A 40,725-nucleotide genomic window follows, 5' to 3' on the forward strand; every position below is an offset into this window, starting at 1 on the left:
ACGGAAGAAAGAACGCACCCAAAGTCAGAGGGCCATAATGGTGCTAAGTAACCTGTCCGGTAATTAGACTGTAGGTACGTGCGTATTACCATCAAGGCCACGGCCCGCGTGCCGATAAACAGGTCGGATACATAGTAGCGACTTCAAGGTTCCAAGTAAAAACTCTCTTGCGAAATGCAGGCGGTCCATACATCATGGCCCTCTGCTAGCGGCTACTGCGTCCTGCTTTATCATTGCCTCCAATTTGACTAGCCTTCGCGCAAACAGATCTACTTCCACTTTATTGAACAACCCATGCTCGGGATCTGATGCTTCAGTCCGCAGCCGGTTTTGGCAACCTGACGCATGGCATTGAGAAGTTCTGGTGTGCGGTTGGTTGGGTCGGTGAAGCCAGCATCATCCAAGCTGCCACAGTATTGCAGCTCACCCTTGTCGTTGAAACCGAAGAAATCTGGCGTACAAACTGCATTATAGGTGCTGCCAACTTCTTGAGCTTCATCGATCAGATAGTCCCAACTGGACCCAGCGTGTATTTTGGGCGTTACGAAGAACAACAAGGGAACATTGAATCGCATTCACCCGCTTTGGTGATTTTGAACTAGTAAGATGCGAACTTTGCTACCGTTCGCAGCACCGCGAGAACTGAGGTAAGCGAGAGCCTGTTGCCAGAGATGAGGGCGAATACTGGACATTCGGGTGTTTCCCTCAAGGGTTGCTGCTGTCAAAATAATTGTTTTTAATGTCTTGGTTAGGAGGCGTTGATGGATCTTTGCGGTCACATGAGTATAGTGCCTGTAGTGCCCAACGGATCACAAAAGGCTACTTTGCTCATGGCCCTAGCTTGATAATGGCCAGCTGGAACTGGACAATAATTCTGCTGAGCGCGCATTGAAGCCTTTGGCTCTGAGAAGGAAAATTTATCTCTTCATGGGATTAGAGGGCGGAGGAAAAGCTGCTGCCATCGCCTCAACCTCATTGAAACTCAATGATGTCGACCTGCAAGCCTGGCTCACATGGGTGCTGGCCTATATTGCTGATCATAAAATCAATTGCATTAACGATCTCATACCATGGTGTTACGCTGCTAAATAAGCATAACTGAAGTCCTAATCAATAAAAAGGCCGGGGTCACCGGACGCACACTTTGGGAAAACGGGTAATGCGAGAGCTTCAACGGGCGTATGCGCGACGAGCTACTGAACGGTGAAATCTTCTATTCCCTCCTTGAATCTCAAATCATCATCGAATGCTGGAGAAAACACTACAACACCAAACGACCCCACAGTGCTCTGAGCTATCACCCGCCAGTCCCGGAAGCCACCATTCAGATGGATCAAAGGCCAACAATGCACTCACTTTCAACTCGGATCACTCCAATGGGGCTGCTCAGTCGCAGAAATGTTGTCGGAGCACGACATAACCTTATCATATGAACCATCTGCCAGTGGGGCATCAAGTTTGGCCCAGCTTACAGTCATCGGTTGCGACGCAAAAGAGCACAAAGCTCAGATATCTTAATGATGTTGTGATCAAGTTCAAGGGCCAGCGATGCTATCTGTGGCGGGCCCTTGCTCTAGATGGTTACATACTGGATGAGACCCTTCAAAAACGACGCAATACCATGGCTGCTAAACGTTTAATGACATGTCTGTTACCAAGGTAGGGATTTGCTCCAAAACGAATTGTTACCAACAAACTCGGCTCTTATGGTGCGGCAAAACACAAAGTGATGCCAGCTGTTGAGCACCTCAGCCATAAGGACTTAAACAACCGCTCCGAGAACTTGCGTTTGCCCTCGCGAAAACGAGCCATGCAAAAGTTCAAGTCGCCAGGCCAGCTTCAAAGATTTCTGGAAACATTCTCCGGCCTGCGCAATCTCTTCGTTCCACCTCACCACCAACGATCTGCAATCGACACTCACCTCTACCGTATCAACGCTTTTTCACAATGGAAACAAGCTGCTGAGCTTGAAGCATTAAAATGCGTCTGGAGAAAACTATTGCGGCAAACTTCGGATTAAGTTGATAGCGCCAAATTGCTGACTACAAGATCAGGAAGGGCCAACTGAGCCAAAAGGGCATTCCAGCGATGTTTGCGACAGTACCCTTCGAAGTATTGGCTGCGACATAGGTATTATTCTGTTTCTTGCTCAAATTCTAACCAGACTGATCGACTTTCGGGAATATCTTCGCAGGTATTCAGATTTAGGGTACGCCAGCGATGATCTTCTGAAAAGGTGCTGTCAGAATCTGCGCCAACCTCGAAGCAAAGCCCCGTGCCAGTTAATTCAATACGCCCATCTGTACGATGTGTGAAATCTTGTAAAGATGCCCGCACAAAAGGATATTGCGCGATATCAACTTCATCAGCACAATGTTTGATCATCAGCGGGGCACCAGGCAATGTTCTCCCATTCAAACCAACCGCTGTCACGCACCCCCGATAAGCAGGAAAACGAATGGCACCAGGAGAGGAAAAGGTAACGGCCTCGTCTGCATAGAAGCCCGGCCGTTTGCAATTATGCGCATTTAACGGCATGGTAAAGTCTACCCAGTTGCCCGACCCGGCCACGTCAATACAATAACCGTCCTGCGGTCGATCAAGACGATCAGCTAAATAAAGATAACCTGCCTCATCACGCCAATCCTGAGCGTGCACCGTTATTGGCAAAAGTAAAATAAAGGCTAGTGTCCAAGGCATCACTGCAAGTGTTCTCATCAGGTGTCTCCTATAGGCGAAACTTTATTTAGGGCATCTGTTATGCAATGCTCAAATGGATGTGCATCACACGTGCCCTTCAAGTTTCACCAATAAATGTTGCGATCTGTCGAGTTTTCCTCATCAGTACGGATTACAGTTTGGACGTGTTCTGGCCAAAGCTCTCCGCTATTCAACTAATGAAGGCATAGGTTGGTCTGGGTATGTGAAAATACCCAAAATTAAATGCGCGTTGCATTTTACTTCGAGCCACAGTTCGACAATCTCTAAAACCTATTGGCTTAACTCCGTCAAAAGAACTCAGTTAAGTCATTTGCTTCAGGATCTTTTCAGGCCGCAGTGGCAAATCACGAACGCGAGCGCCAGTTGCGTCAAAGATGGCATTGGCAAGTGCTGCAGCAGTAGGCCCCTGTGAAGCCTCACCTGCTCCAACAGAGGGCAAGTCTGGGCGGTCAATCAAATGAAGCTCAATGACCGGGGACTGCGCGAAACTCATGATTGGGTAATCCCACCATTCGGTGCTGGTGACGCCGGTGTGATCGTAAGTCACCTCTTCCATCAAGGTCCAGCTCAGGGATTGGATGATTCCGCCTTCGATCTGATTAAGCACGCCGTCCGGATTGATTACCTGACCGACATCTATGGCTCCAACGACCTTCGATATGGCTACCTCGCCATTCTCTAAATCTACGTGTACGTCGACGACAATTGCGAAAATGCCCGATGTATTCCGATAGCGTCCAAATGCGAAACCACGTCCAGTGCCCTTTTTGTTCGAACGACCAGACCAATTGGCTTCTTCTGCAACTTTTTCGACAATCGCCCGATAGCGCGGATTGCTGAGGTGCTGCAACCGGAACTCAATCGGGTCCACATCAGCATTAAAGGCAACTTCGTCCATAAAGCTTTCCATAGCGTAGTGATTGGAATAAGCTCCCAGACTGCGCATCGCTGAGACACGTAAAGGCATCTCGGGCAGAAGGTGCTTTGTCAGCCTCTTGTTCGCGATATCATAGATCGGATCACTGTTACGATCCGCCCCGAACATAGACGCTGCGCTTTGAAATGCATAGGGTTGCAGATCGCTGTTAGTAGACCAAGCGGGCATGAGGCCACTACGATTACCGCTGCTCATTTGGGATTGCAAACCTGGACGCGCAATATGAGCACCTGACCAGAGCGTGTGCTCATAGGAGCGCAACCTGTTGTTGGAATCAAGTTCGGCAGCAATTTCAATACGCATTGCCGTGCCAAATGGTGAATGAGCCAGCTCATCTTGACGCGACCACATCACACGTACTGGTAAATCGGTTGCGCGGGCTAAGAGCGCTGCATCCATCGCTACATCATCTGCACCATTATGGCCATAACATCCGGCTCCATGGGCATGAATGAAACGCAGGTTACTCTCAGCCATCCCTAGTACGTTTGCCATGTCACGCCGGGCTGGGTAGACACCTTGCGTATGCGACCACACCGTTAGGATGTCGCCATCAAGCTGAGCAATCGCACAAGATGGTCCGATCGAACCATGGGCATGAAAAGGACGATAGTAAGATGCTTCGAAACGCTCGCCACCGGCAGAGTTAACATCGCCAACCTCCAGAAAAACACTGTCGAATGACGGCAGCGTTTTAATCCGTTCAGGCAACTCCTCCAGCGGTGGTTCAATGGGCGGGATGTCCCAGCTTGCACCTTCGGCCAATACTTCAGCTGCAGCCACAGCTTGTTCTTCACGTTCCGCAATCACGCCGAGAAAACTACCATCCCGTACAACTGAGATCACACCGTCCATTGCACTGACGGTGTCGATGGATACATCCACGAGTGTGAACTTCGGTGCTGGGGGGCGTACGATGCGGCCATGAACCATGCCCTCTAGGCGAATATCGACGATGTAAGAGGCTTCACCGTATAGTTTGGCCGGTAGATCAGCCCGTTGCTGGGGCGTACCCACAAACTTATGGTCTGCTGGACGCTTTGGTTGAGCATTGCCAGAGATCGGGATATTTATTTCCAAACCACCGACCAAAGCCCAATAGGTTATGTGACCGCCGTCCGGAGCGATCACCTCTCCATCTTCGACACGGATGTCCACCAAATCGGCGTGGAGCCTGCCCGCTGCCATCTTGACAAGATGACGGCGGATTTCGGCACTTGCGTAGCGTAATGTCATACCACTCGACTGTATCGATGCGCTGCCTGCCGTATACGATTCATCTGGTGACCGGTCAGTGTCTGGATTGATCACCTTTATGCGCGCAAGATCGACATCCAGTTCCTCTGCAACGATTTGCCCAAATGCAGTCTGAATTCCCTGGCCAAGTTCAGCCTTGCCAGAGGACACATAAACGCTGCCTTTGGGATCTATACGAATCCAGGCATCAACTGTCGATTCATTTGGGCGTCGCATTTCTCCCTGAGCAGTACGGATGGAAACCGGCAATGCGAAATAGGCGGTGAGCCCCCCAATGCCGTGTAGAATGGAACGTCGAGAAAGTGATGCTGTGTCAGGCTTAATCATGATTAGCCCTCCTCAAATCTGCACTTGAGCACGCTTGATTGCTTTTAGCACACGCGCCTGTGCCCCGCAGCGACACAAAATACCATCCATGCCCTCACGGATTTCTGCATCACTTGCGGCAGGATTGTTCGATAGCAGTTCGGTAGCCGTCAGGATCATCCCATTACTGCAGTAGCCACATTGTACAGCCTGCTCAACCAGGAATGCTTGTTGAAGCACTGAAAGAACGCTGTCGGGCGTCTGATCTTCGAGCGACACCACCTCGGTGTCGGCAACAAGCGAGACCGGTGCGATACAGGACCGTACGGCCTGACCATTAACAAGCACAGTACATGCACCACATGCGCTGGCACCACAGCCAAATTTAGGGCCGTTCAGAGAAAAATCATTTCGTAAAACGTAAAGAAGAGGGGCATCCTCATTCACGCCAGTAGTAACTGAATTTCCGTTGAGCTGGAATCTTATCATTGTGTTTCTCCTGTCTGAAACGCCAAAGGCTGGCTCCTACAATTTCGATGAGATTCCAAAACAGCCTATCTAACAATTTCAGCACTAACCGGAGGGCCCATAAGGCAGTCTTCCTTGATAGCTATGATGCGATTGATAGAGGTTGTAAAATCGCTCCCATCAACGGTAAAGCGTAGGTGCTCGGTGAAGACGACCTAACGTAGTTGATCATGTTTCTCTATATTTCTACGTGCTTTGTCAGAGAGGATGACCGGTACTAATCAGAGGAGCCAACACCGATCATGTCCAGCGGCTGGCCTACATTGAGCGTGATAAAGCTAGAAGGGGACAGTTGAGCCTCACGCTTGGCTTGTTCCAGAAGTTCAACCGGCTCAACGCGCGCTTCTGCACTCAGTTGGAAGGTTCCATAATGCATTCCGATTGACTGTTTTGCTCTTAAATCCATGTGTGCTTTAACAGCCTCAAATGGATCAAGGTGCACTGGCTTGAATAAATGCCTAGGTGCATAGGCACCTATTGGCAGAAAGGCCAAGTCAACAGGTCCAAATTGTTCATATGTTCTCTTGTAGTGATTGGCGTAACCACTATCACCGCCAAAGTAGATATTCTTGCCACCAATCTGCATAAGAAACCCGCCCCAGAGAGTGGAGTTTCTATCAGTCAATGTACGACCTGAGAAATGCTGCACTTCAAGAAACCAAAGCTTAAAATCATCTGACACTTGCGCGCTATCCAGCCAATCTAGTTCATTGATGTTGTCAGAGGATGCCAAGCGACTTCCCACCCCAAGTCCGGTATATATTTTGGGGTTGTCGCGCTTAATCAACTGATTTATGGATTTCAAGTCCAGATGATCATAGTGATCATGACTTACGATAATTACGTCGATTTCTGGTAGATCCTCCAGAGCTATGCCCGGTTTATGAACCCTCTTTGGGCCAGCAAAGGAGATCGGGCTGGTTCGTTCTGAAAACACTGGGTCAGTGAGAATATTGAACCCATTTATCTGGATAAGAAAAGTTGAATGGTTGATGAAGGTGACGCGTGCGTCCTTGCTATTGACTCTGTCTTGCGGGGACGGATCTGTAATCGTTTCCACCCATTTCGGCCATTTAGCTCTTTCCGTGTCAGAGGTCAGCCCTGCCCAGGCTACTTCCCAGAAGGAGTGAGTTTCGACCAGACTGTTATTCCTAAATGCTCCATCTTTGAAATTCAAAGACCCTTGCTTGTGATCTTTTTGAGTAGCCGCACAAGCTGTCATGAAAACACCTACCAATACGAAAATTACTGCTGTAAATTCAATGGGCCGCATCCATAAGTTCCCCGTTCAAAAGATCCAAACATAGGCGACATCTGGTCCGGCCTATTTAGCGCTGTGAGCGTGCGCGATTCATGATGGCAAGTTCTCTAGAAAATATTCCATTTGATCCTGCAACGTTGCTGCCATTGGATGCACCTGCAAAACTTCACAGAACAACGAAAGGGTGAGCAGCAGAGGTACGGACATCCGCGTATCCTTTTTTACATGGTCATACGGCTGCTACAGGTTGTCTAACTTATTACCGCATAAGTTTGGATATACTTGTCTGGAATACTTTTCTTGTCAAGCAATCTATTCAAAGATAGGGATTGCGAAGGCAAAACTAGATCTACCACCCGAGAAAGAGCGTCTAAACATAAGGATGGCCTATCTGTTACCGCTTAAAGCAGAACGCCTTCGGCAAATGTTGCAGGCTGCTGTTATGGAAGAATGTAAATTGACACTTTCAGAAAAGAAATGCTTGGGCGTGTTTGCCAGTCTGGAGCACCTGTGACGATGAGTGAAGTTTCACACGCCTTGCTGCTCACCGAAGGAGGCGCGATCAAGGTCATTGGTCGTTTAGAAAGCGCGGCCTTGTTACACGACAACGCTCAAGCAACGGTAAGCGAGTGGTGCTTATCAACATCACGGAAGCTGTCATGACTGCGTCCGTCCGATGACCCCAGCCTTTTTATCAATTAGGGCTTCAGTTACACTGATTTAGCAGCGCAATACCATGGCATGAGATCGTTGATGCGATTGATTTTATGATCAGCAATTTGAACCAGCAGCCCTGATCCTGGACACCCGCGTTCGATTGGCCGGGAGGGCAGCGGTGCCTGAACAACTTCCTCGCAGCATGAACACGAAAGGCACTCCTCGACGACACTGTTAGAAACAAACCCTGTTTCTGTTGTATGCATTGATCTCCCTTCAAGCATAGGATTGTAACGGTGATCATTCAGCCAGCAATATAGCCGTGTTTTTCTTGTGCCATAGCGCCTGGCAACCTGAGCGACGGGCAAACTTCCTTCCAGCGCCTGCCGACAAAACTGGAGGAAGAATAGAAGATCAAATCCTATTGCGTCAGGTCGACTTCACCGAACGCTCACGAAGTAAGTCAGGCAAGATATTATAAATCAACGGGTCCTGGGCCTAGCTTCACTCTATTATTCACTCTGATCAACCCTTCGTGTTTATTGTGGCAACAAGATCATCCTCATCTATTGGCAGTTTACTCGCGCGATATCCTGTTGCTGCGCGGATGGCATTTACGAGAGCGGGAAGTGCAGCAATCAACGCGGCTTCACCTACACCAGATGGCGCAACAGAAGGGTCACTGATGAGTTCAATTTCAAATTCTGGCGCGTGGTCAATCGTCGCAATCGGATAGTCGAAGAAACCATAAGCTGAAATCGAACCATCATCGATAGGCGCCCCTTCGACCAAGACTTGCCCGATGGCCATCATGGTACCCCCTTCGATCTGAGCCTTGACTTGATCAGGGCTGAAAACAAATCCGGGATCAAGCACACAATAACAACGATCGATACGGATTTGTTCGTTCTCTTTCTCATAAGATACGTCAAAAGCCATTGCAACATGGGTTTGCTCAGCAAAGATTGCAGCGGCGTAACCGCGACCAACCTCTGCGTCTTCAGGAAGCGGGCGAGCGGCACAAATGGTTTTCAGCTTTGTCAAACACGTCTTGAGCCGGTCTTGTTCCGGGCCAAGATTTTGCATCCGTAGCGAAATTGGATCCAGGTTGAGCGTTCGCGCGAGTTCCTCAACCGCCGCCTCGGCTGCAAGCGAATTGGGCGTCGCGCCAAGTGAGCGCCACTGACCAACATGGAAAGGAAGTTCGACGTCAGTGAATTCGATGCGGCGGCGATCAACGGTATAGAATGGATGAGAACCTATAGTGGCGCCTATGTCGTGAAACAGTTTCCGAACGAGCGACAAGCCCCCTTCAGGTAACAAAAAATCGTTGAACATGACGTGTCCGCTGACGAAAGCGTGCCACCATTCGGTGATTTTCCCATCGTCATCTGCTTTGATCCGAACCCGATGAGACGATGGCGGACGCGTACGGTCTGCGAGGAACTCGTCACGTAGCGACCACACCACCTTGACCGGTCGATCAACCTCTCGTCCAAGGAGCACGGCATCGCGGACAACATCATATGTTGCGCGACCACCAAAGCCGCCCCCCACACGCATGAGGTGAACCGTTACGCGGTCTGTTGACCACCCAAGTTCCGCAGCTGCCTTCTTTTGATTGACGAACATGTCCTGTGTGCCCGCCCAGATCTCGACCACTTCTCGCCCGTCCCGCTCACTAAATTGAATAACCGCAGAACGCCGTTCAATCGTCGCATGTTCGACAATTGGCAAATCCTGACGTCGGTCAACGGTCCAAACCTGATCCTGAGCGACATCATCGTTTTCGAGGATGCTGTCAAGTTCCCCGGCCAAAAGAGCAATATCAACATCAATCATCGCGTCGATATCTTTTTGAGTATAACTTGATGGGCTGTCCCACTGTACAGTCATCTGCTCGAGTGCGGCGTCAAGAACGCTTGGCGTTTCCGCGACAATGCCGGCAAAATTACGCTCTTTATCGACGACGACCTTGATGACACCGGGCATACTACTGACGCCACCATCATCAACATCAACGATCTGGGCACCCGCCACGGGGGCTGGGACGCCGCGCCCATATGTCATGTTCGGCAAACGAACGTCGAGTGCATATACCTCTTTGCCGGTTACAATATCACGCCCTTGAACCTGCAAAGCAGTTTTGCCAACCTGCACCTTCTCCCTGCCTGGATCAAACGTGTAAGAGGTCGCATCCGGGAGGTCCCCAAGATCGATCACTTCGTTTGTTCCTGTGACAATATCAGCGAAGGTCACGACTTGACCTTCCGGGGTAGTAAAACCGCCTTTAGCATCGCCAAGAGCATGGGCATCAAGGCCAACTTGCTTGGCCGCGCGTTGTCTCAGCTCTTCACGAAGACCAGCAGCAGCTTCAGCCAGAGGACGGGCGTTGTTACTGGTTCCCGAGCTTCCTACGGTGACCTGCAGTCTCGTTACGTCGTTTGTTGAGGGAAGCGAGACTTGGATATCCTCAACATCAACATTTAGTTCTTCAGCTACGATCTGGGCTAGGCCGAGGGATGACCCTTGTCCCATTTCGTGCACGGGGCTTAGCATTCTTACAGTGCCATCCAGGTCGACTTTGATCCACGCTGTGCCCTCCTCAAAGTCTGGTGCGCGCATCGACGCCATGACTGGCGCGAACTCTCTGCCCACGAAATAGGTGACGGTTAGACCCGCTGCTGTCCAACCAGCAGCTTTCAAGAAACCACGCCGTGTGAAGCGCCGCTTTTTTTGTGTAGCTGGTTTCATTTCTAGCTCGCCTTTCTTGTTTGCATCACTTGGGAAGCGTTCTTGATTGCAAGGTTGATCCTTTTATAAGTTCCGCAACGACAAAGATTGTTGCTCATGTGATCTATGATTGTTTGGTCGTCGGGGTTAGGTTCTTCATTTAACAATGCAGCGGCTTGCATGATTTGCCCTGCCTGACAGTAACCACATTGGGCGACGCGCTCGTCCAACCAAGCCTGTTGAACAGGATGTAAAACACCATCGGCGCTGGCAAGGCCTTCAATTGTGGTAATGCTGTCAGACTGGACATCAATCGCATAAATGGAACAGCTGCGGACAGCCTCACCGTTGATGTGAACTGTGCATGCACCACACTCCCCTTGGCCGCAGCCAAGTTTTGGACCAACAAAACCCAACTGTTCACGCAGCACCATAAGCAGCGTTTCATCTTGCCATGAGTCTGGTACATCAAATTCAGAGCCGTTGACGATTAGACGCATGGATCAATTCCTCCAATTGGCAGACATAATTCTGAGAGTTTCGTAGGAACGCGCGGTGTCCGGCTAGTCTTGCTCCAGAAGAACACCATTCTTGATGACCATGTTTGGCATTGAACGGCCAACCAGCTCACTTGCACTTCGAGCGGCTTCAATTCTGTTTAGATCTTCGTCGCTTAGACTTAGATCCAAACTTTGTAGCGTATCCTCTAGTTGGGCTGTGGTGCGAGAGCCAGCCAGTGGGATAATGTCTTCGCCCTTGGCCAACAGCCAGCCGTGCAACAGTTGGGCAATCGAAATGCCTTTGTCGGCGGCCATATGGCGTAGCGTAACCATCAAAGGATCGCCTTCTGCATCGGGTAATTTACCAAAACCCATGGCGCCAAAGGCCACAATACCGATACCCAATTCACGTGCCGTGGGCAGGATGCTTTTTTCGATGGAGGTATCGGTTACGGAGTAAGCGAACTCCACCAAGCTCAGCGGGTGGGTGGCATGCGCTTTGCGAATGGTCTCTGCATCGGTTTCCGACAGGCCGATATTGCGCACATATCCGGCTTCGACCAGGTCAGCGATCGCACCGATGGTATCTTCAACAGGGATACCGATATCCACACGAGCGGGTTGATACAGGTCCACATAATCCAGACCCAAGCGTTTCAGAGAGGAGGTGATGTAAGTTTTCACATTCTTTGGGCCAACATCGACCTTGTTGCTGCCCGTAAAAGCATTCTGAAAAGTTCCATACTTCAGGGAAATGAATACCTTGTCCCGGTCAACGCTTTTCAGTGCCTCACCGATAAGAAATTCATTATGACCATCCTGGCCGTAAAAATCCCCTGTGTTCAGGAGGTTGATGCCTGCCTCCAGCGCGGCGTGAATGGTGGCAATGCTTTCGGAACGCTGCTGGTTCGGCATCATCGACATGCGCATGCATCCCAAGCCAAGTCTGGAGACTGCAACACTGTCATTCCGGTAGGTTTTCATATCCATTTGAAACGCTTTCTCAGATTTCCAGCTACTTTCGCTGGCTACCCGGAAAGTACTCATCAGCAATTACATCAACAAGGCGCATTTCATTGAGGTGATATATGTCGAAAATTGATATATGGCGATAATTCTCGTCGAGTTCGGCGTTTTTCCAAGCAATAGTTAAAAATGACCAGATCGGTAGGAGATTGGAACCTACCGTTTACACAATCTGCTCTACCGCCTGCCGAACTGCACCACGAAACCATCTTTGCGCTGGGGAATGGTGCGTGGCCTTGTGCCAGATCATTTTGAATTGAACAGTTGGAAACGGGCAAGGCGGTTCAATGTGCGCGAATTCCCTGAACAGCCCATGCGCCATGCGCGACGGTAAGATCGCTATGAGCTGTGACCCACGCATCAATGGGGGAAGGGCTTCGAAACTAGGAACTTCGACCCTCAACTGACGCTCTATACCATGTTGTTCAAAGATGCGTTCTTCGAAGGGCGTTCCAGACAGAGAGAAACGGACTGTCGCGTGAGGCAGTGTACCGAAATTCTCACGCACTTCATCTTCCGAAACGACCTTGGGATCAAAGAAGCACTTTGAGCAATCCTCAAACAACGTAGTGCTGTAGATATCAAGCTGATCTGACGGCGGGAGAGGTGTGACGACAACATCGCTCTCTCGCATACGCAGCCGATCCACGTAATTCCGGCCAGACGGGATCAAGCGAAGTTTGGCTTGCGGCGCTTCGATTAAAAATCTGTCCAGCAGTCTGGGAGAAATCAACTGACGCTCGTAGTCTTGCGCTTCAAGGCAAAATCGGGTCGTCATTTTCTCCAATTCCAGCGGTTCTGGCGAAACGAGTGCCTCAAGTCGATCTAGTATTTCCGAAACCTCAGGTGCGAGGACAAGGGCACGCTCGGTTGGTGCAATGCCACGTCCAGCTCGCACGAACAAAGGATCTCCAAACACCAAACGCAGCCGATCCAAAGCATGACTGACTAAGGGTTGGCTGACGTCCATCCGTGCAGCTGCACGCGAGATCGAACCCTCTTTCGCAACTGCGCAGAAAATCGTCAGCAGCTTGACATCGACCTTCATTAGATCAGATTTTTTCATATGTGACCTCAATAAAATGCGTCTTGTTTATATTATGAACGAAAAAGATACTCCTCGCAACATCGGCCGATTGGAGGTCATGCAATGAGGATGCTCGGATATGTCCGCAACGAACAAACAGAGTGAAGTTGAATTTGTTGCACTCGTCGCGCTGACTACATCGCTAGGAGCATTGTCGATTGACGCTGTGCTGCCCGCGCTGCCCGACATCGGCGAGAGTTTCGGGATCGCCGATGGCAATGCATTGCAGCAGATCGTCGGCATTCTGTTTTTGGGATTGACCATCGGGCAACTCGCCTACGGACCATTGTCAGATCGCTTTGGACGTAGGCCACTCCTATTCATCGGTATGGCGGTTTTCGTGTTGAGCAGCCTGGTTTGCATTCTGGCAGATAGCCTCGCCGTGATGTTTGTAGGCCGGTTCTTTCAAGGCGCGGGGGCCGCGGCGCTCAGGATCGTACCCATGTCCGTTATTCGTGACCGATATGATGGAGCCGCCATGGCTCGCATCATGTCCCTGACGATGGCGGTGTTCATCATTGTACCTTGCATCGCTCCAATGCTTGGACAGGGGATTCTGATGCTGGCGGGATGGCAGTCGATCTTCTGGTTCATGCTGGTGCTGACATGCGCCTCGGGGTTTTGGGTTTGGACGCGCCAGCCGGAAACTCTTCCAGTTGAGCGGCGCAGCGCGGGCAGTCTTGTCTCGGTCCGCGACGGACTTGTCGCGACCCTGTTGAACCGGAAAACACGTGCCTATACAATCGCCAGCGGGCTGATGATGGGGACTTTTATGGCCTATGTCATGTCGGCCGAGCAGATCTACCGCGATATCTTTGAATCAGGTGATCTGTTCGCGCTCTACTTTGGGGTAGGTGCAGGCTTTATCGGTATTGCCAGTTTAGCCAACGCCCGTCTGGTTGAAAGCTATAGCCCGGAATTGATCTGTCGGGCCGCCCTGTTTGGCGTGATCCTGGTTAGCGGTTTGGCATATGTCATCAACCACATTGCCCCATTATCTTTATACGGTTTTCTTGTCTTAATCTCGATCGTTTTCTTTTGCTTCGGACTTACGATGGGCAATATGAACGCAATCGCCCTGCAACCGCTTGGACATATTGCCGGGTTGGCCAACTCGGCCATCAGTTTTCTGTCCGGATGCATTGCCATGGCGATTGGGTCAGTCATTGCTGGCACTTTCAATATGACGGTAGCCCCCCTGTTCTTCGGGATATTTGCAACCAGCCTGTTGTCTCAGCTTATCTTAATGTTGGCGGATCGCCAACAAATGGTAACGGGCGCATAGCCCGCATCCTGATCGATCTCTAACAGTCAGTGGATTGGTGCTCCGCATGTAAAGATGCCGGCTGCTGAAACGACAAAAGAACCCGGTGATGCTCGCTTATTGCTCTGGAGCCACGCAAGGCGCAAACTCTATGAAGTCGCACGCAACAAAACACCGCCTGTAGCTCCAAAAGACCTGCGCCAGATTGGTGAGCTACATCAGATCGAAAAGACGATCCGGGGCAAAACCCCAAGAAACGTCTGCTAGAACGCCAGGAGCGAAGCAGAGAGAGTGAGCTGGAGCGCGGTATTATCCTATCGTATGAGACCAATCGCAACTGGTTGAATAAGTTCAACCCATGATGAAAACACGCGAATGACCGCTTCTCTAATCGGGCGTTGAGGTCAAGCTCTTTTTCCTTTTCATTCGGATCATATCCATCTCCGGGTCACGCTTCTCTTCGCAGTCTGGATCGCTCTTCATTGTGAGCGGCTGCATGCATGTGCCGGAATGGTTGTAGAGAGCCCCGCTATTGGACGCGCTTTCATGGCGCAGCAGACATTTTCGGCTTCATCTACAAACCTCGTCCAGAGAGGACGATCCTGCCGTGATACTTAGGTCAGGCCATATCATGCAACAACCTCCAAGCCATCACGACAGAATGATGTGTCATTGACCCACATGCGGTGCATGACAACTGCCAGCTTTCTGGTACGCAAGCATGCCTTGCGACTGCTCAGGAGCGTGCGCATTGCATGCGAACGGCGACTTTTCATATGCACTGGGCTATACCAGCCGGAGCGCAGGACTTGCGCTATGCCGCGCGCATCATTCTTGTCGGTCTTGTTACGCATGGCCGACAGAGCCGCATGCACTTGCCGCGCCTCCATACAGACAATGTCAAAACCGTGTTGTTCTTTCAAACCGTAAAACAGGGGCTGGCTCATTGTTCCAGCTTCAAAGCCAATGCGAGTGATAAGCAACGACGTCTGGGCTAAGGTGCTGGCGATAACATCAACTTCGCAGGCAACCGAGCGTTCAAATATAATCTTACCTTCGCCGTTCATCACACAGATCGAAACAGACCGTAAAGAAACATCCAAACCAGCATAGTATTCCATGGTGCTCTCCCATCCTCGCAGCAATATGCTGCGATCTTAACAGGAGCTGACCTATCGTGAAGGACAAGCCCGATTACGCATGCTTTTGGCCCGAAAGCTTTTCGATTTCAGTTTGATACGTATCCAGCATGTTTGAAGTAGTTCCAGCACTCTTTAGGATCGTAGAGGTCACAGACTTGACCAATGGCAGTGAAGACATCGGTGAACGAGCGGGCGCCGATCCTTCGCAGATGTGCCTTGAGTTAGGCATCCTAAAGTAGTCATTCTAGTATCAATTTTGCGCGCTGCAGCGAATGGCTGCTTTGGTCTGCACAGAGGCTTCTTACTCTTCTAAAAAGCGGTTCCTGAAGCCCTCACAATTCTGTTAGGCGGGAGCCACTAGAGGTTGGGAGGGAGTTGTGGTTAAGGATAAAGCATTAACGTCGGCTTGCTTCCTGATGGTTCTCTGTGTGCTCTCGTGAGCGAACCTACTTTTCCTTCAAAACCGATCTGAACTCTCTGGGTCCTTCCCAGCCCTTTCTCCTCCTGCGGGGAGTTCAGCAGGGCAGGGCTTGCGCATGTGTGGAGTACAAGGAGGCTTGGTGTTTATGTTCATGTTGTTGTTCTCATGTTCTAACCCCGCTAATCCTATGGGTTTATAGGATTTTTCACCTTCATCTCATTGACAGTTTAAACAATCCATCGCATGGTTTGCGCGAGGCGTCGAAACCTCTCACAGAGCGGTCACCGCTGCCGTTTATTGGCGGTCTTTTTGTGTCTGGAGTTAGGTCTTCAAACGCAAACTCTCGCTTATGGGCGGGAGGGCGGTGAATACAATACCCTTTGCGGGGGAATAAACCCGCCTGTCTCTGTCAGGTTTCGAACCTCCCGCTCGCCAGTGGGTTGTCGAAAGCCTTCTGTCGAGTGGTTTGTTCAACAAGCCAACAGAGAGGGCTTAATGATGACTGATACTGGTAAAGAGAAATGTGCCCATACGTCCCTTCGCAATGAAGTGGATCAACTTCGCTTATCAAGCAATCACCTCAAAAATCTAGTTTATTCCATGAGCGTGGTGATGAGTGAGCGTATGGAACACACTCAGGAATATGAAGCGTTGCTGACGCTGTTTGATACTGTGCGCACTCACATTAATGATGTGCAGGAAAGCGGTGAGAAAATCTCAGAGCTGCTTGATCCCTGTGCACTGGAAATCTCTAAAAGCAAGTAAGTTGGAATGATGAGAGGCTTGCCTCTTAAGGAATATTCTGGCTTGGGAAGCGTGAGCTTCTCAGGCCTTTTTAGTATGTGGCTGCTGAGGTAACCAAAGCACTGAGAAGGGCATTCAATGACGGAGCACTGCTTGGCTGCGTTCTAATCGTTGCCTTTCTTTTGCAACTTCCTCTTTTAGGAACCAATGGCCTGTCTCACCGTCATGTTTTGAGAGTTTCTGAGACAAGACCGTTCTCTTTGAGGTCTTACATAGAACCTCAAAGAGTGGGTCTGATACTGAGATAAACTTGGATGTTTGATTGAGTATCTGCCTTGCTGCTGTTTTTGCTCTAGATGACACTGATTGAAGTTCACCTGTATTATTATTTGTATATTTATCTTTATTTCGTGGTGCTCTCACGTCATCCTTTAACTGCTCATTTTGGCACGCTTTTTGGTCTTTTTTGTCACTGCAACGGTGTTCGGGCAGCGAGTTTGGTGTGACCATAGGTGCTCTGCTGTCACGTTTTTCATCCCCTACATGACAAAAGGCATAATGATTGCTTTGCCCACGACCACGTGCGCGTTGAGCTTTAAAATATCCAGCTTGCTCTAGCTTCTTCAAAGCCCGGATTACTGTTCGCCTGCTGGTACCTGCATCCTCTTCAAGGCGAGAGATGCTTGGCCAGGCATCTCCGGTCTTTGTGTTAAAGTAGTCACACAGCGCGATCCCCACGACCTTCTCTGAAGCAGAAAAGTTATGATCCCGGCACAGCTTGCTAATCCAAACAGCTTTGTCGCTGTATTGAATGGTTAGGCTGTTACAATGTTGTATCTTGATTGCCGTGTTGCTCATTATTTCTGCCCCCACTTCAGCAGGCGAGAAACCTTTGACAAAAATCGCCCAGTTATTTGACGTTTAAATAGCGGTTTGACGTTTTTTACGTATCTAAGCCATTGGAAAATCGACAAGAGTTCAGGATTGAAAATCCGCGTGTCGGTGGTTCGAATCCGCCTCCGGGCACCACTTATCTCCTTGAAATTACTAGATAATAAACCGAGCATTCGCTCAGCTTTCTCAAGGTTTGACACTTTTGCTCTATCCGCTTGCTGAACTTTTCCCCTCGCAGCGTGATTTCCTGTTCAGTGTGGCGCGGCGTGAGATTTTGTATAGGTGGGCGATATGACGTGGACAGCGGCCTTTTTTCTTTCCCTACAAGTTTTGAACGTTAGAGAAGTCTCAAAGCGTACCCTTTTAACGCTCAGTTTATCGACGGTTTAAGACACGCTCTTTGGAGCTAAGTTATCTGCGCCCGAGGCTCTGGCCAGCTCTGCGACTTAAAGTGAGTTTTAGTAGCTCTACGTCTTAGCACTCTCCGCCAAATTAAAGAGGGATTGTCTCCAATAGAAGTGGTTCGATGTCTCAGCCATTGTCCATGAGATAAATATTCACACTGAGGATTTTCTGAAAAGTCATCGTTAAAGGCATCAAAATCCGAATAACGTTAGGTCTGGACAAGCAGGTTTTGTCCCTAACACTTAATGCGCAGCTTTCACCAGAACGCTCGTTGGTCTCCCTCTAAACAGGCGTCACCACCGGTGTCTGTGATACTGGATCAGCGTAAACGCTTGTGTCGATTTCGTAGACGGAGCTCACCAGAGACGGGTTGACCACCTCGTGTGATGTTCCCTCGGCAAAGATCGCTCCATCACGCATGACGACGAGGTGGTTTGCATAGCGGGAGGCCTGGGCGATGTCGTGGAGGACAACTACCACCGTGCGGCCCTGACTGTTGAGGTGTTGGAGGAGATCCAGTGTCTCATACTGATAGCGGATATCCAGATAGCTGGTTGGCTCGTCCAGCATGATGTAGGGCGTATCCTGAGCCAGACACATGGCGATGAAGGCACGTTGGCGCTGACCGCCGGAAAGATCTTTTAACGCCCGGTCCTTGAACGTGTAGAGCCCTGAGGTGTGCAAAGCCTCGTCAACAATCTCAACATCCCGTCTGCTGCGAATGCCAAGGAGAGATTGATGCGGCGCACGGCCATACCCGACAAGTTGCTCAACGCTGATGCCAGTTGGAACCACTGGGCTTTGCGGCAAAAACGCAATCTGCCGTGCAACGGTCTTGGCAGGCAAACGGTGGATCTCTTCACCATCAACGGTGATGCCGCCGCTCTTTAACTTGTTGATCTGGCCGATGGTTTTCAGCAATGTTGACTTGCCGCAGCCGTTCGGGCCGATCAAAGCGGCATAACTGCCTTTTTGAATGGTGAGATTGATGCTCTTGAGCATGAACTCTTCGTAACCGGAAATGACGTTTGAAAGAACGATGCTCATGTGCTTTGTCCTTTTTGTGAGCGGCTCATGATCCAGATGAAGTAGGGAGCGCCCAGCATTGCACTCAAAATACCTGCGGAGACCTCAAGCGGCGGCGCAATAGCCCGTCCAACCGCGTCTGCCAGAACAACCAGAAGTGCCCCCACCAGAGCAGCAGTTGGCAGCAAAAGGCGATGTCGTCCCCCCACAAGAGAGCGGCTGATATGCGGTGACATCAAGCCGATAAAGCCAATCACACCAACCACGCCAACCGAGATACTGGCAAGCAGGGTTGCAACGCCCAACAACAAAAGGCGCATCTTATTTGTGCTTTGGCCTAGCCCGCGGGCGGTCTGATCTCCCAGTTGTTGCAGGTCCAGTTGATAGGAGAGCACCATAGTCAGACCCAAAAGGATGACAAGTGGCATCCATATCGATTGCACATGCACCCACGTACGAGCCCATAGAGAGCCGGTGAGCCAGACAAGCGGGTTGGAGATTTCGAGTGTTGCGGCTGTCACCAGCAGATAATCAACACCTGCATCGCACACCATGCCAACGGCAATGCCAACCAGAGCCAGACGAGCAGGAGAGACTTGGCGCAGATGGGCTGCAAACAGCACAACCACCGCAGCAACAATGCCGCCTAGGGCCGCAGCAAAAGGAAGATAAGTGACAGGCACATTGGGCAGGAACATCACTGTGCCCAAAGCAGCCAGTGCAGCTCCTGAGTTGATGCCCATGATCTTGGGGCTGGCCAGCGGGTTGCGAATGATAGCCTGTACAATAACACCGGAAACAGCAAGGCTTGCCCCAGCGAGCAAGGCAATCAACACGCGGGGGAGCCGTGACTTCCAGATAATATAGGTCTGCTTTTGGCCATCCAGATCAAACAAGCTGTTCAAAATCACATCCAGCGGGATGTTGACCGCGCCCACACCCAGACTGAGCATGCTGACAAAGACGCAGGCAAACAACAGCAGCATTTGGACGCGAAAGGCTTTGGTGCTCCGGTGGCTTTTAAAATCTGTACGCCACTGTGCGCCGGAGGCCTCAGAGAGCATGCTCATCAGTCAATCTCCTTGGCCGTGATGGTCAGGTACAAAAAGTAGGGCGCGCCAATCAGGGCTGAAACCACACCCACCGCAGTTTCCTCCGGGAAGTTGATCAGCTTGGAAGCGCCATCAGCAACAAGCATCAAGGTGGCACCACACAGCATAACCGCGGGCACCAGTACACGATGGTCTGTGCTAAAGGCAGCGCGGCACACATGCGGAATGATGAGGCCAACAAACATCACTGGTCCGGCAACAGAAACGGAAACGCCGGTCAGGATTGCCGCGAGTAAAATACCGAAAAGCAACGTAAACCGCGGATCAGAGCCAAGCCCTTTTGAGGCTGCTTCACCAAGCGCCATCAAGTTAAGCTTATGCGACATGAAGAACGTCAGGAGGCCACCTGCCAGACACCAGACAAGCAGCGGCGTTGCCTGCTTCCAGCGCACATCTGCAATGTCGCCTGTGGTCCACTGGATCACGGAGAGGGCCAGCTCGTCATCCAGCGTAAAAGTGAACCGCACCAATGCAAACGCAAAAGCGCTGACTGCCACACCGGAAAGGATCAGGCGCAGCGCACTTAACGCGCCCTTGAGGCCACCTGCAAGCGTTAGAGTTAGACCACCGGCAAAGGCAGCACCCAGCACCGCCATGGTGTCGATGTTGAAGAGAACGAGCGAGGGGAACACCAGCCCGATGGCGATGCCCAGAGCTGCGCCCTGATTGATGCCAAGGATAGACGGAGAGGAAAGTGGATTGCGCGTTGTGGCTTGCAGCAAAAGCCCGGCAAGGCCGAGGTTCGCGCCAATCAATGCGGCAATGAGAGTGCGCGGAGCGCGGATATCGCGCACAATGGAAAGGCTCTGCTCATCAAGTTGAGCAAAGACCGAGTTCAGGATTTGGAGAAACCCGATATCTTGTCGGCCACCTGTGGCAAGGGACAGCGCCGCTCCACCGAGCAGCGCCATCCCCATAAGGCTCCAGTACATGGCAGTGAATGGCATGTGCGTGGCTTAGTTCTGAACTTGCTTCATAATGTTTTGCAGGTCATTGGCGGTCATTTCTGCTGCCACCATGCCGCGCAGACGAGACCACACATGCGCTTCCACGTAAAACACGCGGTCGGTTTTCACAGCGCTGATGTTCTCGTAAAGCGCTTCACCCTTCCAGCCATCCGCAAAGGCTGGGCTTGCGTAGCGGCCCAGAATGAGGATGTCCGGGTTCACAGCAGAAAGCTGCTCCAGAGAGGTCTTCACGTAGTTGGATTCATAAACCGCACCCTTGGTTGGCTTCATGCCGCTGGCAAAGCCAAAGCCTTTCAACAAAGAGCCATTGTAGGAAACTGGGGAATGCAGCCAAAGCCCCTTTGCGTTGGTCACACCAAACTGGATCTTGTAGTCGCCAGCCTTTTCAAACTGCGCACCAATCTCAGCCATTTTGGCTTTATGCGCTTCAACACGGGCTTTCATCTCATCTGCCTTGCCAACGGCAGCGCCAATTGCTTCTAGCTGCGCAATTGCAGAAGGGTAGTCACCACCCAGACTGTCAAAGACAACCGTCGGCGCAATTTCAGAAAGCGTGTCATAAGCGGCTGTATGCCGGGTCTTGTCGGCAATGATCAGGTCTGGACCCAAGGATGCAATCACTTCAAGGCTTGGTGTCTTACGGGTGCCAACAGAAACCCAGTCCTGCCCAATCTTATCCGTATAGGCGCTGATGATGCGCTCACGCTTTTTATCATCCGCCACACCCACAGGAGCAACGCCAACGGCAGCAAGCGCATCAACAAAGCTATATTCCAGCACAACAATACGCTGAGGCTGATCAGGAACAGTGGTGGTTCCCAGCTCGTGTTTTACATCGCGTGCGGAGGCTCCAAAGGCAACAAGAGTTGAAAGGGCACCAGCGAAGGCGGCTGCGAAAAGATTGGTTTTCATCGGCTTGACTTCTCATAAGGACGGGCAATAGCAAAGGTTGTAGGGTGAGCTATTGTATACCTGATAATTATAGTCAAGTTTAAATGGGAGTTTTTACCTCATATTTATTCGATAACGCAGACATCCTGCAAATGCCTGCGCATAACCACTTAAGACGAAGGTTGTTCTGACAACTCGTCCACTTCCATCTCCTTGGCAACTTCTTCATCAGCAAGAATAATCGTTTGCGGTGTGGCCGTGCGCGTTGGCGCAGAAGGCACAAACACACTCTTCTCGCTCTCAGCGACAGCAGAACGCTGTGTGAGGCGCCATAAGGTAAAGGCAAGAATAAGCGCATGGGCTGCAAATGTGGACATGAACAGGCCGATGGACCCGAAAACGCTCATCAACACGCCGCCCAAAAATGGCCCGATCATGGACCCCACGCCAAGCATCAGCAACAAACCACCGCTGGTCTGCATCGCATCCCCCGCATCCGCATGGTCATTCGCGTGGGCAACCAGCACCGGGTAGAACGTGTAAATCGCGGCGCCAAAAATTACCGCTGAGGCAATGGCAATGTTGGCACTGCTGGTATCTGCAAACAGGAAGATGGAGTCCGCAGCCAAGGCAACCACCGCAATCGCAATGACGACGTAGCGGCGGTCCGTGCGGTCTGAGATCATGCCAATTGGGACCTGCGCAAAGGCGCCAGCCAAAATGGAGGAACTCACAAACAACGTGATGCTGGCAATCGGCAGGCCAACTTTCCCGCCATATACCGCCGCCAACGTTCCAAAACTGCCGTTGGAAACGCCAGTCAGAACAACAGCAACCACGGCAACAGGAGAGTTACGCCACAGCCGCCTAATATCCAGTTTGACCTGTGCAAGGGGAGCCGGAGCAGGGGTGCGCGTGACAGCTGTCGGGATAAGCGCAACCACATAAAACATGGAGGCAATCACAAAGAACTCGAACCCATCAATCGGCCCCATGGAAAGAACCACCTGCCCACCCGTGGTCGCAGCAAGGTTCACCATGGTGTAGGTGCCAAAAACAACCCCGCGATTGCTTGGGTCCGAGCGTTCCGTCAACCAGCTTTCCACGATCATAGCCGCCCCGGCAAAGGCAAACCCTGCCACAGAGCGAAAGGCAATCCACGCAATAGGATCAACCAACAGGGAGGAGGCCAGAACTGACAAGCACGCCAAAGACGCCATCACACCAAAGGCCCGAATATGCCCCGCCCGCTGCACGATCTTCGGCACGCTAAGACACCCGGTCACATACCCAATCGCCCAGCCCGTGCCCAACAGACCGAGAGAAAGAGAGGAGAAACCCTCAAACGTACCTCTAAGCGGCAAATGCATACCGGTAACACCACCGGCAAAAACCAGGAAGGCAGAGCCCAAAAGCAAAGAGGCGATAGGAAGCAGAAACTGACGCATGACAACGACCCGGAAGCTGGGCAAGTATCCCCGAAAATACTTACCCCGAAAAACACCAGGGAGGATAAGAGCATAACTCCCCCAAAAACGCGACAGCTTTATACCTACTCCCCTGCTTGAGAACACCTTTTCACGAAATGATCAAAACGATCACGGAAACCCGTCGTGGAAAGCTGGAAGTCGTTCTCCGCTCCCCACTACCAACACATTGAGCGATGGTGCGCGTTTGGGGTATTCATAGACCGGGGTATCATCCTGGGTGATTCAGTGTGGTGAGAGGGTTGGGTGTGGTTTTATTTCGTCGGGCTTCAGAGTTTTCGTTAAGTCAGCTGCATCAGGTTATGGTTCTGGCGTTCTCCGACTATGTCATCCAGATGGATATGCCGCTCGCTGATTTTGAGCGGATGATTATGGCTCGAGGCTTTGACGCGGAGTTGTCCTGGGTGGCCACCGACAATGAGCAGCTGGTTGGCTTCTGGTTCATCGGCAAGCAAGGCGCTTATCCTGGCACCATCTACGCAGTCTCCACCGGAACTGTGCCACAGGCGCGAGGCAAGGGGATTGCGAGCAAGCTCTTTGCCAAAGTGGAAGAACACGCAGTTCAGCAAGGCTATCATCACGTCCAGCTGGAGGTGATCACCAGCAACGTGGCAGCCGTAAAGGCCTACGAAAAGCTCGGCTTCCAACCGCAGCGCAACTTTCAGTGCTTCAGCCTACACAAAGCAGCATTCGCTGAACGGGGCTTTGAGCGCACACCAGTATCTGCTGACTGGGCTGAGATTGAAACGAAAGCTGCTGAACTGTGGGAATGTGCACCCAGCTGGCAAAACACTGCGTTCGCAATCCGCGCACTTGCTGAGGGTGTTGCCACCTACAAGATTGAGCAGGATGGTCAGCTTGCGGCCTACATCGCGTTTACCCGCAAAACGGGCGCAGTCATGCAAATCGTTGTGGCTTCGGAATATCGCCGTCAGGGCCATGCCTCTGCGTTGCTCAAAGCTGCGTTTGACAGTGTGAATAAAGCTGCGCTAACGTTCATTAATGTGGATGAAGGGGATGAGACCATCATGCAGGCCCTGTCAAAACTGGGGGCAACAAAAACACTGCAGCAATATGAGATGCATAGAGCATTGCAAACAAACACAGCTCATGGTCAAGAGAGCATGCTGACCACCCCTTAACTGGCAATTCTCATGACACAACTGCGCCGCTCTCTCTGGTTCTATCTCAGCTCGTTCATCGTGATCTATACGATGGTGCAGGTGGCTGTAACTGTGCTGATCTATCACTATGGCATCAAAGAAGCGGGCAATCTGTTCATTGAGCTCGGTTTGCCTGTGGTTTTGGTCAGCCTGATCTTTGTGCGCCGTGAACATAAGGCACCAACCGGCTCTGTGTACTGGGGCCTGTTTGTCGGCTCTCTCTCAGTCAGCATTCCCATTTCCATGATGGTGCGCAGCTATCTGCTGTCCGGCAGTGATTATGCTGGTGCGCTCAGCCCGGTCCCGTCCTTTGCGGGAGATGAGATGGGGCTCTTCTTCATCATTGATCTGGTGGTCCGCGCACTTGCGTTTGGCATCGGTTACGGGTTTTTCGCCCGTCTGCTGTGTGATGCACAAAACCGCTCGAAAGAGCCGAAGTAATTCTCCTGAACCACACAAATTCTGAAAATCAGTGGCTGGCGGAACCATCCTCCGGCCTGCTTTGCTGTCTGCATCCACTGCGTGTTCCCGAAAAAGAACCCGCGGTCGTTGGAGGGAGATCAGGCCTGGGAAAAGCCTGAAGCTGCCTGGTGATCCTGACGCTAAGAGACGCTGCACTATGAGAATTTTTGCATAAATACCATTTGCTTTGCACTTGCTAACACGAGTTAGCAGGTGTAGTTAGCAGGAGAGAAGAATAATCGCGAGTCGAAAGGGGAGGCCGCGTATGAAACAGACATGTTACGCTGGCATTGATGTCGGTTCTGCAAGTGCACGTGTAGGACTGTTCAATGAAAATGGAGAGCGGCTGGCCTTCGCAGTCCGGCCCATCAAGCAGTTCCATGGACGTATCAACTTCGTAGAACAGTCCTCCGCAGACATCTGGCAGCAGATTTGCGCGGCTATGAAAGAGGCGATGGCCAAGGCAAACGTGTCCGCAGACGAGATCCGCTCGTTGGGCGTGGACGCCACCTGTTCGCTTGTGGCTGTCGCGCAGGGGGGCAAACCTGTATCCGTCGCTGAAAATGGTGATACTGATCAGGATATCATCATGTGGATGGACCATCGGGCTGCCGAGGAAACGGCGCTGATCAACGCCACGGGCGATGAGGCACTCAAGTATGTGGGCGGTGAAGTCTCCATTGAAATGGAACTGCCGAAAATCCTCTGGCTCAAAACCCGTTATCCAGATCGTTACACCAACACGGTCCGCTTCTTTGATCTGGCCGACTATCTGGTCTGGAGAGCAACGGGAGCGGATACTGCCAGCACCTGTACGCTGACCTGCAAGTGGAACTATCTGGCACATGAAGGTCGCTTTGCGGAGGATATGCTGCAAGCCGTTGGCCTGCATGATCTGCCGGAAAAAGTACCGGAGAAAGTACTGGATCTGGGGCAAGCCGCAGGAGGTCTGTCAGAGCAAGCTGCAAAGGATCTCGGCCTCAATGCAGGAACACCGGTTGCAGCTGGCATCATTGATGCGCATGCAGGCGGTCTGGCGCTTATTGGGGCTGAACCGGACGGCGGTCTTGCCATCATCAGCGGCACTTCAAACTGCCACATGATCGTTAATGAGAAACCAGTCATGGTGCCGGGCGTCTGGGGGCCGTACTGGGATGCCATGCTGCCGGGGTATTGGTTGGGCGAGGGCGGGCAGAGCGCAGCTGGCTCTCTGGTGGAATGGACCATCCGGCAATCTGACGCCTATGACGAGCTCAAAGCCGAAGCTGCCAAACAGGGCATGCACGAGATCGCACTCCTCAACAACTGGGTGCTGGATCTGGAGGCGCGGGAAGCGAACCCGACCCGCGGCCTTCATGTCCTTTCTGACCATCACGGCAACCGCTCGCCACGTGCCAATCCGCATGCAAAGGGCGTTGTCTCCGGCCTGTCGCTGGAAACGGGTCGGGATGCACTGGCCCGCCTTTATCTGGCAACTCTGCAATCCATCGCTTATGGCACGCGCCATATCATCGAGGAAATGACGAAGGCCGGACACAGCATCACCAAGCTGTTCATGTGCGGCGGAGCCACCAAAAACCCGCTCTGGCTCAGAGAATATGCCAACATCACGGGCCGTGAAATTCAGCTGGCGGAAGAAGACGATGCCGTCACTCTGGGCGCTGCCATTCTGGGTGCCGTGGCTTGCGGAGACTTCAGGGACATTCCATCAGCCAGCGCAAAGCTGGTGCGTGTTGGTGGTCTCATCAAGCCGGTGCGTAGCACCGCAGAGTTCCACACTGCCAAATATCAGGTCTACCTCAATCTTTACGACAACCATCAGCACCACAAGGCGCTCATGGAAAAAGCCATTTAATTATCAAAACAAGTTCAGGAGGACACCACGTGCTCAACCTGCCACAGGCCCCAGCGCCTATCTGTGTAGCGGACAAGGAAATCCTTGTCGTCACCAATGCCGACCTGCGTGAAAGCGCCAATGTCGCTTGTTGGCCAACCTTTGAGGATTATGCGCAGCGGTTGGAAACTGCGCTGACCGCACAAGGCTTCAAGATGAAGCGTGCCCATGAATATGATGCAGCGCGCGGTCACGGCTTTATTTCTTCGCAAAAAGAAGGCTCAGAGCTGTTTGCGCGGATTGATCCGGAAGCCCCGCTCATCGTGTTGCTCACTGCATGGCAGTACTCACACCACATCGCTCCATCCCTTGCCAAGCACAAAGGGCCAATCCTGCTCCTTGCCAACTTTGATGGCACATGGCCGGGTCTCGTTGGTATGCTCTGTATGGCAGGGTCTTTGACAAGCCTTGGCGTAGACTATTCCCGCCTCTGGTCCCAGTCGTTTGAGGATGAGTTCTTCAACTCAAGCCTCATCACATGGCTGAAGGATGGCAAACTCAGCCATGACACCTCCTATCTGCAAGATGTCTCCGCAAACCATGCGGTTTTGCAAACCCCAGCTGGTCAGGCGGGGCAACAGGTAGGCGAGTTCATCCTCAAGAACAAAGCCATCCTTGGTCTGTTTGATACCTTCTGCATGGGCATGATGAACGGTTACTTCCCGGTCAAAGCCCTTACAGACATCGGCATGCCGCTGGAAAGCCTTTCTCAGTCTGCGCTTCTGGTAGAAATGGAGAAAGTGCCTCAGTCACTGCGTGAGGAATGCCTGAAGTTCTACGAGGACCGGGGCATGACCTTCCAGTTCGGCAGTGATGATGCAACTGAGCTGACCCGCGAGCAGGTGCTGGAACAATGCGCTATGATGATCGCCATGGCCCGCTTCACTACGCGCTTCGGTCTCTCTGCCGTTGGTGTGCAGTATCAGCAAGGCCTGAAAGACAGCTGCGCAGCCTCAGACTTCGCCGAGGGGGCAATCGGCTCGACAGTGCGCTTCCCGATCCCGGACGAAGACGGGTCCATCATCTGGGAAGGCAAACCAATCCCATGCATCAACGAAGTGGACATGGGCACCGCCATTCCGCAAACCATGATGTGGCGCCTGCTGGATGCCATGGGCCTGCCAGCAGAAACCACACTGCATGATGTGCGCTGGGGCAGTGAGTATGAAGGCACCTTCTATTGGGACTTCGAAATCTCCGGCTCCGTTCCCTTTGAACATCTCAAAGGCGGCGTTGCAGGCGCGACAGGCTATCGCCAGCCAGCCATGTACTTCCCCAAAGGCGGTTCCAGCATTGCGGGCCAGTGTAAGGCGGGAGCATTCTTCTGGGCGCGGGCGCATTATGAGGGCACACAGGTCATTATGCACATCGGCACAGGCAATGCGGTTGAATTGCCGGAAGACGAGTTCGAGCGTCGCCGCAAAGCGACCACTTATGAGTGGCCATTAATGAACTGCACGCTCGATGGTGTTGGCCGTGACGATCTGATGGCAGGGCACCAGTCCAACCACATCACGGTGGCTTATGTGCCGGAAGACAAGCTGCGCGATGTGCTGCAGGCATTCGTGGCTCAGGCACTCACACAGGGCATTAATGTCAAAATCGCAGGCTCTGCGAAGGACATGCTCTGAGCCTTTGAAAATGAGTTTGAGCATCGCGTGGTGCTCAAACTCACGCAAATGCCGCGGGATATCCACGGACAACCAGCCCGCACCTGCCATATTCTACTTGGCAATTTGAGGAAGGCTGACTACCACTCGACATTCAAGCGTATTTGTGAGGCATGCTGAATGCACTTCGCAAAAGGATATACGCCGGAGCAATGGGTTAGAGCGTACTCTGCGACCGCAAGCAAGCGAGGAGGGGCTCTGAAGAAATCAGGGCGAGAAACGACGCAATGGCCAAAAAGCCGGATGAAATTGCAAAGGCGCTCGGCGTCTCCATCACCACAGTGCGACTGGTGCTGGGCGGCAAGGCAGAGAAGTACCGCATCAGCAAAGCCACCCAGGCCCGCATTCGTGAATATGTGGAAGAGCATGGCGTTAAGTTCGACCTGACCGCCCGCAGCCTCAAGCTCAAACGCACCAACACCTTTGGCCTGATCATCCCGCGCCTTGCTAATCCATTCTTCGCCAAACTCTCTGAAGAGCTGGAACACCGGTGCCGCGAAACCGGCTATCAGCTCATCATCAGTTGCTCCAACTCAGATGAGGAGACCGAAAAGGAGCTGGCAAACGGTCTTGTTCAGCGCAATGTGGATGGCCTGTTTGTGGTCTCGTCCACCTCCGGCAACCAGCAACATCTGGGAAACACCATAACCAAACCTATGGTGTTTCTGGATCGTGATTACGGCAACACCGATGCCCCCGTCATCACCTCAAGCAACTTCGAGGGTGCAAAAAATCTGACTGCAGCCATTGCAAAGGCCGCGGGGAATGAACCGGTCTACTTCCTGATCGGCGGCAGCAATCAACCCACAATCATCGAGCGTGCACGCGGATATCTGGATGTTATGCCAGAAAACGCAGGTGAAGACTGGACACTCCAGTCGGCGCGCAACCGCACACAAGATGGCGAGCAGATGATGCAGACCCTTTGGGACAAGCTCGGCACTGCCCCACAAAACCTGATGGCATCCTCTCTGCCGGTTCTGGAGGGAGCTCTGGCAGTCCTGCGCGAGAGGCTCGGGCACATCCCAGCTGAGTTACGCCTTGCCACCTTTGATGACGATAAGATGCTGTCCTTCCTGCCTAATGAGATCTGGTCAATCAAGCAGCAGGAACCTGAATGGGCAGAAGCCGCATTGCAGGCCATGACCCTGACCATGAGCAGCGAGCAGCCACACAGCAAAACCATTGCGACCCGCCTGATCCACCGGCCCAAAGATCAGTAATCCGTCACTATTTGTGGCGGAAATACGGCAGAGAATTATACCTCTGAAAACCATAGAACCGGAAGAAGGTGCTCATTCCGCTGCGTAACCGTTATATTCCTTAGGTATGTAGTGCAGGCAAATGCGCTAGTCTGTCTGCGGCTATGGTACTCTTTGGAGACGAACTCGGGCTTATCCCTGAAATGCACACCGGATTTCGACAGATGGATACGCGCGAAAACAAATAGTTAGAGCATTGCCGGATGCCCTGACCAGCTGGGAGCATGTAGATGGATACTATTGGGCCAATCCAAAATCGCATAAGTCGTTTCTTTATTGATGTCGATGACCGAAATTGGGCGTCTGTCGAAGCTGCGATGACTGGCCTTGTTCATCTGGACTATTCCTCCTTCGGGGCAGGGGAACCCGTTGACCTGACGCCGGAAGCGATCACAACCGCATGGAAAGAGCTGCTGCCCGGTTTTGATCAGACCCATCATCAGATCGGCAATGCACTTGTTGAATCCAAAGAGCAAAAAGCCACAGTCAAAGTCCATGCCACTGCCACCCACTTTATTGATGGAGCAGAAGGCGGCGACATATGGGTGGTCTATGGCACCTACCACATCGCGCTGGTGCATGAGGGCGGGGCTTGGAAAATCAGCAGCATCCAGTTCAACTTCAAGTTCCAGGATGGCAATATGGATCTGCCGGTGATCGCGCAGGCCCGTGCGGATGAAAAAGCCGAGTAACCAGCAATAGCATTTTTAGTCTGGGCGAATGCCCGCAGGCCGCATATAACAGCAGGTGCGATACTGCCGTAACTGGCGTGATAGGACCTGCTTATGCTGCTGAACTTGCTTTCCAAATGCACCTTAGGGGCTGCTCTCCTCATCGCGCTGGGCGCAGCCACAGCACAGGCTCAGGACAAATCCAGTAAATCGGAAAAGTTCTTTCCTGGTATCATTGGAGAGGACAATCGCGAAATCATCGACAGCTGGGACAAACCATGGAACGCCATTGGCCGGGTGAACGTCGCCGGGTTCCGCTCCCGCTCCATGTGCTCCGGTACGCTGATCTCGGATCGAATGGTCATCACAGCAGCTCATTGCCTTTACAACGCCCGCACCGGCAAAGCGCACGTTCCCTCCAAAATCAACTTCGTGGCCGGGGTACGCCGGGATAAGTTCATCGCCCACACCACAGCCGCCTGCACCTACTTGCTGGATGGTTACACCTTCACCAACCGCCCGACGTTGAAGCATGCCGCAACCGATGTAGGCGTAATCATACTCTCAAAGCCGCTGGATGTACCGCCGATGTCGGTGATCAGCAAGTCGCCGGAAATCACTCAAAACCTCGACCTCACCAGCGCCGGATATGCGCGGGATCGTCCGTTTTTGCTAGCCGCCGATAAAAACTGCAAACTGCTGAAAGACCGAGGTAACCTCTGGCTCACGAGCTGCGACACCAACTACGGCGGCTCCGGCGGTCCGGTGATGGTGGACGAAGGCGGAAAACTCAAACTCACCGCCATCATGGTCGCCTCCGCCCAAAACAAATTCTCCATCGCAGTGCCGAAGAATGTCTGGTCCCACCTTCTCGACAAAACGACCTGCGAGGGTAAATAAGCTTAAGCCTGCCTTTACCTTAAGCCCAACACAGCCTCACACACACCGATCCAGCCCGTCCTGTCTCTTGTTGCCAACGAAAAACAACAAGGGACAAACCCATGAAATTTCTGAGTATCCTTGCAGCAATTGCTGCTTTCCTATCGATTTCGGTTGAGGCAAATGCTGCCCTTCAACAATGCCGAACCATTGACAGCGTAATTGCTTCATCTGAGCTGGACACAAATCGAGACCAAGGCGGACATATCGCAAAGCATGTGATCAACGAAGGCATTTTCAGCAGTGATGCAGATGCACAAGCAAAGCAAACAGGCACATTTTTCCTGGATGAAGATCAATATGAAAGCGTTGCTGCCATTTTCCTTGCAAGAGGCGCTGGTAATTGTGAAACAACGGGTTCTGCTGCAAATGTAGAGATCGACCTTATGCAGGCAGATTTTGCAACTAAACCGGCTGCATTTATTGGATACAATTGTAAAGCTGGCTCAATCCTCACTGATAATAATCCATTTGCTGCTGGTCCACGGGTGTATTGTGGCCAGGAAGGGACATCTTTCACACCATCACAAATCCGGTTTGTCATGAAATGGACGGGTGAAAAATGGGTAATTCGAACGGCATTTCCGATGCCTTAAAATGAGTTGGGCGCAGCACCAGGCTGCGCCTTCCACCATGGCGACGCCTTAAGCAGCAACACGCTTTGCCAAATACCGCGCCCGAACATCAATGATACAGCGCTGTCTCGATGACTGACTTACCTCGTGTGGAGCAAACTCGGATTCCACACCGTCTAGAAAATCCACCGTTTGCCTCAATAGTGTGAGCTGCTCGCCTGAGAACCGGTGAGGCTCAGTCTCCGTCATGGTCTCAACGTACCGCACACCAGCCTGTTTCTGGAAGATTGTATCCGGTTGGCCATCACGGGTGCAGATGCCATAGGTGCCGTTGAGAAAGTGCCCCCATGTGCGCTCCTCCAGATCCCCGTCAAACGCACTCAGCACCTCAGGGTGGGACGCATGCAAGCGAGTTCCCAGCTCTCCGGAAAGAAAAGTCTCCTTGGCATTACGAAAACGGGAGAGGAAGAACGCCTTGGCGGCCTGTTCCTGTGTCAGGCCAAAACACTGTAAATCCTCAAACCAGCGCCGATGGCTCTTCAGGTGGAAACGATAAAGCTCCCGTTCCTGATGCTGACCAAGGAACGAGACACACAGCGAGCTGTTGGTGAACAGGTAGGAGGCCGCTGGCATCACCCGCCGCTCCAGCAGGCTCTGCCAGTCTGCGGATGAAAGGCCAAGCAGACCCAGAAACACCTGTTCCTCATAAAACTCTGAATAAAGATAGTTGAGCAGCAAGATACGCTCCTAAAGCAAGAGATGGAAAACCACCTCAAGCTCTAACTCACTTCATTCATGGAATGTTTCGATACGGATCGAATTAAGCTAACCTGCGCGCACCTGGCTCAAAAACGCCTGCATCGCATGTTGCATCTGGTCAGAGCGCTGGGAGAGGCTGGCGATAGAGTGATGGATCTCCTCGGAAAGCTCACCCGTCTTGCCAGCGGAGCCCTTCACCGTGTTGATCGCCCGGGCAATTTCCGCTGTCCCATCTGCTGCGCTGGAAATGTTCTCGGCAATGCTGTTGGTCGCCGTTGCCTGTTGGTCAGCAGCAGACGCCATAGCGGTGGTGTGCTCGCGGAAAGAATTCACCAGCGTCGTCAGCTCATCGGTTGCTGAGATGGACGCACCCACCACACACCGCATTTCCTGTATCTGCGTTTCGATCTCTTCTGTAGCAGAGCCGGTCTGTTGGGCCAGAGCCTTCACCTCAGAGGCAACCACCGCAAAGCCTTTGCCAGCATCCCCTGCACGGGCCGCCTCAATGGTGGCGTTCAGCGCCAGCAGGTTGGTCTGGTTAGAGATCGCATTGATCAGGTTGGTCACTTCGCCAATGCGTTCAACAACATCTTGCAAGCGTCCAACCGCGACGTTTGTTTGTTCAACCTGAGAAGCTGCACTTTGCGCCACTGCTGAGCTGGTGGAAACCTGAGCGTTAATCTCGTTGATGGACGCAGAAAGCTCTTCCGTTGCACCTGCCACACCCTGCATATTCCGGCTCGCTTCTTCCGAGGAAGCTGAGGCTATCTCAGATTCTTCTGTCGTCTGCGCAGCAATTTCAGCAAGGCTGCTGGCCGTTGCATCCAGCTGAGTGGTGGAGCTGCGAATGTCTGTTGAGATCTCCAGCACAGAGCCCTCCAGATCGCAGGCCAGTCGGTCTAACTCAGCACGGCGCTGTGCTTCTGCAGCCTCCCGGGCTTGTGTGCGTTGAGCCTCAAAATCCTGAGACTTCTGCAACTCGCCCTTAAACACCTCCAGAGCTTTGGAAAGAGCACCAATCTCATCTCCGCGCTGGCAATACTCAATCTTTACATCCAATTGCCCATGAGCAAGGGCGCGGGTGGTTTCGCTCAGCCGTGCCATCGGTTTGGAAACAATTGCGTAATTCAAGTACCCAAGCAGCGTTGCGGCCAGAGCTACCACCACGGCGCCCACCAGCGAAACTGTTTGCAGGATCTGCAGATCATGGGCCTGCGAGCCAATCAGCACGTCACGGCGTACTTTCAGCTCTTTGGCAATGGCCTCAAACCCAAGTTCAATCTCTTCCAGCAACAAGGCACTCGTGCCGTCCATCTCCATATCGCGGGCGACATCATGAGTGGCTTCATCGGCCATCAGCAGCATCTGTGTGTTGGTGTAAGCATCCATCCACGATTGCCATGCGCTGAGCAGTTCTGCCATGGAAGTCGCCTCCAGCTGCAAGGCATCCACGTCCGACCCAACGGTCTGGAAGATCTTTGGAATGGCGACTGCATCATGCTCCAGCTTTTCAGCCCAGTGATCCTGACCCGTCAGCAAATAGTTCTTTAATGAAATGGCCTGATCAAGAACCAGAATTTCCAGCTCTTCCAGCTCGGTCTGGATCTCGTTGAAGTGGGCAACTTCAATCGCATCGTGGCTTACACGCACGGAGGAGAAATAAGAGAGGCTGCTGATGAGCAGTCCTACAACCGCAAGGATACCAAAGGCGGCAAAACCCTTGCTGGAAACAGATAAATTGCGCAACATAATTTGATCTCGTCAAATATGAAAAGTAAATAACAGTTGCATGAACCTTCTGATTTTAAATGTGGAATCACTAAATTCACGCAAAATCGTTTTTTCAGTCTCCAGTTAATGCAACGTAAAGATGTAAGAGGTTTGGGTTAATTAAAATATTTTCAGTATTACTTTTGAAGTTTGCAGGGCCGTCATGCCCTGCGGAAAAAGTTCAGCGAAGGGCTGGCATTGCTTCATTACATTCTGTAAGACCCAATCCGACAAAAGTTTCAGCAGATTTTGCGCGTGTCAGGTGTTCCTTGCTGCGGACGGCCATAAGCCGGAAAGAACACCTTAGAACTTTGCGCCAGATGGATACCCTCAAATCTGCCCTATTAGAATACGCAGGAGTTTGCCTGCAAAAGGAGGCTCTATGAGCACAGCAGGCACGGAAGCCTATAAGGCACGCCGCACATTCGCGATCATCTCTCACCCGGATGCCGGTAAAACCACACTGACCGAGAAGCTGCTTCTGGGCGGTGGTGCGATCCGTGCTGCGGGGCAGGTGCGTGCGCGTGGTGAGCGCCGCCGCGCCCGCTCTGACTGGATGAAGATTGAACAGGAACGCGGTATCTCCGTTTCAAGTTCCGTGATGACGTTTGAGCGCGATGGCATCCTCTTCAACCTGCTTGATACACCGGGCCACGAAGATTTTTCTGAAGACACCTATCGTACACTGACTGCTGTTGACGCAGCCATCATGGTGATTGACGCTGCAAAGGGTATTGAAACCCAGACCCGCAAGCTGTTTGAAGTTTGCCGGCTGCGCGATATTCCAATCATCACCTTCGTCAACAAGATCGACCGTGAAGGTCGCCACCCAATGGAAGTCATTGACGAGATTCAAGAGGCACTGGCCCTTGATGTGACGCCAATGAGCTGGCCTGTTGGTATGGGTTCCGACTTCTTTGGTGTTTACGACCATATCGGCAACCGCTTCTTCACCTCTACTGAGGGCCGCGGTGGTGCTCTGGATACCATCAAAGATGTTAAAGGTCTGGAAGACCCTGAGTTGGTTGGTGAGCTGTTTGATAACATCCGCGAAGAACTGGAAGAAAACGTGGAACTGGGCGGCGCAGGTTACCCTGAGTTCGATCACGAAAGCTTCCTGGAAGGGCATCTGACCCCGGTCTTCTTCGGTTCTGCTCTGCGCGATTACGGTATCGACCAGATCCTCGATTTCATCGCAGCCTATGCACCACCTCCACATTCTCAGCCAGCAACGGGTGGCCGCACCATCAAGCCGGAAGAGAAAAAGGTAACCGGCTTCGTGTTTAAGGTTCAGGCCAATATGGACCCCAAACACCGTGACCGCATCGCGTTCGTACGCCTGTGCTCCGGTACATTCAAACGCGGCATGAAGCTCAAGCATGTGCGTGCTGGCAAGCCAATCACCGTGTCCGCCCCAATCTTCTTCTTTGCAGAAGAACGAGAGATTGCGGAAAAGGCCTATCCGGGCGATGTGATCGGCGTGCCAAACCATGGCCAGCTGCGTGTGGGCGATACCCTGTCAGAAGGCGAAGAAATCCACGTCACTGGCCTGCCAGCATTCGCACCTGAAATTCTGCGCCGCGTACGCCTGACAGACACCATGCGCGTCAAGCAGATGCGCCGTGGCTTGGAAGATCTGGCAGAAGAAGGTCTGGTGCAGATCTTCAAACCAGCCATTGGCACCAACTGGATTGTCGGTGTTGTGGGTGTGCTTCAGCTGGACGTTGTGGTGGATCGCCTGAAAGCGGAATACCAGACAGAAATCGGCTTTGAGACCGCCATGTACAACACAGCGCGCTGGATCGAGTGTGAAGACAAGCTCAAGCTTGATAAGTTCCTTGAGACCAACCGCGCGCATGTGGCATTGGACCGGGACGACAAGCCTGTTTATCTCTTCAAAAACGCTTGGGAAGTAAGCTACATCGGTGAAAAGAACCCTGATATCGGCTTCCGCGAAACCCGTGAAATTGTGCACACGTCTTAAGCTTATCTCCGAAAAGCGGTTTGGACTAGAATACGCCTACAAATAAAGCCTTGGGCTCGGCGCGTGACTTGAGTGAACGCGACAGGCTCCAGGGCAGCAAGGATAAGAACAAGATGAAAGATCCAGCTCTCGATACATTGCTGCTGCCATTTGAAGACGGTCTGCTCAATTTCTTCGAAGAAGGTGCCGCTGATCAAAAAGCGCTCTTCCTGCGTGCACGCATGGGCTTTGCCATGAATGGCATCGCCAAAGATCGCCTGATCTGCCAGCAGACATTCGCACCAGACAGAGACAATCTGGAACGCGCAGGCTTTACAGTTGCACCAGAAGTTGACGGCCAGTACCCGCTCGTCATGCTGCTGCCTCCGCGCCAGCGTGACGAAGCCCGCGCCCTCATGGCAAAGGCTGTAAAGTCCGCAGGTGAGGGCGGCCTTGTTGTCGTCAGCGCCTCCAACACAGAAGGTGCCAAGACTGCTGAAAGCGATCTCACCAAACTGGCAGGCAACACCGGCAAAGTCTCCAAAAACAAATGTCGTGTGTTCTGGGCAGAAATTACACCAGAAAATGTGAACCACGAGCTGGTGGAAGAATGGTCCAAACTGGATGCGCCGCGCGAAATCATGGAGGGCGAGTTCGTCAGCCGTCCGGGCGTGTTCGCATGGGATCATCTGGACAAAGCCTCTCAGCTTCTTGTCGCAACACTGCCAGAGAAACTAGCAGGCCGCGGCGCTGATCTGGGCTGTGGTTTCGGCTACCTGACCCGTGAAGTTGCCAAGCGCGAAAAGGTCAAAGCTATTGATCTTTATGAGGCTGAAAAGCGTGCGCTGGATCTTGCAGAGCAGAACTTGAAGGGTAAGACCGGAGAAGTCGCGCTGGACTTCATCTGGCAGGATGCCACCAAAAAGCTGGCACGCACCTACGACTTCATCTTCACCAACCCGCCATTCCATGCAGGCGGCAAGCAGGACCGGGCTGATATCGGGCAGGAGTTCATCAAATCCGCCGCCCGCGGCTTGCGTCCATCCGGTCATCTGTGGTTGGTCGCCAACCGTCATCTGCCATATGAAGCAACGCTGGATAAGGTGTTCGCCTCCTACGAGATCATGGCAGACCAGAACGGCTACAAAGTCATTCGTGCCATCAAGGCGAATAAGTAAGTAAAGCGCGCATACGCCCGACAAGTGGGTACCGGTTTTCGGATAAGCGTACGCGGCAACAGAACCGAAGGTTCGAAAAATGAGACTTGTAAAGCTATTGGCAAATCTGGGATACGGCAGCCGCAAAGAAATGCAGGCCGCCATCCGCAATGGTTGGGTCACTGATAAAGACGGCAACCCAATCAAAGCCGATAGCAAGCTGCCTCTTGAAGACATCCTGTTTGATGACGAGCCGCTGGACCCACCAGAGGGCTCCGTCATCCTGCTCAACAAACCGCTGGGTTACACGTGTTCCATGAAGGATCGCGGACGTCTGGTGTTTGATCTGCTGCCAGACCGTTACCGCGTCCGCAAACCAGCTCTGTCCTTTGTGGGCAGACTGGACAAGGACACCACAGGCCTGTTGCTGTTCACTGATGACGGCAAACTCCTGCACCAGATCATCTCACCCAAGGCAGATGCTGCAAAGATCTATGAGGTTGAGCTCGATCGTCCGATGACAGGCGGGGAAGCGGATCAGTTTGCATCCGGTGAAATGATGCTGGAGAACGAGACCAAGCCGCTCAAACCAGCAGAACTGGAAGTCCTGAGCGAAACAACAGCCCGCCTCACTCTCCACGAAGGCCGCTACCACCAGGTCCGCCGCATGTTCGCCGCCACCGGCAACCACGTCACCAAACTCCACCGCGCCCAGCTCGGCAATCTGACCCTTGACGGCGTGGAAGAGGGGAGCTGGAAACTGCTCTCACAAGACGACATCGACAAGATCTTTGGCTAAAGTCCATCCCGCCACTAACAATCCCGCACTCGATGCGGGATCTATACCTACGAGACTCTAAGGATCACTCAAGCTCCCAATTCTGCTCAGGTTGTCAGACCAGAAGATGAACAAGGGCTTGGCGTAAATGTTTTTTGCTGGCACGTATCCGACTTCTGAAAGAACGCGGCTGTCCAGAGAATTGTCTCGGTGGTCGCCGAGCATAAAATAGTGGCCTTCAGGGACACGATATATTGGCGTGTTGTCTAATGCGCTATTTGAGTGAGCATCAAGGATTGGATAACTCATCCCGTTGGGCAAGTGCTCTAGCATCTGTGGTACTCGGAATGTTGTACCATTCGGGCTAGTCACGACGAAATCAGGAAGTGGACTCAGCTCGGGAGCTTTTCCCTTCAAGAATACGTGTCCCTCAGTTAGTTGGATTGTGTCGCCTGGCAAGCCTATGATGCGTTTGATGTAATCAGTCTCGCCATCGATGGGTAGTTTGAAAACGACAATATCACCGCGCTCGGGTTTGATGCGGTCAAAACCGCCTGCATTAGCGACAATGTAATCACCCGAAAGCAAAGTTGGTGCATTGCTGCTGGATGGAATAAAGAATGGCTCCACCTGGCGAAAGGAGGCGAATGGCTGATCATAAATATTCAGCGAGAATGGGAACAAAAGCCATACTACAAAGTAGACCAAACCCCGATTGTAGACCTTGAGAGAGTAGTTTTGCTGATTTCTGCACAAAAGCAATAGATCAATAAACGCGATTATGTAAAAGCAAACTAAAACTGCCGAAACTGCAACAACATACAACCCGTTATCAATGTATCTTGGGAGCGGAATGAGTGTAAAAATTAACCCTGACCATAAGAGCGAAAAAAATAGAACAAAACGCTTTGGTCGTCCTAAATAAAGGTATCCAGCGCCTGTAAAAAATTGGAGCAGCAAAGCTACCCACCATATGCGCTGCTTAATAAATAACCTACTCATAGTGGCAGTTGTCATGCCAGAATCCCTGTTCGGGTATAATTTTACCCATTGATATCACAGATTGTATCTCGCGCAAGCCACACTCACAGAGCCTAGATCCCAGCCCAGTGCCCTCACCCTGGACGGCGTCGAAGAAAGGAGCTGGAAACTGCTCTCACAAGACGATATCGATAAGATCTTTGGTTAGTCGCAGACATCACCGCCCAGCCTTCTCCCGCACCATCTCCAGATGAGTCCGGATCTTCTCCTCATACGCCCAGGTGGAGAGCAGGTTGCCGAGCAGTTTTTGGTTGGGTGTGCGCAGGCAGACCATGTAAAGCTGGGTGTCCAGCGCCGCCATCCACACCAGCGGAACCCACAGCGACCAGCAGGCGACCTCAGCCAGCACATACCCGCCGGACTGTACAATGACCCAGTTTGTTACCCAGTAAATCCCGATGGCATAGATGATCGTCAGCACGGTCATCAAAACACCCGCAAACAGTCCCCAATAGAGCCCCTTACGCGCCCACAGCAGCAAAGACAGGTAGAGCCCCCACATCCTGAACAGGGTCAGGAGGCGATAGAAGAACAGGCGCCTGAATATCCAGCCGAAGACCATGAACCGCTCACGAACCAGCCAACACCGCCAAACCCTAAGGCGGCGCCTCTTAACTCCGCGATAAACCGCAGGCGCAGTTTGACAGCAACCCGCTTACCAATCACAGGGGCTTAAGAAAGAGGCCGCACCGGAATGCAGATCACCACTTCATGTGGTCCCGTCTCACCGGTCATGGACGGATACAGCTGGAAGCACGGCATATTCTCCGGCTCATAACCACTCATGGGCAACCAGTCGCCATACATATATTCCCACGCGGCTTGAGATTGATCATGGGTGATCACAAAGTGTCCGCAGGCATAGCGCCCGCCGCCAACCACCATCTTGCCCACTTCGCCCTCAACATCCGCTGGTCCGCGCAGCGTCAGGCAGGAGCTGAAACGCATCTGCTCCACATCGGTCACCTGCGGATCATCGTGGAACAGGCACATCATCTCCGCCCCATGCATCAGCCCGCGCGGTCCGGCCCATGCCATCAGCGCGCCAAACGCCTCGCCAAAAATCTCGGGCCGTTCCTGAAAGTTGCCCGTCCGGCGCACATAAGCCACCGTGCGCGGCTCCAGTTTGCACACCTCCACCTTGTCCGCCACCAGCCCGCTCGCAGGCCGTTCCAGCACCATGGTCTCACCAGCAATCGCCTCAACGGAGGCAGTCGCATCCCGCCGCCACTGGCTGGCGGACATGCCAAACCG

General features: G+C 52.3%; 36 protein-coding genes and 2 pseudogenes. 17 read left to right on the plus strand and 21 right to left on the minus strand.

The features are described from left to right. Positions 1 to 269: 269 nt before the first annotated feature. Positions 270 to 575 (minus strand): hypothetical protein, encoded by a 306-nt coding sequence (locus PsW74_RS28410; RefSeq protein ID WP_208988060.1) that lies wholly within the window; start codon positions 573 to 575, stop codon positions 270 to 272. 277 nt (positions 576 to 852) lie between these two features. Between PsW74_RS28410 and PsW74_RS30235 the strand changes: the two are divergent. From PsW74_RS30235 to PsW74_RS29865, 3 genes and pseudogenes are all read left to right on the plus strand, one after another. Beyond that, positions 853 to 939, plus strand: a pseudogene (locus PsW74_RS30235) (transposase); the annotation flags it as partial. Then, the gene (locus PsW74_RS18520; protein WP_343228957.1) at positions 928 to 1,092 is read left to right on the plus strand and encodes a transposase domain-containing protein; all 165 of its coding nucleotides are present in this window, start codon (positions 928 to 930) and stop codon (positions 1,090 to 1,092) included. The pseudogene PsW74_RS30235 and the gene PsW74_RS18520, both read left to right, overlap by 12 nt. 47 nt (positions 1,093 to 1,139) lie before the next feature. Further along, positions 1,140 to 1,433: pseudogene (locus PsW74_RS29865) on the plus strand (transposase); the annotation flags it as partial. 700 nt (positions 1,434 to 2,133) lie between these two features. On the opposite strand, the gene PsW74_RS18530 reads toward PsW74_RS29865, so the two are convergent. From PsW74_RS18530 to PsW74_RS18565, 8 genes are all read right to left on the minus strand, one after another. Then, on the minus strand, positions 2,134 to 2,718 hold the full coding sequence (locus tag PsW74_RS18530) for an RICIN domain-containing protein (protein WP_063287389.1): 585 nt from the start codon (positions 2,716 to 2,718) through the stop codon (positions 2,134 to 2,136). A gap of 304 nt (positions 2,719 to 3,022) precedes the next feature. Further along, positions 3,023 to 5,242, minus strand: coding sequence for a molybdopterin cofactor-binding domain-containing protein (locus PsW74_RS18535; protein ID WP_063287390.1), 2,220 nt, complete (start codon positions 5,240 to 5,242; stop codon positions 3,023 to 3,025). 12 nt (positions 5,243 to 5,254) lie between these two features. After that, positions 5,255 to 5,710 (minus strand): (2Fe-2S)-binding protein, encoded by a 456-nt coding sequence (locus PsW74_RS18540; RefSeq protein ID WP_063287391.1) that lies wholly within the window; start codon positions 5,708 to 5,710, stop codon positions 5,255 to 5,257. A 256-nt stretch (positions 5,711 to 5,966) separates the two neighbouring features. Then, on the minus strand, positions 5,967 to 7,022 hold the full coding sequence (locus tag PsW74_RS18545) for an MBL fold metallo-hydrolase (protein ID WP_063287392.1): 1,056 nt from the start codon (positions 7,020 to 7,022) through the stop codon (positions 5,967 to 5,969). Positions 7,023 to 8,192: 1,170 nt separating this feature from the next. Further along, positions 8,193 to 10,421, minus strand: coding sequence for a molybdopterin cofactor-binding domain-containing protein (locus PsW74_RS18550; RefSeq protein ID WP_063287393.1), 2,229 nt, complete (start codon positions 10,419 to 10,421; stop codon positions 8,193 to 8,195). 2 nt (positions 10,422 to 10,423) lie between these two features. Further along, on the minus strand, positions 10,424 to 10,900 hold the full coding sequence (locus tag PsW74_RS18555) for a (2Fe-2S)-binding protein (protein ID WP_063287394.1): 477 nt from the start codon (positions 10,898 to 10,900) through the stop codon (positions 10,424 to 10,426). 63 nt (positions 10,901 to 10,963) lie between these two features. Continuing rightward, positions 10,964 to 11,890, minus strand: a complete 927-nt coding sequence (locus tag PsW74_RS18560; protein WP_206599769.1) for an aldo/keto reductase — start codon at positions 11,888 to 11,890, stop codon at positions 10,964 to 10,966. 199 nt (positions 11,891 to 12,089) lie between these two features. After that, positions 12,090 to 12,992 carry a LysR family transcriptional regulator gene (locus PsW74_RS18565; RefSeq protein WP_063287395.1) on the minus strand — a complete coding sequence of 301 codons (903 nt, stop codon included), beginning with the start codon at positions 12,990 to 12,992 and terminating at the stop codon, positions 12,090 to 12,092. Between the two features lie 100 nt (positions 12,993 to 13,092). Between PsW74_RS18565 and PsW74_RS18570 the strand changes: the two genes are divergently transcribed. After that, on the plus strand, positions 13,093 to 14,298 hold the full coding sequence (locus PsW74_RS18570) for a multidrug effflux MFS transporter (protein ID WP_063287396.1): 1,206 nt from the start codon (positions 13,093 to 13,095) through the stop codon (positions 14,296 to 14,298). Positions 14,299 to 14,352: 54 nt separating this feature from the next. Further along, the gene (locus PsW74_RS18575) at positions 14,353 to 14,544 is read left to right on the plus strand and encodes a transposase (protein ID WP_063287397.1); all 192 of its coding nucleotides are present in this window, start codon (positions 14,353 to 14,355) and stop codon (positions 14,542 to 14,544) included. Positions 14,545 to 14,906: 362 nt separating this feature from the next. Here PsW74_RS18575 and PsW74_RS18580 read toward each other — a convergent pair whose 3' ends face one another. Next, positions 14,907 to 15,398, minus strand: a complete 492-nt coding sequence (locus tag PsW74_RS18580) for a transposase (protein WP_063287398.1) — start codon at positions 15,396 to 15,398, stop codon at positions 14,907 to 14,909. 937 nt (positions 15,399 to 16,335) lie between these two features. Between PsW74_RS18580 and PsW74_RS18585 the strand changes: the two genes are divergently transcribed. Further along, positions 16,336 to 16,605 (plus strand): hypothetical protein, encoded by a 270-nt coding sequence (locus PsW74_RS18585; protein WP_208609264.1) that lies wholly within the window; start codon positions 16,336 to 16,338, stop codon positions 16,603 to 16,605. 114 nt (positions 16,606 to 16,719) lie between these two features. Here the strand turns inward: PsW74_RS18585 and PsW74_RS18590 are convergent, their stop codons facing one another. From PsW74_RS18590 to PsW74_RS18620, 6 genes are all read right to left on the minus strand, one after another. Next, positions 16,720 to 17,442: a helix-turn-helix domain-containing protein gene (locus tag PsW74_RS18590; protein WP_063287399.1), complete on the minus strand. Its 723-nt coding sequence runs from the start codon at positions 17,440 to 17,442 to the stop codon at positions 16,720 to 16,722. Between the two features lie 723 nt (positions 17,443 to 18,165). Continuing rightward, positions 18,166 to 18,930 (minus strand): ATP-binding cassette domain-containing protein, encoded by a 765-nt coding sequence (locus PsW74_RS18600; RefSeq protein WP_063287401.1) that lies wholly within the window; start codon positions 18,928 to 18,930, stop codon positions 18,166 to 18,168. After that, positions 18,927 to 19,979, minus strand: a complete 1,053-nt coding sequence (locus tag PsW74_RS18605; protein WP_082830616.1) for an iron ABC transporter permease — start codon at positions 19,977 to 19,979, stop codon at positions 18,927 to 18,929. The genes PsW74_RS18600 and PsW74_RS18605 overlap by 4 nt, the downstream gene beginning before the upstream one ends. Then, positions 19,979 to 20,968: an iron ABC transporter permease gene (locus tag PsW74_RS18610; protein ID WP_082830617.1), complete on the minus strand. Its 990-nt coding sequence runs from the start codon at positions 20,966 to 20,968 to the stop codon at positions 19,979 to 19,981. The genes PsW74_RS18605 and PsW74_RS18610 overlap by 1 nt, the downstream gene beginning before the upstream one ends. 9 nt (positions 20,969 to 20,977) lie before the next feature. Then, entirely contained in the window at positions 20,978 to 21,901 is a 924-nt protein-coding gene (locus PsW74_RS18615) for a Fe(3+) dicitrate ABC transporter substrate-binding protein (protein WP_063287402.1), read from the minus strand. Positions 21,902 to 22,050: 149 nt separating this feature from the next. Continuing rightward, positions 22,051 to 23,328 (minus strand): MFS transporter, encoded by a 1,278-nt coding sequence (locus PsW74_RS18620; RefSeq protein WP_063287403.1) that lies wholly within the window; start codon positions 23,326 to 23,328, stop codon positions 22,051 to 22,053. A 287-nt stretch (positions 23,329 to 23,615) separates the two neighbouring features. Between PsW74_RS18620 and PsW74_RS18625 the strand changes: the two genes are divergently transcribed. The 8 genes from PsW74_RS18625 (at position 23,616) to PsW74_RS18660 (ending at position 32,024) form a co-directional block, all read left to right on the plus strand. Next, positions 23,616 to 24,509: a GNAT family N-acetyltransferase gene (locus PsW74_RS18625; RefSeq protein WP_208988061.1), complete on the plus strand. Its 894-nt coding sequence runs from the start codon at positions 23,616 to 23,618 to the stop codon at positions 24,507 to 24,509. Positions 24,510 to 24,521: 12 nt separating this feature from the next. After that, positions 24,522 to 24,971: an ABZJ_00895 family protein gene (locus PsW74_RS18630; protein WP_063287405.1), complete on the plus strand. Its 450-nt coding sequence runs from the start codon at positions 24,522 to 24,524 to the stop codon at positions 24,969 to 24,971. Between the two features lie 286 nt (positions 24,972 to 25,257). Further along, positions 25,258 to 26,847 (plus strand): FGGY-family carbohydrate kinase, encoded by a 1,590-nt coding sequence (locus tag PsW74_RS18635; protein ID WP_063287406.1) that lies wholly within the window; start codon positions 25,258 to 25,260, stop codon positions 26,845 to 26,847. Between the two features lie 29 nt (positions 26,848 to 26,876). Then, complete coding sequence (locus tag PsW74_RS18640) at positions 26,877 to 28,517, plus strand: signal transduction protein (RefSeq protein ID WP_063287407.1); 1,641 nt, start codon at positions 26,877 to 26,879, stop codon at positions 28,515 to 28,517. 266 nt (positions 28,518 to 28,783) lie between these two features. Then, positions 28,784 to 29,779, plus strand: a complete 996-nt coding sequence (locus PsW74_RS18645) for a LacI family DNA-binding transcriptional regulator (protein WP_063287408.1) — start codon at positions 28,784 to 28,786, stop codon at positions 29,777 to 29,779. A gap of 269 nt (positions 29,780 to 30,048) precedes the next feature. Then, on the plus strand, positions 30,049 to 30,510 hold the full coding sequence (locus PsW74_RS18650; protein WP_082830618.1) for a nuclear transport factor 2 family protein: 462 nt from the start codon (positions 30,049 to 30,051) through the stop codon (positions 30,508 to 30,510). Between the two features lie 93 nt (positions 30,511 to 30,603). Further along, positions 30,604 to 31,389, plus strand: a complete 786-nt coding sequence (locus tag PsW74_RS18655) for a trypsin-like serine protease (RefSeq protein WP_063287409.1) — start codon at positions 30,604 to 30,606, stop codon at positions 31,387 to 31,389. 257 nt (positions 31,390 to 31,646) lie between these two features. Continuing rightward, the gene (locus PsW74_RS18660) at positions 31,647 to 32,024 is read left to right on the plus strand and encodes a hypothetical protein (RefSeq protein ID WP_193777965.1); all 378 of its coding nucleotides are present in this window, start codon (positions 31,647 to 31,649) and stop codon (positions 32,022 to 32,024) included. A 48-nt stretch (positions 32,025 to 32,072) separates the two neighbouring features. Here the strand turns inward: PsW74_RS18660 and PsW74_RS18665 are convergent, their stop codons facing one another. Together PsW74_RS18665 and PsW74_RS18670 are read right to left on the minus strand one after the other, a co-directional pair. Then, complete coding sequence (locus tag PsW74_RS18665; RefSeq protein WP_063287411.1) at positions 32,073 to 32,741, minus strand: DUF6058 family natural product biosynthesis protein; 669 nt, start codon at positions 32,739 to 32,741, stop codon at positions 32,073 to 32,075. A gap of 87 nt (positions 32,742 to 32,828) precedes the next feature. After that, a complete protein-coding gene (locus tag PsW74_RS18670) occupies positions 32,829 to 34,511 on the minus strand; it encodes a methyl-accepting chemotaxis protein (RefSeq protein ID WP_063287412.1) in 1,683 nt (560 codons plus the stop codon). Positions 34,512 to 34,914: 403 nt separating this feature from the next. On the opposite strand from PsW74_RS18670, the gene PsW74_RS18675 reads away from it, so the two are divergent. The 3 genes from PsW74_RS18675 to PsW74_RS18685 all read left to right on the plus strand — a co-directional run bounded on the left by PsW74_RS18675 (position 34,915) and on the right by PsW74_RS18685 (position 38,451). After that, the gene (locus tag PsW74_RS18675; protein WP_063287413.1) at positions 34,915 to 36,516 is read left to right on the plus strand and encodes a peptide chain release factor 3; all 1,602 of its coding nucleotides are present in this window, start codon (positions 34,915 to 34,917) and stop codon (positions 36,514 to 36,516) included. Positions 36,517 to 36,629: 113 nt separating this feature from the next. Further along, the gene (locus PsW74_RS18680; RefSeq protein WP_063287414.1) at positions 36,630 to 37,673 is read left to right on the plus strand and encodes a class I SAM-dependent methyltransferase; all 1,044 of its coding nucleotides are present in this window, start codon (positions 36,630 to 36,632) and stop codon (positions 37,671 to 37,673) included. A gap of 79 nt (positions 37,674 to 37,752) precedes the next feature. Beyond that, positions 37,753 to 38,451 carry a pseudouridine synthase gene (locus PsW74_RS18685; RefSeq protein WP_063287415.1) on the plus strand — a complete coding sequence of 233 codons (699 nt, stop codon included), beginning with the start codon at positions 37,753 to 37,755 and terminating at the stop codon, positions 38,449 to 38,451. Between the two features lie 57 nt (positions 38,452 to 38,508). On the opposite strand, the gene lepB is transcribed toward PsW74_RS18685, so the two are convergent. The 3 genes from lepB to PsW74_RS29405 all read right to left on the minus strand — a co-directional run. Beyond that, on the minus strand, positions 38,509 to 39,447 hold the full coding sequence (lepB, locus tag PsW74_RS18690; protein WP_063287416.1) for a signal peptidase I: 939 nt from the start codon (positions 39,445 to 39,447) through the stop codon (positions 38,509 to 38,511). 181 nt (positions 39,448 to 39,628) lie between these two features. Further along, positions 39,629 to 40,033, minus strand: coding sequence for a hypothetical protein (locus PsW74_RS18695; RefSeq protein WP_063287417.1), 405 nt, complete (start codon positions 40,031 to 40,033; stop codon positions 39,629 to 39,631). 110 nt (positions 40,034 to 40,143) lie between these two features. Next, positions 40,144 to 40,725, minus strand: a 582-nt coding sequence (locus PsW74_RS29405; protein WP_208988062.1) for a GyrI-like domain-containing protein, incomplete at its 5' end; no start/stop codon positions are given.

It is taken from the genome of Pseudovibrio sp. W74 (assembly GCF_001623085.1).
In the GTDB taxonomy this organism is placed as follows: Bacteria; Pseudomonadota; Alphaproteobacteria; order Rhizobiales; family Stappiaceae; genus Pseudovibrio.

What these genes read in the sequence shown, in the direction of transcription:
- PsW74_RS18575 (WP_063287397.1), top strand. Translation starts at nt 14,353, where the DNA reads ATGCCGGCTGCTGAAACGACAAAAGAACCCGGTGATGCTCGCTTATTG.
- PsW74_RS18540 (WP_063287391.1), bottom strand. Translation starts at nt 5,710, where the DNA reads ATGATAAGATTCCAGCTCAACGGAAATTCAGTTACTACTGGCGTGAAT.
- PsW74_RS18585 (WP_208609264.1), top strand. Translation starts at nt 16,336, where the DNA reads ATGATGACTGATACTGGTAAAGAGAAATGTGCCCATACGTCCCTTCGC.
- PsW74_RS18620 (WP_063287403.1), bottom strand. Translation starts at nt 23,328, where the DNA reads ATGCGTCAGTTTCTGCTTCCTATCGCCTCTTTGCTTTTGGGCTCTGCC.
- PsW74_RS18560 (WP_206599769.1), bottom strand. Translation starts at nt 11,890, where the DNA reads ATGGATATGAAAACCTACCGGAATGACAGTGTTGCAGTCTCCAGACTT.
- PsW74_RS18685 (WP_063287415.1), top strand. Translation starts at nt 37,753, where the DNA reads ATGAGACTTGTAAAGCTATTGGCAAATCTGGGATACGGCAGCCGCAAA.
- PsW74_RS18615 (WP_063287402.1), bottom strand. Translation starts at nt 21,901, where the DNA reads ATGAAAACCAATCTTTTCGCAGCCGCCTTCGCTGGTGCCCTTTCAACT.
- PsW74_RS18600 (WP_063287401.1), bottom strand. Translation starts at nt 18,930, where the DNA reads ATGAGCATCGTTCTTTCAAACGTCATTTCCGGTTACGAAGAGTTCATG.
- PsW74_RS18530 (WP_063287389.1), bottom strand. Translation starts at nt 2,718, where the DNA reads ATGAGAACACTTGCAGTGATGCCTTGGACACTAGCCTTTATTTTACTT.
- PsW74_RS18645 (WP_063287408.1), top strand. Translation starts at nt 28,784, where the DNA reads ATGGCCAAAAAGCCGGATGAAATTGCAAAGGCGCTCGGCGTCTCCATC.
- PsW74_RS18555 (WP_063287394.1), bottom strand. Translation starts at nt 10,900, where the DNA reads ATGCGTCTAATCGTCAACGGCTCTGAATTTGATGTACCAGACTCATGG.
- PsW74_RS18535 (WP_063287390.1), bottom strand. Translation starts at nt 5,242, where the DNA reads ATGATTAAGCCTGACACAGCATCACTTTCTCGACGTTCCATTCTACAC.
- PsW74_RS18650 (WP_082830618.1), top strand. Translation starts at nt 30,049, where the DNA reads ATGGATACTATTGGGCCAATCCAAAATCGCATAAGTCGTTTCTTTATT.
- PsW74_RS18570 (WP_063287396.1), top strand. Translation starts at nt 13,093, where the DNA reads ATGTCCGCAACGAACAAACAGAGTGAAGTTGAATTTGTTGCACTCGTC.
- PsW74_RS18520 (WP_343228957.1), top strand. Translation starts at nt 928, where the DNA reads ATGGGATTAGAGGGCGGAGGAAAAGCTGCTGCCATCGCCTCAACCTCA.
- PsW74_RS18545 (WP_063287392.1), bottom strand. Translation starts at nt 7,022, where the DNA reads ATGCGGCCCATTGAATTTACAGCAGTAATTTTCGTATTGGTAGGTGTT.
- PsW74_RS18630 (WP_063287405.1), top strand. Translation starts at nt 24,522, where the DNA reads ATGACACAACTGCGCCGCTCTCTCTGGTTCTATCTCAGCTCGTTCATC.
- PsW74_RS18590 (WP_063287399.1), bottom strand. Translation starts at nt 17,442, where the DNA reads ATGAGCAACACGGCAATCAAGATACAACATTGTAACAGCCTAACCATT.
- lepB (WP_063287416.1), bottom strand. Translation starts at nt 39,447, where the DNA reads ATGACAACTGCCACTATGAGTAGGTTATTTATTAAGCAGCGCATATGG.
- PsW74_RS18605 (WP_082830616.1), bottom strand. Translation starts at nt 19,979, where the DNA reads ATGAGCATGCTCTCTGAGGCCTCCGGCGCACAGTGGCGTACAGATTTT.
- PsW74_RS18565 (WP_063287395.1), bottom strand. Translation starts at nt 12,992, where the DNA reads ATGAAAAAATCTGATCTAATGAAGGTCGATGTCAAGCTGCTGACGATT.
- PsW74_RS18670 (WP_063287412.1), bottom strand. Translation starts at nt 34,511, where the DNA reads ATGTTGCGCAATTTATCTGTTTCCAGCAAGGGTTTTGCCGCCTTTGGT.
- PsW74_RS18610 (WP_082830617.1), bottom strand. Translation starts at nt 20,968, where the DNA reads ATGCCATTCACTGCCATGTACTGGAGCCTTATGGGGATGGCGCTGCTC.
- PsW74_RS18655 (WP_063287409.1), top strand. Translation starts at nt 30,604, where the DNA reads ATGCTGCTGAACTTGCTTTCCAAATGCACCTTAGGGGCTGCTCTCCTC.
- PsW74_RS18680 (WP_063287414.1), top strand. Translation starts at nt 36,630, where the DNA reads ATGAAAGATCCAGCTCTCGATACATTGCTGCTGCCATTTGAAGACGGT.
- PsW74_RS18635 (WP_063287406.1), top strand. Translation starts at nt 25,258, where the DNA reads ATGAAACAGACATGTTACGCTGGCATTGATGTCGGTTCTGCAAGTGCA.
- PsW74_RS18695 (WP_063287417.1), bottom strand. Translation starts at nt 40,033, where the DNA reads ATGGTCTTCGGCTGGATATTCAGGCGCCTGTTCTTCTATCGCCTCCTG.
- PsW74_RS18580 (WP_063287398.1), bottom strand. Translation starts at nt 15,398, where the DNA reads ATGGAATACTATGCTGGTTTGGATGTTTCTTTACGGTCTGTTTCGATC.
- PsW74_RS18550 (WP_063287393.1), bottom strand. Translation starts at nt 10,421, where the DNA reads ATGAAACCAGCTACACAAAAAAAGCGGCGCTTCACACGGCGTGGTTTC.
- PsW74_RS18675 (WP_063287413.1), top strand. Translation starts at nt 34,915, where the DNA reads ATGAGCACAGCAGGCACGGAAGCCTATAAGGCACGCCGCACATTCGCG.
- PsW74_RS28410 (WP_208988060.1), bottom strand. Translation starts at nt 575, where the DNA reads ATGCGATTCAATGTTCCCTTGTTGTTCTTCGTAACGCCCAAAATACAC.